The sequence below is a fragment of the Mesorhizobium sp. M1A.F.Ca.IN.020.04.1.1 genome (assembly GCF_003997315.1).
Classification (GTDB): domain Bacteria; phylum Pseudomonadota; class Alphaproteobacteria; order Rhizobiales; family Rhizobiaceae; genus Mesorhizobium.
The window spans coordinates 1-47,362 of the sequence record NZ_RZSN01000023.1; the positions used below are offsets into that span (position 1 = coordinate 1).

Annotated in this window: 35 protein-coding genes, 1 tRNA gene and 1 pseudogene; 14 read left to right on the forward strand and 23 right to left on the reverse strand. The window is 64.7% G+C overall.

The features are described 5' to 3' along the window. The coding region (locus EOA49_RS07725; RefSeq protein ID WP_127243106.1) for a helicase HerA-like domain-containing protein at positions 1 to 454 on the reverse strand (454 nt) is incomplete at its 3' end. A 268-nt stretch (positions 455 to 722) separates the two neighbouring features. Between EOA49_RS07725 and EOA49_RS07730 the strand changes: the two genes are divergently transcribed. The 4 genes from EOA49_RS07730 to EOA49_RS07745 all read left to right on the forward strand — a co-directional run bounded on the left by EOA49_RS07730 (position 723) and on the right by EOA49_RS07745 (position 5,107). Beyond that, positions 723 to 2,165 (forward strand): methylmalonyl-CoA mutase subunit beta, encoded by a 1,443-nt coding sequence (locus tag EOA49_RS07730; RefSeq protein ID WP_127240176.1) that lies wholly within the window; start codon positions 723 to 725, stop codon positions 2,163 to 2,165. Then, positions 2,162 to 4,285 carry a methylmalonyl-CoA mutase gene (gene scpA, locus EOA49_RS07735; protein WP_127240177.1) on the forward strand — a complete coding sequence of 708 codons (2,124 nt, stop codon included), beginning with the start codon at positions 2,162 to 2,164 and terminating at the stop codon, positions 4,283 to 4,285. The genes EOA49_RS07730 and scpA overlap by 4 nt, the downstream gene beginning before the upstream one ends. A 208-nt stretch (positions 4,286 to 4,493) precedes the next feature. Next, entirely contained in the window at positions 4,494 to 4,724 is a 231-nt protein-coding gene (locus tag EOA49_RS07740) for an AbrB/MazE/SpoVT family DNA-binding domain-containing protein (protein WP_067320863.1), read from the forward strand. After that, positions 4,721 to 5,107 carry a type II toxin-antitoxin system death-on-curing family toxin gene (locus EOA49_RS07745; RefSeq protein WP_127240178.1) on the forward strand — a complete coding sequence of 129 codons (387 nt, stop codon included), beginning with the start codon at positions 4,721 to 4,723 and terminating at the stop codon, positions 5,105 to 5,107. The genes EOA49_RS07740 and EOA49_RS07745 overlap by 4 nt, the downstream gene beginning before the upstream one ends. Here the strand turns inward: EOA49_RS07745 and greA are convergent. Continuing rightward, positions 5,104 to 5,586, reverse strand: a complete 483-nt coding sequence (gene greA, locus EOA49_RS07750) for a transcription elongation factor GreA (protein ID WP_066997710.1) — start codon at positions 5,584 to 5,586, stop codon at positions 5,104 to 5,106. The genes EOA49_RS07745 and greA overlap by 4 nt on opposite strands. Before the next feature lie 106 nt (positions 5,587 to 5,692). On the opposite strand from greA, the gene EOA49_RS07755 reads away from it, so the two are divergent. Beyond that, positions 5,693 to 7,069: a TIGR03808 family TAT-translocated repetitive protein gene (locus tag EOA49_RS07755; RefSeq protein ID WP_127240179.1), complete on the forward strand. Its 1,377-nt coding sequence runs from the start codon at positions 5,693 to 5,695 to the stop codon at positions 7,067 to 7,069. Here the strand turns inward: EOA49_RS07755 and EOA49_RS07760 are convergent. Beyond that, a complete protein-coding gene (locus EOA49_RS07760) occupies positions 7,066 to 8,070 on the reverse strand; it encodes an asparaginase (RefSeq protein ID WP_127240180.1) in 1,005 nt (334 codons plus the stop codon). The genes EOA49_RS07755 and EOA49_RS07760 overlap by 4 nt on opposite strands. 49 nt (positions 8,071 to 8,119) lie before the next feature. Next, complete coding sequence (locus EOA49_RS07765; RefSeq protein ID WP_095781573.1) at positions 8,120 to 9,286, reverse strand: acetyl-CoA acetyltransferase; 1,167 nt, start codon at positions 9,284 to 9,286, stop codon at positions 8,120 to 8,122. A gap of 188 nt (positions 9,287 to 9,474) precedes the next feature. On the opposite strand from EOA49_RS07765, the gene betI reads away from it, so the two are divergent. Genes betI through betB form a run of 5 tightly spaced genes read left to right on the forward strand, consistent with a single transcriptional unit; the run spans position 9,475 to position 15,756 of the window. After that, positions 9,475 to 10,065 carry a transcriptional regulator BetI gene (gene betI, locus EOA49_RS07770; protein ID WP_067320854.1) on the forward strand — a complete coding sequence of 197 codons (591 nt, stop codon included), beginning with the start codon at positions 9,475 to 9,477 and terminating at the stop codon, positions 10,063 to 10,065. Further along, entirely contained in the window at positions 10,062 to 11,591 is a 1,530-nt protein-coding gene (gene betC, locus EOA49_RS07775) for a choline-sulfatase (RefSeq protein ID WP_127240181.1), read from the forward strand. Before betI ends, betC begins: the two co-directional genes overlap by 4 nt. After that, a complete protein-coding gene (locus EOA49_RS07780) occupies positions 11,588 to 12,592 on the forward strand; it encodes a threonine/serine dehydratase (protein WP_164746718.1) in 1,005 nt (334 codons plus the stop codon). The genes betC and EOA49_RS07780 overlap by 4 nt, the downstream gene beginning before the upstream one ends. Beyond that, on the forward strand, positions 12,585 to 14,237 hold the full coding sequence (gene betA, locus EOA49_RS07785) for a choline dehydrogenase (protein WP_127240182.1): 1,653 nt from the start codon (positions 12,585 to 12,587) through the stop codon (positions 14,235 to 14,237). The genes EOA49_RS07780 and betA overlap by 8 nt, the downstream gene beginning before the upstream one ends. A 55-nt stretch (positions 14,238 to 14,292) precedes the next feature. Continuing rightward, positions 14,293 to 15,756 (forward strand): betaine-aldehyde dehydrogenase, encoded by a 1,464-nt coding sequence (gene betB / locus EOA49_RS07790; protein ID WP_127240183.1) that lies wholly within the window; start codon positions 14,293 to 14,295, stop codon positions 15,754 to 15,756. An 89-nt stretch (positions 15,757 to 15,845) separates the two neighbouring features. Here the strand turns inward: betB and EOA49_RS07795 are convergent, their stop codons facing one another. Together EOA49_RS07795 and EOA49_RS07800 are read right to left on the reverse strand one after the other, a co-directional pair. After that, positions 15,846 to 18,083, reverse strand: a complete 2,238-nt coding sequence (locus tag EOA49_RS07795; RefSeq protein WP_127240184.1) for an AGE family epimerase/isomerase — start codon at positions 18,081 to 18,083, stop codon at positions 15,846 to 15,848. Positions 18,084 to 18,093: 10 nt separating this feature from the next. Continuing rightward, positions 18,094 to 19,608: pseudogene (locus EOA49_RS07800) on the reverse strand (phosphomannomutase/phosphoglucomutase). A 200-nt stretch (positions 19,609 to 19,808) separates the two neighbouring features. Between EOA49_RS07800 and EOA49_RS07805 the strand changes: the two are divergent. Continuing rightward, positions 19,809 to 19,885: transfer RNA gene (locus tag EOA49_RS07805), tRNA-Pro, on the forward strand. Positions 19,886 to 20,025: 140 nt separating this feature from the next. Here the strand turns inward: EOA49_RS07805 and EOA49_RS07810 are convergent. The 6 genes from EOA49_RS07810 to EOA49_RS07835 form a co-directional block, all read right to left on the reverse strand. Beyond that, a complete protein-coding gene (locus EOA49_RS07810) occupies positions 20,026 to 21,816 on the reverse strand; it encodes an alpha/beta fold hydrolase (protein ID WP_127243107.1) in 1,791 nt (596 codons plus the stop codon). Beyond that, complete coding sequence (locus EOA49_RS07815) at positions 21,813 to 24,350, reverse strand: glycoside hydrolase family 2 protein (RefSeq protein WP_245460577.1); 2,538 nt, start codon at positions 24,348 to 24,350, stop codon at positions 21,813 to 21,815. Before EOA49_RS07815 ends, EOA49_RS07810 begins: the two co-directional genes overlap by 4 nt. Positions 24,351 to 24,387: 37 nt before the next feature. Beyond that, positions 24,388 to 25,386: a DUF1839 family protein gene (locus tag EOA49_RS07820; RefSeq protein WP_127240832.1), complete on the reverse strand. Its 999-nt coding sequence runs from the start codon at positions 25,384 to 25,386 to the stop codon at positions 24,388 to 24,390. Position 25,387: 1 nt separating this feature from the next. Continuing rightward, positions 25,388 to 26,311: an amino acid--[acyl-carrier-protein] ligase gene (locus EOA49_RS07825; protein WP_127240833.1), complete on the reverse strand. Its 924-nt coding sequence runs from the start codon at positions 26,309 to 26,311 to the stop codon at positions 25,388 to 25,390. A 1-nt stretch (position 26,312) separates the two neighbouring features. Further along, positions 26,313 to 27,452, reverse strand: a complete 1,140-nt coding sequence (locus tag EOA49_RS07830; protein ID WP_095800338.1) for an acyl-CoA dehydrogenase family protein — start codon at positions 27,450 to 27,452, stop codon at positions 26,313 to 26,315. 68 nt (positions 27,453 to 27,520) lie between these two features. After that, positions 27,521 to 27,766, reverse strand: coding sequence for an acyl carrier protein (locus EOA49_RS07835; RefSeq protein ID WP_066997751.1), 246 nt, complete (start codon positions 27,764 to 27,766; stop codon positions 27,521 to 27,523). A gap of 350 nt (positions 27,767 to 28,116) precedes the next feature. Here EOA49_RS07835 and EOA49_RS07840 point away from each other — a divergent pair, with 350 nt between their 5' ends. Further along, positions 28,117 to 28,440 (forward strand): hypothetical protein, encoded by a 324-nt coding sequence (locus tag EOA49_RS07840; protein ID WP_066997754.1) that lies wholly within the window; start codon positions 28,117 to 28,119, stop codon positions 28,438 to 28,440. A gap of 27 nt (positions 28,441 to 28,467) precedes the next feature. Here EOA49_RS07840 and EOA49_RS07845 read toward each other — a convergent pair whose 3' ends face one another. The 4 genes from EOA49_RS07845 to EOA49_RS07860 all read right to left on the reverse strand — a co-directional run bounded on the left by EOA49_RS07845 (position 28,468) and on the right by EOA49_RS07860 (position 33,909). Continuing rightward, positions 28,468 to 30,084, reverse strand: a complete 1,617-nt coding sequence (locus EOA49_RS07845; RefSeq protein ID WP_095800339.1) for an ABC transporter ATP-binding protein — start codon at positions 30,082 to 30,084, stop codon at positions 28,468 to 28,470. A 17-nt stretch (positions 30,085 to 30,101) separates the two neighbouring features. Further along, complete coding sequence (locus tag EOA49_RS07850; protein ID WP_067327929.1) at positions 30,102 to 31,226, reverse strand: ABC transporter permease subunit; 1,125 nt, start codon at positions 31,224 to 31,226, stop codon at positions 30,102 to 30,104. After that, positions 31,219 to 32,142, reverse strand: a complete 924-nt coding sequence (locus EOA49_RS07855; protein ID WP_066997760.1) for an ABC transporter permease subunit — start codon at positions 32,140 to 32,142, stop codon at positions 31,219 to 31,221. The genes EOA49_RS07850 and EOA49_RS07855 overlap by 8 nt, the downstream gene beginning before the upstream one ends. Positions 32,143 to 32,316: 174 nt before the next feature. Beyond that, complete coding sequence (locus EOA49_RS07860; protein ID WP_127240834.1) at positions 32,317 to 33,909, reverse strand: peptide ABC transporter substrate-binding protein; 1,593 nt, start codon at positions 33,907 to 33,909, stop codon at positions 32,317 to 32,319. A 292-nt stretch (positions 33,910 to 34,201) separates the two neighbouring features. On the opposite strand from EOA49_RS07860, the gene EOA49_RS07865 reads away from it, so the two are divergent. Further along, on the forward strand, positions 34,202 to 34,648 hold the full coding sequence (locus tag EOA49_RS07865) for a TadE/TadG family type IV pilus assembly protein (RefSeq protein WP_082980554.1): 447 nt from the start codon (positions 34,202 to 34,204) through the stop codon (positions 34,646 to 34,648). Further along, complete coding sequence (locus EOA49_RS07870) at positions 34,648 to 36,465, forward strand: pilus assembly protein TadG-related protein (protein WP_348626862.1); 1,818 nt, start codon at positions 34,648 to 34,650, stop codon at positions 36,463 to 36,465. The genes EOA49_RS07865 and EOA49_RS07870 overlap by 1 nt, the downstream gene beginning before the upstream one ends. A gap of 6 nt (positions 36,466 to 36,471) precedes the next feature. On the opposite strand, the gene EOA49_RS07875 is transcribed toward EOA49_RS07870, so the two are convergent. From EOA49_RS07875 to EOA49_RS07905, 7 genes are all read right to left on the reverse strand, one after another. Then, a complete protein-coding gene (locus EOA49_RS07875) occupies positions 36,472 to 38,115 on the reverse strand; it encodes an alpha-glucosidase family protein (RefSeq protein ID WP_127243109.1) in 1,644 nt (547 codons plus the stop codon). Further along, entirely contained in the window at positions 38,115 to 40,115 is a 2,001-nt protein-coding gene (gene glgX / locus EOA49_RS07880; RefSeq protein WP_127242170.1) for a glycogen debranching protein GlgX, read from the reverse strand. Before glgX ends, EOA49_RS07875 begins: the two co-directional genes overlap by 1 nt. Positions 40,116 to 40,311: 196 nt before the next feature. Beyond that, positions 40,312 to 41,940 (reverse strand): alpha-D-glucose phosphate-specific phosphoglucomutase, encoded by a 1,629-nt coding sequence (locus tag EOA49_RS07885; protein WP_127243110.1) that lies wholly within the window; start codon positions 41,938 to 41,940, stop codon positions 40,312 to 40,314. A gap of 3 nt (positions 41,941 to 41,943) precedes the next feature. Then, positions 41,944 to 43,389: a glycogen synthase GlgA gene (gene glgA / locus EOA49_RS07890; protein WP_127241980.1), complete on the reverse strand. Its 1,446-nt coding sequence runs from the start codon at positions 43,387 to 43,389 to the stop codon at positions 41,944 to 41,946. A gap of 66 nt (positions 43,390 to 43,455) precedes the next feature. Continuing rightward, the gene (gene glgC / locus EOA49_RS07895) at positions 43,456 to 44,721 is read right to left on the reverse strand and encodes a glucose-1-phosphate adenylyltransferase (RefSeq protein ID WP_067327922.1); all 1,266 of its coding nucleotides are present in this window, start codon (positions 44,719 to 44,721) and stop codon (positions 43,456 to 43,458) included. A gap of 14 nt (positions 44,722 to 44,735) precedes the next feature. Continuing rightward, the gene (glgB, locus tag EOA49_RS07900; RefSeq protein ID WP_127243111.1) at positions 44,736 to 46,970 is read right to left on the reverse strand and encodes a 1,4-alpha-glucan branching protein GlgB; all 2,235 of its coding nucleotides are present in this window, start codon (positions 46,968 to 46,970) and stop codon (positions 44,736 to 44,738) included. Positions 46,971 to 47,085: 115 nt separating this feature from the next. Next, the coding region (locus tag EOA49_RS07905; protein ID WP_164749199.1) for a glycogen/starch/alpha-glucan phosphorylase at positions 47,086 to 47,362 on the reverse strand (277 nt) is incomplete at its 5' end.

Consider the following 47,362-nt stretch of genomic DNA (forward strand, 5'->3'; position numbering starts at 1 on the left):
CTTCGTCAGCGATGCGGAAGGCGATGTTCATGACACCTTCCTGCGCTTCGGTGAGGTTCATCAGCCGCGACAAAAGCAGCGGCCCCATTTCCGAGATGGTGGCACGGATCGGGTGACCCTGCTCGCCGAACAGATCCCAGAAGATGACCGGGTATTCCTGAAACTGATAGGGATCGAGCTTCACCTGCTCTGCACGCTTGACAAGGAAATCCTTGGCCTCGCCCATCATGGCGATGCCGGAAAGGTCGCCCTTGATGTCGGCGCAGAAGACCGGGACGCCGGCATTTGAAAAGCCCTCGGCCAAGACCTGCAGGCTGACCGTCTTGCCGGTGCCTGTGGCGCCGGTAATCAGGCCGTGGCGGTTGCCGTAGCGCAGCAGGAGTTCCTCGGCGCGCTGGTAGGAATCATCAGGCTTGCGGCTGGCGCCGATGAAGATGCTGGTGTGGTCAGCCATATGTCCGGTCTCCGCAATCTCTTCCGCCAAAAACGCCCGGTCTCATGGAGGATAATAACGCGATCGGCGGGCGACAATGCCCACCATCAAATTTGGCGCTATTCGAATTTGACCCTGGCAGCGAAACCACCTTACTTAGCTTGCGGATTTTGCGCATGTTTGGCAATCGGTTAGCGGCTGCCGGAACAACCGCGACGGATGTCGCATTGTGATATGCGGCGGGGGACCATAGACTGGTGGCTGATGCGGCCGAGAGACGAGGAGTGCGATGGGCGCCGGCGCCTTGACTAGGGATGTCGACCTTCCCAACCCGGAAACCAAGCGCTGGCTGGCGCTGGCGGAAAAAGTGCTTGCCGGCGGCGCTTTCGAACAGAAGCTTGTTTCGCACACCGATGACGGCATCCGCATCGAGCCGCTCAGCGAGCGTTCGACGACAGCCGAGCCGCTGGTGCGCACCAATCCGAAGTCGCCATGGATCGTCAGCCAGCGCATCGACGATCCCGATATCGCCCGCGCCAGCGCCCAGGCGCTGCAGGACATCGCTGAGGGCGCGACCGGCCTGTCGCTGGTTTTCGAGGGTGCGCCGAATGCGTTCGGCTACGGGCTGCCGAGAACCGCGGAGGCGCTGGAAACGGTGCTCGACGGCGTGCCGCTCAACCGGGTCCAGGTGCGCATCGATGCGCATCCGTGGAGCCGCGCCGTGGCGGATTGGCTGCTCGCCTTCCTGACCCGGCGCCGCTCCGATCCGGCGAAGCTCAACCTTTCCTTCGGCATCGACCCGGCGGCGATCTTCGCCGGCACCGGACGGCTGCGCACCTCGATCGAGGCGCTGCAGGAGTCAATGCCGCAATCGCTGGCGCATTTCTTCTCGATGGGCGTGCCCGGCGTGCTGCTCGAAGCGGACGGCCGCGTCTTCCACAATGCCGGCGCCACCGAGGCGCAGGAGCTCGGCACGATGATGGCTTCCGCCGTGTCCTATCTCAGGATGTTCGAGAAGGCGCGTCAGCCGCTGGTCTATGCCGCGCCCTATATCGGCTTTGCCCTCAGCGTCGACCAGGACCAGTTCCTGTCGATGGCCAAGGTGCGGGCGTTGCGCAAGCTCTGGGCGCGGATCCAGGAAGCCTGCTCGATCCCGGCCTCGACGGCGAACGTCCACGCCGAGACCTCCTATCGCATGATGGCGATGGCGGATCCGGAAACCAACATTCTGCGCACCGCGATTGCCGCTTTTGCGGCCGCGACCGGCGGCGCTGATTCCGTCTCGATCCTGCCGCATACCATCGCGCATGGACTGCCGGCCGGTTTTGCGCGCCGCGTCGCCCGCAACGCGCAGCTGATCCTGGCGCATGAGAGCCATCTCCATCACGTGGCCGATCCGGCCAGCGGCTCCGGAGCGGTCGAGGCGCTGACCGACGGTCTTTGCGCGGCGGCCTGGGAAGAATTTCAGCGCATCGAGGCCGAGGGCGGCGTGCTCAACAGCCTGCAGCAGGGCTATATCCAGAACCGTGTGCAGACGGCCGCCGCGAAGCGCAATGCCGTCTATCGGGCCGGCGAACGAGGCATCATCGGCACCACCTTGTTCCGCACCGGCAGCGAGCGCCCCGTCGAGACATTGAAAGCCGAACGCCGGCCCGCGCTGACAGAAGGCGTGGCGACCTGCGAGCCGCTGTTTCCAGTTCGCATCGATCAGTCGATCGGAGCCGGCTCATGATCCCGGATTTCAGCCAGATCGGCTGGTCGGCGCCGCGCCGCGCGCCGGTCGAGCTCAAGGGCCAGCGGATGACGCCGGAAGGCATCGCCCTGAAACACCTCTACACGCAGGCCGACCTCAAGGGCCTGGCCAATCTCGACACCTATCCGGGCCTGCCGCCCTTCGTGCGCGGCCCCTACCCGACCATGTATGTCCAGCAGCCCTGGACGATCCGGCAATATGCCGGCTTCTCGACGGCGGAGGAATCCAACGCTTTCTACCGGCGCAACCTCGCGGCCGGCCAGAAGGGCCTGTCGGTCGCCTTCGACCTCGCGACCCATCGCGGCTATGACAGCGACCATCCGCGCGTCGCCGGCGATGTCGGCATGGCGGGCGTGGCGATCGATTCCATCCTCGACATGCGCCAGCTGTTCGACGGCATTCCGCTCAACGAGATGACGGTGTCGATGACCATGAACGGCGCCGTGCTGCCGATCATGGCGCTCTATATCGTGGCGGCGGAGGAACAGGGTGTCGCGCAGAAGGACCTCGCCGGGACCATTCAGAACGACATTCTGAAGGAGTTCATGGTCCGCAACACCTACATCTATCCGCCGAAGCCTTCGATGCGGATCGTGTCGGACATCTTCGCCTATACCTCGCGGCACATGCCGAAATTCAATTCGATCTCGATCTCCGGCTATCATATGCAGGAGGCGGGCGCGACGGCCGACCTCGAACTCGCCTACACGATCGCCGACGGCATCGAATATGCGCGCGCCGGCGTCGCCGCGGGTCTCGACATCGACCGGTTCGCGCCGCGCCTTTCCTTCTTCTGGGCGATCGGCATGAACTTCTTCATGGAGGTCGCCAAGCTCAGGGCCGCGCGGCTGCTCTGGTCGAGCCTGATGAAGAAGAATTTTGCGCCGAAGGACGAGCGCTCGCTGTCGCTGCGCACCCATTGCCAGACATCGGGCTGGTCGCTGACGGCGCAGGATCCCTACAACAACATCACGCGCACGATGATCGAGGCGATGGCGGCAACGCAGGGGCATACGCAGTCGCTGCACACCAATTCCTTCGACGAGGCGATGGCGCTGCCGACCGACCATTCGGCCCGCATTGCCCGCAACACGCAGCTCATCCTGCAAAAGGAATCCGGCACCACGCGCATGATCGACCCGTGGGGCGGCTCGGCCTATGTCGAGCGGCTGACACATGATCTGGCGGCCCGCGCGCTCGCCCATATCGAGGAGGTCGAAAACCTCGGCGGCATGGCGGCGGCGATCGAGAAAGGCATTCCGAAGCTGCGCATCGAGGAAGCGGCGGCGCGCACCCAGGCACGCATCGATTCCGGCGAGCAGGTGCTGGTCGGAGTCAATGCGCATCGCCCGGAAGCCGACATCGAGGTCGATGTGCTGAAGATCGATAATGCCGAGGTCAAGGCCCGGCAATTGGCGAAGCTGCAGCGGCTCAAAGGCACGCGCGACGTCGCGGCCCTGGAGGATGCGCTAACCGCCCTCACCCGCGCGGCTGAAAGCGGCGAGAACCTGCTCGAATTCGCGATCCGCGCGGCGCGGGCCAATGCGACCGTCGGCGAGATCTCGCTGGCGTTGGAGAAAGTGTTCGGGCGCCATGCAGCCACCGTGCAGACCATCTCCGGCGTCTATCGCGACGCGCTCGGCGACAATCCGGCGGTCGATCGGCTCAAGGACAAGCTCGAAACCTTCGAAAAGAAATCCGGTGCAAAGCCGCGCATCCTGGTCGCCAAGATGGGCCAGGACGGCCATGATCGCGGCCAGAAGGTGATCGCCAGCGCCTTTGCCGATCTCGGCTTCGAGGTCACCGTCGGACCGATGTTCCAGACGCCGGAGGAGATCGCAAAGCTGGCGGTGCAGCATGATGTCGACATCATCGGCGCGTCCTCGCTCGCGGCCGGACATCTGACGCTGATCCCCGAGCTCAAGGAGGCGCTGAGGAAGCTCGGCCATGGCGACATGCTGATCGTCGCCGGCGGCGTCATCCCGCCACAGGATTACGACGCGGTGCTGAAGGCTGGGGCGGCCGAAATCTTCCCGCCGGGGACCGTCATCCCGCAAGCGGCGGACAGGCTGATGGACAGGCTGCTGTCGGTTGAGTGAACAGCCTGTGTCGGGAACTGGTCAAACGCAACTCGTTGCTAAGGCTTATCGGCACAGCTAATGCGCCAATCGAGAGAGGAAGAGGATCCCGTCCTCAACCCGCTTCTTGATGGCGACCATGTCAGTAGTTCCCAATCGGTTGTTATAATTTCCGTTTGCGACAACAGGCCCTCCAGTTATAATTGCCGTTGCAACAGGACGACCTACCATGAACATCACCATTCGAAAGATTGGCAACTCCGAAGGTCTGATTTTGCCGAAAGAGCTTCTCGACCGGCTAAACCTGAAGGCGGGCGACAACGTCATCGTCGTTCAGGAGGGCCAGGAGCTGCGCTTGCGCCGTCTTGAAGACTCTGCCGAAGAATTCGAGCGTAAGATGAAGATCGCGCGCGAACGGATGAAGAAATACGAGGTTGCCTACCGCGCGCTCGCTAAATGACCGAGCATCATTCGCGAGAATTCGTGGAGGCGATGCACGCTGAGCAGTTGCGCCTCCACGGCGGAGCCTCCGGTATACGCGACCAGGGCATGCTGGAATCTGCCCTCGCCCGCCCCCAACAGAAGGAAGCGTGCGGTGAGCCCGATCTTTGTGAACTCGCGGCGGCCTACCTCTTCGGCAGTGCGAAGAACCACCCCTTCGTTGACGGGAACAAGCGCACGGCTTTTGCCGCGGCCGATTTGTTTCTCTATTTCAACGGGTTAAGCGTAGAAGCCGAACAGCAGGATGTTATCCAGTTGGTGATGATGGTCGCCGCAGGTGAAATCGATGAGATCGGAGCCGCGGCGTTTTTCCGCGACCATACGGTCAAGCCTAAGGCCTAGTTCTCGGCCTTGTCCGAAAGCTTGACGATCTCCCACTCCTTGCCGTTGACGGCAACGACCTCGCCGACCTTCTTGCCGAACAGGGCCATCGCCATCGGCGAGACATGGGAGATGCTGCCTTTCGAGGGGTTGGCCTCGTCCTCGCCGACGATGCGCCAGTGGACCTTCTTGCCGTCGCCGTTTTCCAGCGTGACGCCCATGCCGAAGCGGACCACATTGCTGCCGGACTCCGGCACCGAAAGCTCCGCGCTCTCGCGCCGCGCGGTCCAGTAGCGCAGGTCGCGGGACACGATTGCGAGGCGCTCGCGATCGCCGCGTCTTTCGGCCTTGGCCATCTGATCTCGCAATTCGGAGAGATTCTCTTCGATCATCGCGAGTCCCCGCTCCGTTACCAGATTGCGGTGCGGACTGATCGGCCGTTCGCCGACACCGGCAATGGCGTTTTCGCTGTCTTCCTCGCGGGTGAAAGCTCTACTCATAACATGAACTTAAGCTTGGTGAGGCAACTGCACAAGCTGTTTGCCTGCGAGCCTGCCTTGGCACGAATCCTGCGATGGAGCGGTTGAAACGCCAGGACCTGTGCCGATGTTGAACAGACGAACGCTGCTTGCCCGCACCACCGGCCTCGCCGCTGCCGGCCTCCTTGCCGGCAAGGCGTCGGCGAAGATGCTGCCCGGCATCGAGAAGGCCACGATGCGCGGCTCGATCAACGCCATCGAAATCGGCGTGCAGCCGGGCGCGCTGGACGACCAGAGCAAGGCCTTCGCCAAGATGCTCAGCGACGCCAGCGACCGCGATGCGCCGGTGTTTCTGCCGCCCGGCACCTATCTTGTCTCCAACCTGAAACTGCCTGCCCGCGTGCGCCTTTCGGGCGTCCCGGGGGCGACCCGCATCGTCTATGGCGGCAACGGCCACCTGATGATGGCGGAACAGGCCGAGCATATCGAACTCAGCGGGCTGGTGCTGGACGGCAGCAACCGCTGGCTGGCCGACTATACGCAAGGGCTGCTCGATCTGCGCCGCGTCGCGCATCTCGCCATCGACAATTGCCAGGTCACAGGCAGCGGCAAGAACGGGCTGGCGCTGGAACATGTTTCAGGCCGCATCGGGCGCTGCGATTTTTCGGGTGCGGCAGACGCCGGCATCTATTCGGTCGAGGCCGGCGGGCTGGAGATCTCGGGCAATACCATCTCAGATTGCGCCAATGGCGGCATTCTGGTGCATCGCTGGCAACAGGCGGAGGACGGCACCATCGTCAGCGGCAACCGCGTGCAGCGCATCGGCGCGAGGAGCGGCGGCACCGGCCAGAACGGCAACGGTATCAACGCCTTCCGCGCCGGCAATGTCATTATCTCCGCCAACGTCGTGTCGGACTGCGCCTTCTCGGCGATCCGCGCCAACAGCTCCAGCAATTTGCAGATCACCGGCAACACCTGCTCGCGCTCGGGCGAGACGGGGATTTATTCGGAATTCTCCTTCGAGGGCGCGATCCTCAGCAACAATCTGGTCGACGGTGCCGCCAACGGCATCTCGATCGTAAACTTCAACGAAGGCGGCCGCATGGCCGTGTGCTCGAACAATATCGTGCGCAACCTCTCGACGGTCGGCCCCTACACCGCCGACCCGCCGGGCTTCGGCGTCGGCATCAGCGCCGAGGCCGAAACCTCCGTCTGCGGCAATGTCGTGGAGAACGCGCCCCTCTACGGCATGCAGCTCGGCTGGGGACCTTATCTGCGCAATGTGGTTGCAACGGGCAACATCATCCGCAAGTCCGGCACGGGCATCGTCGTCAGCGTCGTCGAGGGTTCCGGCAGCGCCGTCATTTCGGACAATATCATCGACGCCGCGCAGAACGGCGCCATCATCGGCCAGCGCTGGGCCAATCCGGTGACGGGCGATCTGGCAAGATCAACCTTTACCGGCTACGCGCATCTGACCGTCGAGCGGAACAAGGTCAGTTAGGCCAGCGCCGCCGTCGGCCGCAGCAAGCCCACCTTGGCGCCGATACGGCTTTCGACCGGCGGATTGGCGAGTTCGGCAAGCTTTGCCGCGAGCGCTTCGTCGCTGCGCAGCAGCTTGGCCAGCACGGCGGCGATCATCACCTCGGAGGCGCGGCTGGCGCCGTCATCGCATTTCAAGGCGATGCCGAGACCGAGCTCGGGCAAGGCCGCGCAATAGACGCCCTCGGCGCCGGTCTTGACGAAGATGCGGCCGGGCGCGGCCCGCATCAGCGCGAGGTCCGCCTTACCGGTGCCGGCCACCAGGAACGGTTCGGCCATGCAGGCCGAGAGCAGGCGCTTCGCCGCCTTGGCGCGTTCGGGCGCAAAGCCCCTGCCCGTCGCCATACGCGCAAAGCCCAGCGCAAAGCTCTTCAGCGGCACGGCATAGGTCGGGATCGAGCAGCCGTCGGTGCCGCAATGGTCGACATCATGCCCGGCGCCGGTCACCGATTGCATGGCGTCGCGCACCATCTCCTGCAGCGCATGGCCGGCCTTGACGTAGCCGCCATGGGCAATGCCGGAATGCACGCAGGTACAGAGGAAACCGGCATGCTTGCCGGAGCAATTGTTGTGGAGCGGGTTGGGCGCGCTGCCGGCGCGGGCCAGCGCGATCGTCGCAACGTGGCTCGACGGCCAGTGCGCGCCGCATTCGAGCGCCGTCTTATCGAGACCGGCCTTGGCGAGCATTGCTTGCGCCAGTTCGACATGCGCCGGCTCGCCTGAATGCGAGGCGCAGGCCAGCGCCAATTCGCGATCGCCGAAGCCGTAGGCGTCGGCAGCACCGGATTCGAGCAGCGGCAGCGCCTGGATCGCCTTCACCGCCGAGCGTGGAAACACCGGTCGCGCCGTATCGCCGATCTCCCAGACAGGCTTGCCGTCGGCGTCGAAGACAGAAACCGCGCCGCGATGAGCGCTTTCGACCACCGCGCCCCGCGTGACTTCGACCAGAACCGGATTTGCCATGCTGCCTCCCGCACGCGCGCGCCGGGCGCCGCTTCAATGCGGGCCGCTTCTACCTGATCCGATCGAGGATGGAAACGTAGTTGGCCACCGCAGCACCGCCCATGTTGAAGATGCCGCCGAGTTTTGCCCCAGGCACCTGAATGCCGCCGGCCTCGCCGGTCAGCTGCATGGCGGTGAGCACATGCATGGAGACGCCGGTGGCTCCGATCGGATGGCCCTTGGCCTTCAGCCCGCCGGACGGGTTGACCGGCAGCCGGCCGTCCTTGGCCGTGACGCCCTCCAGGGCGAGCTTCGCGCCCTCGCCGGGCTCCGCCAGGCCCATCGCCTCGTATTCGATAAGCTCGGCGATGGTGAAGCAGTCATGCGTCTCGACGAAGGAGAGGTCGTCGAGCGTGACGCCGGCCTTCTTCAGCGCCTGGCCCCAAGCCCGCTCGCAGCCCTCGAAGGAAAGGATGTCGCGCTTCGACATCGGCAGGAAATCCTGGACGTGCTCATTGGCGCGGAAGGTCACGGCGCGGCGCATCTTCAGCGCCGTCGCGGTGTCGGTGAGCACGAGCGCGGCGGCGCCATCCGAGACCAGCGAGCAGTCGGTGCGCTTCAGCGGACCGGCGACGAAGGGGTTCTTCTCACTTTCCTGACGGCAGAACTCGTAGCCGAAATCCTTGCGCATTTGGGCATAGGGATTGTCGACGCCGTTTTTGTGGTTCTTGGCGGCAATCATGGCGAGCGCATCCGACTGGTCGCCATAGCGCTGAAAATAGGCCTGCGCGATCTTGCCGAAGACGCCGGCAAAGCCGGCCGGCGTTTCGCCATCCTCGGGCAGGTAGGAGGCTTTCAGCAGGTTCTTGCCGATCTCGGGCCCAGGTGTGGTGGTCATCTGCTCGGCGCCGACCACCAACACGACGCGGGCGGCGTTGGAATCGATGGCGCGGACGCCTTGTCTCACGGCAGCCGAACCGGTGGCGCAGGCATTCTCCACGCGCGTCGCCGGCTTGAAGCGCAGCCGGTCGTCGGCCTGCAGCACCAGGCTCGCGGTGAAATCCTGCGGTGAGAAGCCGGCGTTGAAATGGCCGAGCACGATCTCGTCGACATCGTCAGGGCCGATGCCGGCATGATCGAGCGCGTCCACGGCGACCTTGGTGATCAAGCCCTCCAGCGTCTCGCCTTCGAGCTTGCCGAAACGCGAATGCGCCCAGCCGACGATGCATGCGGTCATAACAGCCTCCATCTGCCGCGCAGCCTAGCACGTCCGGTCGCGGCATGACATTCAATATTGTTCAATAGTGAACCGTTTTCCAGCCGAAGGGATGGGGCCAGAGCGATACGATCGATTGATCCGATGCCGATTTTTTATTGATTGATGCGTCAATAAAAATTAATCTCGCTTCGAACCGGACCCCTCGCATGCCGAAAATCGGAATGGAACCGCTGCGCCGCAAGGCGCTGATCGACGCGACGATCTCGGCAATCGGCGAGCGCGGTTCGCTGGACGTCACCATGTCGGAGATCGCCGGCCGCGCCGGCGTGTCGTCGGCGCTCGCCCATCACTATTTCGGCGCCAAGGACGAGCTGCTCTTCGCCACGATGCGGCACATCCTTGCCGAGCTCAACATCGATACAAGACGAGCGCTTCGCGTCGCCGCGACACCGCGCCAGCGCGTCTCGGCGGTCGTTGCGGTCAGTTTCTCCGACGAGCAGTTCCAGCCGGAGATCATCGCGGCCTGGCTCGCCTTCTATGTCGAGGCGCAGAAATCGACCGAGTTGCGGCGGCTGCTTCGTATCTATGCGCGGCGGCTCAATTCCAACCTGATGAGCGGGCTGACCGGCATTCTGCCGAGGGCCGAAGCGGACCGCGCTGCGGAAGCGACGGCGGCGCTGATCGACGGACTCTACATTCGGCGCGCGCTGAAGGACGGCGTGCCCGATGCGCAGACAGCGATCGCGCTCGTCGAAGATTATCTCGAAACCAAGCTCAGCGGACGGAGCCTGCCTTGACCACCGAACGACCCAATTTCCTGATCGTCATGGTCGATCAGCTCAACGGCACGCTCTTCCCCGACGGCCCGGCGGATTTCCTGCACGTGCCGCATCTCAAGGCGCTCGCCGCCCGCTCGGCGCGTTTCGCCAACAACTACACCGCCTCGCCGCTTTGCGCGCCCGGCCGGGCCTCGTTCATGAGCGGCCAGCTGCCGTCGCGCACCGGGGTCTATGACAACGCCGCCGAATTCTCCTCCTCGATCCCGACCTTCGCGCATCATCTGCGCTCCGCCGGCTATTACACCTGCCTGTCCGGCAAGATGCATTTCGTCGGACCGGACCAGTTGCACGGCTTCGAGGAGCGGCTGACCACCGATATCTATCCGGCCGATTTCGGCTGGACGCCGGATTACCGCAAGCCCGGCGAGCGCATCGACTGGTGGTATCACAATCTCGGCTCGGTCACCGGCGCCGGCGTTGCCGAGACCACCAACCAGATGGAGTATGACGACGAGGTGGTGTTTCTGGCCGAGCAAAAGCTGTACCAGCTTTCGCGCGAGCAGGACGATGCGGGACATCGGCCCTGGTGCCTTACTGTTTCGCTATCGCACCCGCACGATCCCTATGTCGCGCGCAGGCAGTACTGGGATCTTTACGAGAACTGCCAGACGCTCGATCCCGAAACGCCGTTCATCCCGCATGACGAACAGGACACGCATTCGCAGCGCCTTTACCGGGCAAGCGACTATCAGTCCTTCGAAATCACGCTCGAGCAGGTGCGCCGTTCCCGGCGCGGCTATTTCGCCAACATTTCCTATGTCGACGATAAGCTCGGCGAGCTTCTGGACGTCCTCAAGCGCACTCGCATGCTTGACGACACCATCATCCTGTTCTGCTCGGATCACGGCGACATGCTGGGCGAGCGCGGCCTGTGGTTCAAAATGAGCTTCTTCGAGGGCTCGGCGCGCGTGCCGCTGATGATCGCCGGCAACGGCGTGCCAGCCGGCCTCATCGAGGCGCCCGTCTCCAATCTCGACGTCACGCCGACGCTCTGTGACCTCGCCGGCATTGATATCGCTGCAATCGCGCCGTGGACCGACGGCCAGTCGCTGCTGCCGCTGCTCGGCGGCAAGCCGCGCACCGCACCCGTTCTCATGGAATATGCCGCCGAAGGCTCCTATGCGCCGCTGGCCGCGATCCGCGACGGCAAATACAAATTCGTCCATTGCGAGCTCGACGCGCCGCAGCTGTTCGACCTGGAGGCCGACCCGCTCGAACGGAACAACCTCGCTGACGAGCCGGCGAACGCTGCCCTGGTGGCGGCGTTCATGGAAAAGGTCCGGGCGCGCTGGGACATGGCCGCGTTCGATGCCGCGGTGCGCGAAAGCCAGGCACGCCGCTGGGTCGTCTACCCGGCGCTGCGCAACGGCGCCTATTACCCCTGGGATTTCCAGCCGCTGCAGAAAGCCTCGGAGCGCTACATGCGCAATCACATGAATCTCGACAACCTCGAAGAGAGCAAACGGTATCCGCGAGGCGAATGATGGAAGACGTTCTGGTTCCCACCCTCGACCGCCTGAAGCAGGCCTATGCGGTGACCTCGACGGCGACGCAAGTCACGCCGCTGTTGGACTCGGCCGCACTTGCCCGGGAAGCCGGCGCCGCGCGGGTGTTCGTCAAGCCGGAATCGCTGCAATGGGCGGGGTCCTTCAAGGTGCGCGGCGCCTATTGGCGCCTTAAGCGGCTGTCACCGGACGAAGCGAGGAAGGGCGTGGTCGCCTATTCCTCCGGCAATTTCGCGCAAGGGCTTGCGGCTGCTGGCCAGGCGCTCGGCATTCCCGTCACCATCGTCATGCCGATCGACGCGCCTGCCGCCAAGCGCGACGCGACCGCCGGCTATGGCGCGCGCGTGGTGCTGACCGATCATGGGGAGCGTGCCCGCGAGGAAGTCGCCGCCGCCAAGGCGCGCGAGATCGCCGAGACCGAGCAGCTCACCTTGCTGCATCCCTTCGACGATCCCAAGATCGTCGCCGGCCAGGCAGGGGCCGGGCTGGAAGCGCTCGACCAGTTGGCAGCGAAGAAGGCCCACGCCGATCTGGTGTTCTGCTCGGTTGGCGGCGGCGGGCTGATCGGCGGCGTTTCGCTCGCCTTCCATTATCTGTCACCGAACACCGAGATCATCGCCGTCGAACCGGAAGGCTTCAACGGCATGGGCTTGTCGCTGGCGCATGGCGCGATCGAGACGATGCCGATCGGGCCGAGATCGATCTGCGACGGGCTGATGGCGCGCAAGCCAGGCGAGGCGCCCTTCGCGGCGGTGAGTGCTGCCGGGGTTCGCGGCGTCACCGTCGAGGATGCCGCGGTGAGGGGTGCAATGAAGATCGCGTTCGAGCGGCTGAAGCTGGTGCTGGAGCCTTCGGGCGCGGCCTCGCTTGCCGCGCTGCTCGGCGGCAAGGTGGATGTGGCGGGCAAAACCGTCCTTGTGGTGGCTACCGGCGGCAATGTCTCGCTCGCCGACTTTATGGCGCATATGAACAATGCTTGAAGCGGATTTCGTCATCATCGGATCCGGCTCCGCCGGCTCGGCCATGGCCTACCGGCTGTCGGAAGACGGCAAGCATTCGGTGATCGTCATCGAGTTCGGCGGCACCGATATGGGGCCGCTGATCCAGATGCCGTCGGCGCTGTCGATCCCGCTCAACATGAGCCTTTACGACTGGGGCTTCGCCAGCGAGCCGGAGCCGCATCTCGGCGGCCGCGTGCTCGCCACCCCGCGCGGCAAGGTGATCGGCGGTTCGTCCTCCATCAACGGCATGGTCTATGTTCGCGGCCATGCGCGCGACTTCGACCATTGGGCCGAACAGGGTGCTGCCGGATGGGGCTTCGCCGACGTGCTTCCCTATTTCAAGCGCATGGAGGATTCCGACGGCGGCGAGGACGGCTGGCGCGGTCAGGGCGGCCCGCTGCATGTGCAGCGCGGCACGCGCAAGAACCCGCTTTACGGCGCCTTCCTCGAGGCGGGCCGGCAGGCCGGCTTCGAGCTCACCGACGACTATAACGGATCGAAGCAGGAAGGCTTCGGGCCGATGGAGCAGACCATCTGGCGCGGCCGCCGCTGGTCCGCGGCCAATGCCTATCTGAAGCCGGCGCTCAAACGAAAAAATGTTAGCCTGCTCAAAGGTTTCGCGCGGCGCGTGGTGATCGAGAATCAACGTGCCGTCGGCGTCGAGATCGAAGCTCACAAACAGATTCAGGTCGTTACGGCGCGACGTGAGGTGATTGTGGCGGCGTCGTCGATCAATTCGCCGAAGATCCTTATGCTGTCCGGCATCGGTCCGGGCGCACATCTGCAGGAAAACGGCATAGAGGTCATTGCCGACCGGCAGGGCGTCGGCCGCAATCTGCAGGACCATCTGGAGCTTTATATCCAGCAGGAAGCGACCAGACCGATCACGCTGAATTCGGTGCTCAACCCGTTCTCCAAGGCAATGATCGGCGCGCAGTGGCTGTTCTTCAAGACCGGCCTCGGCGCCACCAACCATTTCGAGGCGGCGGCCTTCGTGCGTTCGCAGGCCGGTGTCGACTACCCCGATATCCAGTATCACTTCATCCCAGCGGCGGTGCGCTATGACGGCAAGGCGGCGGCGAAGTCGCATGGCTTCCAGGCGCATGTCGGGCCGATGCGGTCGAAGTCGCGCGGCTCGGTGAGCCTGCGCTCCCCCGATCCGAAAGCGAAACCGGTGATCCGCTTCAACTACATGTCGCATCCCGACGACTGGAGCGAGTTCCGCCACTGCATCCGGCTGACGCGCGAGATTTTTGGCCAGAAGGCCTTCGACGGCTTCCGCGGCAAGGAGATTTCGCCGGGCGCCCATGTGCGGACCGACGACGAGCTCGACGCCTTCATCCGCGATCACGCCGAGAGCGCCTATCACCCTTGCGGCACCTGCAGGATGGGCCGCGCCGACGACCTGACCAGCGTCGTCGATCCGGAATGCCGGGTGATCGGCGTCGAGGGGCTGCGCGTTGCCGATTCCTCGATCTTCCCGCGGGTGACCAACGGCAACCTGAACGCGCCGTCGATCATGACCGGCGAGAAGGCGTCCGACCACATCCTTGGCCGCACGCCGCTCGCGCCATCCAACCAGGAACCCTGGATCAATCCGCGCTGGCAGGTGGCAGACAGATAGCGCATGATCCGGCGGGCGCCCTCCCCCGCCCCGGCGATTACGAACGGAGAACACCATGCGCGCCCAGCCAACGGCATCGCACTACGTCAACGGCCGCTACATCGAGGACGAAGGCGGCGCGCCACTGCCGGTGATCTATCCGGCGACGGGCGAGACCATCGCCACGCTGCATTCGGCGACGCCGAACGTGCTGGAGTTGGCGATCGAGGCCGCGCGCGCGGCGCAGCCGGCCTGGGCACGGATGAAGCCGGTCGAGCGCGGCCGCGTCCTGCGCCGCGCCGCTGATATCCTGCGCGCCCGCAATGCCGACCTGGCGCGCATCGAGACCCTGGACACCGGCAAGGCGATCCAGGAGACGCTGGTGGCGGACGCGCCTTCGGCCGCCGATTGCCTCGAATATTTCGCCGGCGCAGTGTCGGCCTTCAACGGCGAGATGATCGATCTCGGCGGACCGTTTGCTTACACAAGGCGCGATCCGCTTGGTGTGTGCGTCGGCATCGGCGCCTGGAACTATCCGATCCAGATCGCCGGCTGGAAGTCGGCGCCGGCTTTAGCCATGGGCAACGCCATGGTGTTCAAGCCGTCGGAGAACACGCCGCTCTCGGCACTGGCGCTGGCCGAAATCTACAGCGAGGCGGGCCTGCCCGACGGACTGTTCAACGTCGTGCAGGGCTATGGCGATGTCGGCGCCGGCCTCGTCGGCCATGATGTCGTGGCCAAGGTCTCGGTGACCGGTTCGGTGCCGACCGGCCGCAAGGTGCTGTCGCTTGCCGGTTCGAAAATGAAGCACGCAACAATGGAGCTCGGCGGCAAGTCGCCGCTGATCGTCTTCGACGATGCCGATCTCGAAAACGCCATCGGCGGCGCCATGCTCGGCAATTTCTATTCGACCGGCCAGATCTGCTCCAACGGCACGCGCGTCTTCGTGCAGAAGGGCCTGCATGACTGCTTCGTCGAGCGGCTGACCGAGCGTACCAAAAAAATCCGCATCGGCGATCCGCTCGATCCGGAAACGCAAATGGGGCCGCTGGTCAACAAGGCGCAGCAGGAAAAGGTTGTTTCCTACATCGCCGCCGGCAAAGAGGAGGGTGCGACGCTTGCCTGCGGCGGCAACGTGCCGTCGCTGCAGGGCTTCGAAGGTGGCTTCTTCATCGAACCCACCGTGTTCACCGGCGTGACCGATGGCATGCGTATCGCGCGCGAGGAAATCTTCGGACCGGTGATGAGCGTGCTGAAATTCGATAACGAGGACGAGGTGATCGAACGCGCCAACAATACCGAATTCGGCCTCGCTGCGGGCGTCTTCACCCGCGACCTGCCCCGCGCCCATCGGGTGATCGCCGAGCTGCAGGCAGGCACCTGCTGGATCAACGCCTACAATCTGACGCCGGTGGAAATGCCCTTCGGCGGCGTCAAGCAGTCCGGCATCGGCCGCGAGAACTCGCTGGCGGCGCTGGCGCACTATTCGCAGCTGAAGGCGGTCTATGTCGAGACGGGGGATGTGGCGAGCCCGTATTGACTTGGCGATTGGCCAAAAGCCCGCAGTGACAGCAATCTCCTCCGCAAGGGTAGAGATTGGCAGCTTCTGCGTTGCCGCCAGTTGCCCCCTCACCCCTTCTCCGCCGTTCCGTCCAGATACTGCGTCAGCGCGCAAACCAGATGGTAGAAGATGCTCGCCGGCACGTCGCTCGCCAATGACCGGCCGCGCTCGTCGATGCGGTCAATCCAGAGGCCGAGCGGCGCCGGGTCGATGTGCCAGCGGAACAGGTGGCCGACGCGCGCCTCGATCTCCGGCTTGAGGTCCGGCCCACCCGAGCCGTCGAGCGCGATCGCAGCCTTGATCGCCTCGGCCTGCGGCCAGCTGCGCGAGACCGTGTCGAGCGGAAGGCCCTGGCGCGAGACGGCGCCATAGGCAAGGCCGGTGGCGCGGTTGAGGCCGTTGGCGACAGCCGAGGCATAGAGCTTGCGGGCGAAGCCGGTGAGTTCGGCCTGGCCGCTGCGGGCGGCGAAATCGACGAGCAGCGAGGCCCATTCGAAATGGTGGCCGGGTTCGGTCCATGTTCCTTTCTCGCCCGCCACGGGCTTCCAGCCGTCGTCGAAATACTCGCCCAGCGTCCAGCTTTCGGCATCGAAGAAATGACTGCGGAAGAGATCTATGACGCGCGCCGCGCGGCGCAGGTAGGCGCGCTCGCCAGTGGCTCTGTGCCAAGCGAGAAAGGCTTCGAGCAGATGCATGTGCGGGTTGGAGCGACGCTCGCCCTCGCCGTCGGAGGTTTCGAGGAAACCTGTCATGCGGCTGTCCTCGAGATGAGCATCGAGGAAAGCAAAGGTTTCCTCGGCGAGCCGCAACGCATCGGGATGACCCGACATATGCGCGTGCGCCAGCGCCAACAGCACGCAGGAATGGTCGTAGGCATCCTCGACCGGATCGGCGACCGAGCCGTCGATATTGAGCGTGCGCACCCAGCCTCCTTTGTCGGTGCGGCCCCGGCCTGCCATGAAGTCAAGGCCATGAGCGATCAGCCGATCCGCCGGGCCGTCCCAGCCGCGCTCCTTGGCGACGGCGAAGGCATAGATCTGGCGCGCCTGGGTGCGCATGCGTTTCGGCTTCATCAACGGCGCCGCGTCGAAGCCCAGCGCCTCGTGGAAGCCGCCATGGCGCTCATCGACGCCTGACCTCGACCACAGCGGCAGCGTCTCCTCGAACAGCCAGTGCCGAACGCGGCGCCGCCAGGCGCCGCTCTCGATGACGCGGTCATGCGCCGGCGTGAACCTCGTCTCCAGCCGGCCGGATTTCTCCAGCTGCTCGACGATCTTCTTGACGTGCTGGCTGTGGCTGACCGGCGCCACGAAGGTGGCGTCTGCCGTCGAGACGATGGCCACGTCCTTCATGCCGATGGCCGACAGCAGCCGGCCGTCGCCGCGGATGTAGGAGTTCTCGCAATCGATGGCGACGACATCGCCGAGGATGACGTTACCGTGGCTGTCGGACGGGCCGACATCGAGCAGCGACTGCCACGAACCGAGATCGTTCCAGCGGAATCCGGCCGCCACCATGGCGATGTCCTTGGCCCGCTCCATGATAGCGTAGTCGATCGAGGTCGACGGGATCGCCGAGTAAAGTTCCAGCGGCATGTAGAGCCCGGAAAGATCGTTGGTCGCCGCGTGATAAGCGGCTTCCGTCGCCTGCCAGATCCTGGGCTCGAAGGCGGCGAAGGCAGCGCGCATGGCGCCGGCGCGAAACAGGAAAATGCCGGTATTCCAATAGAAGCTGCCGGCGTCGAGATAAGCCCGCGCGGTGGCGAGGTCGGGCTTCTCGACGAAGCGCGAGACGTCGAACACGCCGTCGCGATCGGCCGCGACCTCGATATAGCCATAGCCGGTTTCGGGCTGCGTCGGCTTAATCCCGAGCACCACCAAGCGACCGGTTCTCGCCGCCGCAGCACCCGCTTCAACGCTCCGCCAGAACTGCCGCGCGGTGGAGATTTCGTGGTCGGAGGGCACCACGAGAACAAGCTCATCGCCAAATTCGGAGAGGGTGCGCAGGCTGGCAAGCGCCACGGCAGCGGCGGTGTTGCGCCCCGTGGGCTCGAACAATGGGCCGCCGCCGGCGAGATCAATGCCGGCAAGATCGGCATGGACGCGGTCGGCATGGCGCTCCGATGCGATGAGAAAGATCGGCGTCTGCCCTTCAGGCCGCGTGGCCAGCCGGCGCAAGGTCTTGGCCAGCATCGAACCGTCGCCGGAAAGGTCGTGGAATTGCTTGGGATTGTCCTCGCGCGACAGGGGCCATAACCGCGAGCCGACGCCGCCGCTCATGACGAAACTGACGATGCGCTGGCTCATGGCTGCCCTGTCAGAAGGTCTGGTTGTAGGCGCCGACTTCGGGACTGCGGCGCAGCACGGCGTCGACGGCTTCGAACATCTGCCGGCGCCGCTCGGACGATACCGGGCTCTCCACCACCACGACAAGCTCGGGCTTGTTCGAGGAGGCGCGCACCAGGCCCCAGGTGCCGTCCTCCGCAACGACGCGCACGCCGTTGACGGTGATGAGCTTTACGATCTTCTGGCCGGCAAAGTCAGCACGTTCGCGGTGCATCGTCTGAAAATCCGCCACGACGCGGTCGACCACGCCGTACTTCACCTCGTCGGGGCATTGCGATGACATGGTCGGCCGTAGGTCAGCGGCAACGCGCGCCAGAGATCGGCCATCGAGCTCCGCGGATTGCGGTCGAGCATCTGGCAGACGACGATCGCAGTGATCAGCCCGTCGTCATAGCCGCGGCCGATAGGCGGGTTGAAGAAGAAATGCCCGAATTTCTCGAAGCCGGCGACGGCACCGAGCTCGGCAACGCGGCGCTTCATGTAGGAATGGCCGCTCTTCCAATAGTCAGTTGTGGCGCCGTTCGCCTTGAGCACATGATCGGTGGCGAAGAGCCCCGTCGACTTGACGTCGACGACGAAGGCCGAGCCCGGACGGAGCGATGAAGTATCGCGGGCGAGCATGAGGCCGACCTTGTCGGCGAAGATCTCGTTGCCCTCGTTGTCGACGACGCCACAGCGGTCGCCGTCGCCATCGAAGCCCAGTCCGACATCTGCGCCCGTCTCCAGCACCTTCTCGCTGATGGCACGCAGCATCTGCATCCTCGGGATTGGGATTGTAGCGCGGGAACGCATGGTCGAGCTCGACGTCGAGCGGGATCACCTCGCAGCCGACACGCGCCAGCGCTTCCGGCGCGAAGGCGCCAGCCGTGCCGTTGCCGCAGGCGCAAACGACCTTGAGCTTTTTCGAGATGTGTTTGCCCTTGGTAAGATCATCGACATAGAGCTCCCGGAAACCGGAGATGAACTCGTAGGCACCGTCGCCGCGGAGGTCGAAGTCGGCTTCGAGCACGATCTTCTTCAACGCGCCCATCTCTTCCGGACCGAAGGTGAGCGGCCGCGCCGCCCCCATCTTGACGCCGGTCCAGCCATTCTCGTTATGCGAGGCGGTGACCATGGCGACCGAGGGTGTATCGAGCGCGAACTGCGCGAAATAGGCCATGGGGGACAAAGCCAGGCCGATATCCTTCACCCGGGCGCCCGCCGCCATCAGGCCGGAGACCAGCGCCAGCTTGATCGACAGCGAATAGGAGCGGAAATCATGGCCGGTGACGATATCCGGCCCAACGCCCAGGCGCCGGATCAGCGTGCCCAGACCCATACCGAGCGCCTGGACGCCGATCAAATTGAGCTCCGGCGCCTTGGTCGAGCCGGGATGGCCGACCCACCAGCGCGCGTCGTACTCGCGAAAGCCCGACGCCTTGATCAGCGCCGAGGTCTCGAATTCGAAGCTGTTGGGCCGGGCTTCGCCAACAATCGTGAAGGTCAATGGTCGAAACTCCAGAGAGCCGGAATGCCGATTTATAGAGGGCGCGGCTTATCACGAAAGCCTTTAAGCCGGGCTTTATCCGACGGCTAAATCGCATGCCATCCGGGCAAGATTGGTGAAAGCCGAGAAATGCGACACAAGTGCAGCCATTGACGCTTGCAGGATCGGAAAGTGGCGGCTATAAGCCCGCCGTCTGGTCACGGAGTGTAGCGCAGTCTGGTAGCGCACATCGTTCGGGACGATGGGGTCGCAGGTTCAAATCCTGCCACTCCGACCAGAACGAAATCTCCCGAAAGTCTTTAGTTTCCCTGATTATTCAAACCTTTCGGCTTCGCGCAGAGAACCGTATCGCTGCGTGATGCTTCAAGACGCGACGCGCTTGCCGCATATCAATGCTCAAGCCGAACTGATGATCGCCTACGGCGCCAGGAAGGAAGGGCTTGCCGTCGCGCGCACCGGCTCGGAACGAGCATAACCGTCACGCCTGATGCCGCCATGGTCGATCAGGCGAGCGATCACGGCGCGCCGTGCGTGATACGGCGTCAGCGTGTGGTCGGCATTCGGCAGCGAGACCCTGGTCACGCCGCGAATGCTATCGAGCTGCTCTTCCTCCGAGCCAAAATGGCGGGCGATCTCCTTGAGGCTCAGATCGCCTTCCGAGGTTACGAGGAGGACCCGCACGCCGCGGCCGCATAGGTCGCGCATCCAGCGTTCCACCCGCCGCTGTCCAAGCAGCGCGGCCGGATGCAGCATCGACAATGTGGACTTGATCGCCTCCAGCCCGCGCCGGATGATCAGCCGGGCGCATCGCGAAACGATCCCGCGCCATGCGGGGGCGGCCGGCTCGCGGCTCTCCTGCATGGCGCCAGCGTTCTGCCCGAGCACGGCCTTGGAGGTCTCGTAAGTCTTCCAGACCGCCATCTCCAGCGCGTAGGAACTGTTCCAGGCGAAGCAGAGCGGGTTGATCATGGTCAGCATCCGTACCCGCCGATCGGCCCGCGCGGCGTGAAAAGCCTGAAACGCGCCGGCGCAGGTGCCGACCAGGCCGACCCCGGGGTAGCCGGCTCGCTCCATCCAGTTGATCGCACGACTTACATCATGGCGCGTGCGCCGGTCATAAAGGAACAGGCGCCCTTCCTCGGTCGGATCGCTGAGGCCAAGTCCGGGCAGGTCGACGCGCAGCGAGGCTACGCCTTCCGCCGCCAGGGCTCGCGCCGCTTCCACCGTGCCGCGCGCCCAGCCGACATGCGGCACGCCACCGGCATTGAGGAAGATCACCGGCTCGGCCTCGGTCTGGCGTTCGCGCGGTCGGCAAAGCACACCGCAGATCATCGGCGCCGGTCCGATCAGCACCGGGCTTTCCGTGTAATGCGGACCGTCCAGGATCTGCGACACATCGCGCGGCATGGCCTTTCCCGCTGCCGCTTTGCCGGGCTGGTCGGCGATCCAGGCGGCGCAGCGATCGAGAGCGGCGGCCGGAATCCGGTTGGCGGTCGGGTCGCACATCAAGAGAGGATAGCCATCGAACTCGGCCGTCGCGATCTCCGCAGCGCCCGCCGTGTCGCCGCCGACCTCTTCGGCAGCCAGCGGCTTGCCGTTTGTAAGCACCAGCATCGGCAGGGATGGAAGGCCAGCCGCGGCATGCCGCCAATCGAGCGCCGAGAGATCGGCCAGCGTTTCATGCGAAATTCGGAACCCGGCGGCCTCGCGCCCCTCGGTGAAAACCCCTTCGCCCGCCGAACGGCTGGCCAGCGGCGCGTCGATCATGCGCGACATGGCTGTGACCTCGCGAACATAGGCCTTGCCGGAGGACGGCGGCGCGAGCAGCACGAGACCCGCCACGTCGTCGCGTCCGGCCGCCGCCAGCGGGGCCAGCAGGGCACCAAGCCGGAAGCCGACCAAAATGACGTCCGCCACGCCGCAATCCTGCTTCAGCCGATCGATCGCCGCGCCTATGCTCGCCGTCCACCGTTGCACCTGACCGGGCGTTGAATGATCCCCGGCGGCATTGCCGCAGCCGGGATAGTCGAATTGCAGCGCCGGCAGACCGTTTTCGGCCACCTTGTCAGCCAGAAGCCGCAGGAAACGCCGGCTGCACAGGTCCTCGTGGCCATGCGCCCCGGCGATCACGACACCCCGGCCGCGTCGCCCGGTTCCCCTGCCTTCATGAAGCCAGCCGATCGTGTCGGCGAAGACGACCCCCTTCATGCCACGCTCCCGGCAGGCCGCAACGAACGCATGATCTCCGCCCTGGTCTCTACATTGTCGGCTTGCGGCGCATCGTAGGCCACCTCGCGATCGCCATTCAGCGCCGTCACGACGCCGGCCGGAGTGGCAGAGGCCGGCCCATCCAGGCCAATTTCCTTCACCGCGCCCGGCATCAGGTGGAAGCCGTTCTCGCGCGGGAAGAACAGCCCATCCTTGATGGCGACGTGATAGGCGGCGCGTCTGCAGGCGAGCCGCAGGCGCCAGCCGTCTCTGCCGCGCATCAGCCCTGCCGACAGGCCGACATCGCGTCGCGCGGTCATGACGCCGGGAAGCACATGAAAGGCTTCGGCCAGGATCTCGCCGTCGCGGTCTTCCAGCCTTGCCACGGTTACCTCGTGCCCCGCTGGGCCGAAGCGATAGGCGTAAGACAGATCAAAGAAGGCGCCGAGCAGCGAGAATGCCGCAAGCGACTGCGCGCCCCGCGCCTGCAGAGTGACCGGCCGGCGCGCCGCCACCACCGGGGTGACGCCGTCGCGCAGGCAGGCAAGCGATAGCGTCGCCTCGACTGCCCCTGCCGTGTCATTGACGAGATGGACGCCCAGCCCGTTGACGCCCTCATCGCTCAGCGTCAGCCGGAGCGGCGCGAAGGCGCGTCTCAGCGCATGCCAGACCGATTTCGGCCGACCGGCAGAATCGACGACGCCCCACCCTGCTCCCGGGAGCAGATCCTTCCAGAAGAACACCAGCGCGCCCGCCGTCGGGGAGGCCGGTCTGCGCCATTCGTCGATCGTGCGCTCAACCACCTCGGCAATGACGGCGCGCGAGAGGTCGAGGTAGCGCGCCGGATCCTCCATGCGCAGCCGGCGAGCGTCGACACCGAACAGCGTCTCCAGATAATGCTCGCGCACGTCCTCGAAATCCCACGACGCACCTGCATCGCGCGGCACGCCGGCCTTCCAGCGCGGATCGTGGCCGGGCGGAACGGGCAGATGCTCATCGAGCGTCGCCTGTTCCGGCACGTTGGCGAAGGCGAGGCATTCGCTGGCGAAACGCACCTCCGCGCGGCGCGCGTCCTCCAGCGGCCGGCAATAGGCGCCGACGCCATAGTAGTGCGTCGGGCCGCCATCCGCGGCAAAGGGCAGGCTGCCGCCGGAGGGCGAGGAGGACACCAGCGCCAGATCGGGCAGGATCGCCTGCGCGGCCGGACGCACGACATCGTCGAACCAGGGTGTCGGATCCATCGCCACCGGCATGCCGAGCATCGCGGCCTGCTGCGCCACCTCGCTGCCGCCGCACAGCACCGCCAGCGACGGCGAATGCCGAAGCCGCCTCAACAGGTTCTCCACCTCGCGCGACAGCGCCGCCCGCCAGGCCTCGCTCTTCGCCGGATAGTCGAAATTAGCGAGCATCAGGTCCTGCCAGACCAGAATGCCCATCTCGTCGCACAGCTCGTGGAAGGCATCGCTTTCATAGGCGAAGGTGCCGCCGACCCGCAGCATGTCGACGCCGGCTTGGCGCACGAGATCGAGGTCGGGCTGGATTTCGCCTCGCTCGCAGGGCAGTCGCACGGGATCGGAGGGCGTCCAGACCGCGCCGCGGCAGAACACCGGCACGCCGTTGACGACCAGGCGAAAATCGCGTCCGTCGGCGCCGCGATCGACCTCGATGCGGCGGAATCCGACCCGGCCCAGCCGGCTGCGCACCGTGCCGAGCGTCGCTATCACTTCGTGCAGCGCCGGCTCGCCATGACTGTTCGGCCACCATGGGGCGACATCGGCAATGGCCAATTCCGCCGTCAGCCGGGTGGGTGTCTCGAACTTGAGGGGCGCGCGCACTCCGGCACAGCTGACATGCGCCGTTTGCGCATTGTCGAAGGGTTCGGCGAGGGTGATCGCAACCGCAAGATGCCCGGTCGTGCCGTCGAGCCTGGCGCGCATGTCGGCATCGAGGATGCGCTGCCCGCCATTTTCGTGGATCAGCTTGACCGGACGCCACGGCCCGACGACATCGAAGCTCGGGCACCAGCCCGGCATATGGCCGATCAGGGTCGTGCGCACCAGCCGCAGCCGCTGATCGTCGATCATGCGAGGGCGCCAGCGGGCGCGTGGACCGATCGCCGTTTCCAGATGGCGGTCGAGACTGCGAAAGACGATGGCGAGCTGCTCGCCCCCTGAAAGGCTTACCGCAGCCTCATGGCGCTCGAACATCGAGGTCGAGGTGAACAACAGCCGATCGTCAAGCCAGACCTCGGCGACAGTCGCCAGCCCCTCGAACACCAGCCGCACCGGACCGGTCGCGTCGAGCCTGCGGCTGTACCAGACATCGCGGTCGTGCAGCCGGGTTGGCTGCTTGCGGTCCCAGCGGCCATGCTTTTCCAGCGTGGCGGCCGCCGTGCCGGGACAGGCCGCGTCCAGCCATTCGGCATTTGCGTCTATGTCATTCGGCGAAGCCCAGGCACCTGCCGCCGAGATGGCCATCCGCCACCCCCGATCCAGCAATCCGGCAGTGCCGGCGATCGACACCGTGGCGTCCATTCCCCCACCCATCATCAAATGCGCGTCGGCCGGCCCGCTAGGCCGCCTTGGAGGCGACACCGGCCATGCGGGCGTCCAGCACCTTCATCACCGTTTCGTAGGCCTGCGCCATCGGCGCGATTGCTTCGGTCAAGCCGTCGAAGCGCTGCCGCGCCATCGCGCGGGCGAGCTTGAACTGCATGACCTTGGCGCCCTCGGCAATGCTGCCGGCGGCTTGCACCGCCTCTGCCAGGCAGGTTTCGCCGTGCTGCCCCAGCCATTCGAGATGACTGCCAAGAAGTTCGAAATTCGCGCCGACCTGCCGCAGCGTGTTGAAGGCATAGGTGTGGAAATAGGCAGGCGACTTCGTCGCCAGCCTTTCAGCGTGGCGGCCGAACGCGGCCGCATAGGCGGCGAGCGGATTGCGCTTCGGCCGCCGCTTCAGGTGATGCGCGAGCAGCGCCGCCGCGGTCCCGACCGCGTCGCGGGCCGGGCGCGTGGCGTCGAGCTTCACGAATTCCGCGTAAGGAAACAGCGGCAGGTCGCCCGCCGACACACCATCCCATTGGCCGAAGATGCCGTCATAGTCTTGGCCCTCGAGCGCGAAGTAGCCGTCATTGTGGAAGTAGCGCATCTGCCGCGACTCGGGATCGAGCGCATTGATGCCGACTGTGGTCTTGGAATGGCCGCTGCGGTAGGTGAGGCCTTTGGTGTCGGGCAGGTAGAAGGCATCGACCTCGACCAGCGGCAGCCGGCCGAGCTCGACTTGCGTCAGCACATGCGTCTCCAGCCGGTCGAAGACCGCCAGCTCTTGGATGTCCAGCCCCGCCAGCCTCTGCAGGTCGGCGGTCGGGAACTTGAAGAACGTGAACTGATCACCTTCGAAATCCTGCGCCGCTGTGAAACCGAGCGCCGCGACCGGATCGTGCCCGGTCGCGTGCAGAACCTCGATCAGAAGGTCGACATAGCAGTTGGTCTGCGGCCACCGCCTTTGCGGATCGTGCAGCCAGTGCGGCCGGTAGGTGGCCGGATCGAGGCCGGCGATAGCCCTCAGCATCTCACACGCTCCAGAGCACGTCGCGGACCGCCGCCGGCCAGGCTTCCGTGTCCGGCCCATGGTGGCGGAACAGCGCCAGCGCCACGCGCTCCAGCCCGAAGCCGACGCAGGCCGAATGGCAGAACTCCCCGTCGGCGAACTTCAGGCCCCAGGTCTGGCCAAAATGGTCCTGGTGACAATTGAAGCTCAAGCAGGCGGTCGGCTTCTCGATGCTGGTCACCGGAATCAGCAGCTCGAATTTCAGGCCCTGATCGCGCTGGTTGTTGGCCATCATCCTGCCGCCGCGGCCGAAGAACGGATCGTTGGCAAGATCGACCTCGCAGGGCAGGTCGAGCGACTCGATCATGGCCCTGCCGCGCTTCAGCCAGCTTTCGCGGAACGAGCGCACCTGCTCGGCCGTACCGATCTTGACGAACTCGCGCATGCGGAAGAGCTGCATGCGCGCCGGGTCCTTCGACGGCTCGTGGCGGAAGCAGTAGGAGGAGAGTTCGAAAAGAAGGCCCTGCGCCGGCACCGGGCCGCGCGCAGCTATTGTGGGATAGAGCGGATAGCAGGCGGCGGGTGTCAGCGCGAGGTCCGTCGCCTTCTGCAGCTCCGTCCAGTCTCCGCCGTCAGCCATCATGCCGAGCAGCTGCGCATGCTCCCGCTCGCCGCCCATGAAGGAATGCACGCAGCCGGCAAGCTGCGGGAAGCTCTTCATGTAGCCGCTCTTCTCCAGCGTCGCGCGGCTCATGCCCGGCGGAAAATGGATGCGGGTGGCCTTGTCGGGCGCGCCGAGCCAGGTGACGAGACGCTCGAACCGCTCGATCACGTCCTCGAACGCGCCCGAACGGCCATAAAGGCCGTCGACGCCGGATTCGAACAGGATGCCGTTCTCGAACAGGCTGTCGAGCAGCGACTTGGAGTCGAATGTCTTGGCGTCCATCTCAGCTCCCCAGGCCGGTGTCGAAGCGGCTCATCAGCATGAGCGTCGCGGTATTGGAAAGGATGCGGTCGTTGGAGATCATCACCGGCGCCGAGGTCACGTCGCGCAGGTGCCGGCCGACGCTGAACGGGGTACCGTTCTTGTAGCCAAGAATGCCGTTGACCAGCATGGCGAGACGCACCACGGCGCCGGCCTTCTCGCTGGCCGCGACCTTCAGCGCGTTGATCTCGGCGGCGAAGCCGATCGAAGACAGCGCGTCGTCGTCGCCCGCGGCCGCTTCGAAGCGGTGGATGGCGGCCGCAAGGTGGCCTTTCATCTCCTGCAAAAGGGCGGCCGCTTCGGCAAGCCTCAGCGCGCCCGGCGGCATGGAGTCGGGCTGCTTGCGCGCCGCCGCCTTGACGAAGGCCTGCGCCCGATTGAAGGCGTCGGCGGTGATGCCGAACCAGGTCGCCGCCCAGAAGATGTGCGAGCTGGCCAGCATCGACTGGGCCGCGATCTCGGAGAACGGCTTCGGGAATATCTGCGCCGCGTCACCCGTGGCGACCAGATGAAAGCCGTCGGAGCAGGTGCCGCGCATGCCGAGCGTGTCCCACACCGACGTGCGCTCAAGCGTGCGGTTGCCGTCGGCCGGGATCACCACCATCACCTGATCGGAGCTGGCCGCATCGGGGGCGCGACGCGCCGTGGCGAGGATGGCGTCGGCATAGTTGCCATAGGAGATGACGGTGGCTTCCTTGGTCAACGCGAAGCGACCGCCGGCGACCTCGACCGCACAGATCGAGTTGCGCAAATTGCCGCCGATGCCGGCCTCCGTAGTCGCCGAAGCCATCAGAAGCTGCTCGTCGGCGATGCGCCGCATATAAGCGCGGTGCCAATCGCTGGCGCCACCGTGAGTGACAAAGCTCGACGTCTTGATCTGATGCATGGCATAGATCATCGCGCTCGAGCCGCAGGCCTGGCCGAGCTGCACGATGAGGTCGGCGATCTGCATCGTGCCGAGCCCCTCGCCGCCATGCTCGATCGGGATCGCCACGCCGAGCAGGCGCTCGCGCTTCAGCGCCTCGATCGTCTCCGCCGGGAAACGCCCCTCCTTGTCGACGGGGTCGGCATGGCCGGCGGCGATCTCGGCGACGCGGCGCATGCGCTCGGTCGCGGCTTCGGGCGCCTCCGCGAGCGAGGCCGCCTCTATCTTTCTCAACACGTTCATGGCTACGCCGCCTTGCGCGTCAACTGCGAAACCGCATCCGCGATGCTGGCCAGCGAAGAGAAGGTGCGCCGCGTCAGCATCGTCTCGGGGAATTCGATGTCGAACTCCTCTTCGAGCGCCAGCATCATCTGCACTGAGGCGAAGGAGGTCAGCCCCGCGTCATAGAGATTGGCGTCGTCAGCGAGCGCGCCGAAATTCAGCGGAATCATCGGATGCTGCTCGAGCAGCGAGCGTATCTGGTCAATCATGGAGGCCCCACCTTGCGTTGTGCAGCCGGCAATATCGCAGACGCAATGCAACCGTGGCGTTAACGCCGCAGAGCAGTTTCAACCATGCCTAAGGATCGGTAACGGACCGCAATACAATTTTACGGCTCTCGATTCGGACGGACCTCTGTCCGGCGTTTCTTGTGGCTCTGTATCCGCATCGATATCAAGCCACGCGCTTTCGCCGCCGCCAGCCTTCCGCAAAAGCCTGCCGTCAATCAATCAATCAGATAAATGGTCGACAATAGGCCCTCACTTTGGCCTAATGGTTGCCGCTATCCCATTCGAGAGCTGCTGGACGATTTTTGGAACGGCGAGACCGGGGTAAGAGTATGAAGTTCACGCTGCGGGCTCTCTTGCCGTTGACCTTGATCGCAGGCTGCTCGTCGAGTGTTGCGTCGATAAATCCGGCGAAATACGACGGGATGAGCTGCGCCGAGCTCAACAGCGCGCTCGGCGACACCGCCACCGATATTTCGCGGACGGCGATCAGCCGCGGCAAGGTCGCCAATACCAGCGTGCCGACTTGGCTGCTCGGCGGCGAGCGCGTAAAGACGGTCGTGGCCAATCGCGATACCGCCAGGATCGAGCGGCTGCAGCAACAGCAGCAGGCGATCATCGCGGCCAGGAAGAGCCGCTGCCCGTCCTCGCAGTGAGCAGGGCGTCGCCGAGCAGCGGAAATCTCAAGCGCTGATGCGGAACCTGGTCGTATCGATCGCCGCCTTCATCAGTGTCTGCGTGTAGGCTTCGCGCGGATTGCCGAAGATCTCCTCGGCCGGCCCTTCCTCGACGATCTTTCCCTGCTTCATGACGATGATGTAGTCGGCCATGGCGCGCACCACTGCGAGGTCGTGGCTGATGAAGAGGTAGGACAGTCCGTGGTCCGACTGCAGCTTGCGCAATAGCTCGACGATCTGCTTCTGCACCGAGCGGTCGAGCGCCGAGGTCGGCTCATCAAGCACCACCACTTTCGGCTTCAGGATCATAGCGCGGGCAATGGCGATGCGCTGGCGCTGGCCGCCGGAGAACTCATGCGGGTAGCGGTTGCGCGCGTTGGGGTCGAGGCCGACCTCGCGCAACGCCTCGACGGCACGCTGGTCGCGCTGTTTGCCCGTCAGCGAAGGCTCGTGCACCAAAAGCCCTTCGGTGATGACCTGGCCAACCGTCATGCGCGGCGACAGCGAGCCAAACGGATCCTGGAAGACGAGCTGCAATTCGCGCCGCAGCGGCCGCATCGCGTGGCGGTCGGCCTCTGAGATGTCGCGGTCGCCAAAGCGGATGACGCCGTCGCTGGGGAGCAGCCGCAGCAGCGCGCGGCCGAGCGTCGATTTGCCGGAGCCGGACTCGCCGACGATGCCGATCGTCTGGTTGCGCTTCAGCCGGATCGATATCTTGTCGACGGCCCGCAACATCAGCGGCTCGCCGCCGAGAAAACCACCGCCGATCTTGAAGACGACCTCGACGTTGCGGCCTTCGAGCAGCACGGGCGAATTGGCGGGCGCGGCCGCCTTGGTGCCGGTCGGCTCGGCGGCGAGCAGCATCTTGGTGTAGGCGTGCTGCGGATTGGCGAAAAGCGCTTCCGCCTCGCCCTCTTCCACCACCTCGCCCTGGCGCATGACATAGACGCGGTCGGCGAAACGGCGGACGATGCCGAGATCATGGGTGATGAAGACGATCGCCATGCCGAGCTTGCGCTGCAGTTCGGCAAGCAGCATCAGGATCTGCGCCTGAATGGTGACGTCCAGCGCCGTCGTCGGCTCGTCGGCGATCAGAATATCGGGATCGTTCGCCAAAGCCATCGCGATCATGACGCGCTGGCGCTGGCCGCCCGACATTTCGTGCGGATAGGATTTCATCCGCCGCTCGGGATCGGGGATGTGCACCAGTCTCAACAGCTTCAGCGCCTCTTCACGCGCGGCCTGGGCGCTCAGGCCGCGATGGCGGCGGATTGGCTCGATGAGCTGGTTGCCGATGGTGTAGAGCGGATCGAGCGAGGTCATCGGCTCCTGGAAGATCATGCTGATCTTGCGGCCGCGAACCTTGTTGAGCTCGCTCTTGGTCATCTCCAGGAGGTTGCGGCCGCGGTAGTCGACCTGGCCGGTCGCTTCGCCATTAGAGGAAAGCAGGCTCATCGCGGCCATCATCGTCTGGCTCTTGCCGGATCCGGATTCGCCGACGACGGCGACGGTCTCGCCGGCATTGACCTTTATGCTGATGCCCTTCACCGCCTCGACCGTGCCGTCGAGGGTCTGGAAGCGGACGCGCAGGTCCTTGACGCTGAGGATCGTTTCGGAAGCCATGTCAGCGATCCCCATCCTTATCGATCTTTGGGGTCGAGCGCGTCGCGCAGGCCGTCGCCGACAAAGTTCAGCGCGAACAGCGTCGAAACGAGGAAAAAGGCCGGGAACAACAGCAGCCAGTTGGCATAGCCGATGTTCTTGGCACCGACCGAAATCAGCACGCCCCAACTCGTCATCGGCTCCTGCACGCCAAGCCCGAGGAAGGACAGGAAGCTTTCCAGGATGATGACCTGCGGCACCAGCAGCGTCATGTAGATCACCACCGGCCCGAGCAGGTTGGGGATGACGTGGCGCACGAGGATGCCGCGCTGGCCGACGCCCATCGCTTCCGCCGCCTGAACGTATTCTTGCCTGCGGATCGACAGCGCCTGGCCGCGCACGATGCGCGCCATGTCGAGCCACAGCACCGCCCCCACCGCCAGGAACATCAGCACGAAGTTGCGGCCGAAGAACACCACAAGCATGATGACGAAGAAGATGAAGGGCAGCGAGTAAAGCACGTCGACGATGCGCATCATCACCTCGTCGACCCTGCCGCCGGCAAAGCCGGCCGTCGCGCCGTAGATCACGCCGATGACGCCGGCGACGACACCGGCAAGCAGGCCGATCGCGAGCGAAATGCGCCCGGCCATCAGCGTGCGAGACAAGAGATCGCGCCCGGTGTTGTCGGTGCCGAAGAAGAAATACTGCTGCTTGACGGCCGAGCTCATGGTCATTTCGAGCCCATCGGGCGACTTGCTCTCGATCTTCGTGTCGTCGAAGGCGTCGGAGCGGTCGAGATAGCGGATATTGCGGTCGTCGATCGGCTTCTTGGAGGTGACGGTGACGACGACGCGGCTGCCGTCCTGGTGCCACTCCTTGATGTCGACGCGCATGCGTTTGATCGCGTCGCTCAGCGCACCCTGGATCATGTCGGGCTTCGGATAGGCCGACAGGCTCGGCGGCGTGCGCACATAGTCGCCGTAGATGGTCGTGTATTCATGCGGCACGACCATAGGGCCGAACACGCTGATGACGGCAATGAATGCCAGATAGTAGAGGCTGAACATGGCGGCGCGGTTGCGCTTCAGCCGCGCCCAAGCATTGCCCCAGAGCGAGCGGCCGACGATCGGCTCCGGAGCGGCTACGGCAAGCTCAGTCATAGCGCACCCTCGGATCGACGACCGCATAGAGAAGATCGACGATCAGGTTGAAGACGATGGTGAAGAGCGCGATCACCACCACAGTTCCCATGACCAGCGTGTAGTCGCGGTTGAGCGCGGCGTCGACGAAGTAGCGGCCGACACCTGGAATGGAGAAGATGGTCTCGACGATGATCGAGCCGGTGAGCAGCGCCGCCGCCGCCGGACCGGTGAAGGAGACGATCGGCAGCACGGCGCCGCGCAGCGCGTGCTTGACCACCACCGACCAGTCGGAGAGGCCGAGCGCGCGGGCGGTGCGGATGTGGTGCGAGCGCAGGCTCTCGATCATCGAGCCGCGCATCAGGCGGGCGACGATGGCGATCTGAGGCAAGGCAAGCGTCAGCACCGGCCCGACCTTGTTGATTAAGGCGCCGTCGCCCCAGCCGCCGATCGGCAACAGCTTCCAGGAAAGGCCGAAGACGAGCTGGATCACCGGCGCGGTGACGAAGGTGGGGATGGTGCTGCCGGCGGTGGCTAGAGCGATCACCGAATAGTCGGCTATTTTATTCTGGTTGAGCGCGGCGATCGTGCCGAGGATCGAGCCGAGCAGCAGCGCCAGCACCAGCGCCGAGGTACCGATCTGCACCGAGATCGGCAGGCCCTTGGCGAAGAGTTCGGTGACGGTGAAATCCGGCAGGTTGTAGCTCGGTCCGAAACTGCCGCGCAAAAGATTGCCGAGATAGTGGAGATATTGCAGCCAGAGCGGATCGTCGAGGCCGAACTGGGCTTCGAGATTGGCCCTGATCTCGGGGCTCAAGCCCCGCTCCTGGTTGAACGGGCCGCCTGGCGCGACGCGGATCAGGAAGAACGCCACCGTCACGATGACGAACAGCGTCGGGATGGCGGTCAATAGCCGCCGGAAGACATAACGCAGCATCGGCGCCCCGCTTCAGCCAGGGCGACGGCTCTCCAGACGAGATCGTGGCGCGCTGGCATCTCTGATCTTCGCACCGCGATCGCCGAAAATCCAATGCGACTTTCGGCCCGGCACGACGACAGACCGCGGCCGCCGCTCCCTAAAAGAGAGCGGCGGCACGGCCAAGGTTCCTTGTCAGTCCTTGGAGATGAAGCGAGACGGATGAATGTCCATCACATTGTCCTCGAAGCCATGCAGCTTGGAGGAAACGATGTCGTGGTAGCTGTAGTAGAGCAGCGGGATCTGGCCGACATCGTCGACGAGGATGCGCTCGGCTGCGGCGAGGTCCTTCATGCGCTCCTCAGGCTTGCCGCCGGCGGCGGCCGCCTTGTCCATGGCGGCTTCATAGGCAGGGCTGTTGTAGTTCGAGTAGTTGTTGCCGCTCGCCTTGCGCGAGATGCCGAGGAAGGTCTCCGGATCCTTGTAGTCTGCGATCCAGGCGGCGCGGGCGACGTCGTAGTTGCCCTTCTGCTCGAGGAAGCCATAGTGGGTCTTGGTGTCGGTGTTGAGCAGCGTCACCTCGATGCCGAGCGGCTTCAGCTGTTCCTGGATGGCGACCGCGGTGTTCTTGTGGTTCTCCGAGGTGTTGTAGCGGATCTCCATCTTCAACGGATGCTCGGGTGTATAGCCAAGCTTTTCCAGCACTTTCTTGGCCGCATCCTCGCGGTCGATCTGAGACATGTCGGCGTATTTGGCCAGTGCCGGCGTGTAGCCGTCGATGCCCGGAGGCACCATCGAATAGCCGGGCAGCATAGAGTTCTGCCAGACCTTCTCGGCGAGGAAGTCGCGATCGATCGCCATCGAGATGGCGTTGCGCAGCTCGACGTTGTCCCAAGGCGCCTTATCGGTCTTGACCGCATAATAATAGGTGCCGAGATATGGCCCCACACGGATCTGGTCACCGAATTTGGTTTTGAGATCGGCGAGCTGTTCGGTCGGCAGGTCGCCATAGCTGTCGAGTTCGCCGGCCTCGAAGCGCTTCATCGCGGACGAGCGATCCTCGGTCGGGATGTAGTTGACCACGTCGAGCTTGACGCTCGCGGCGTCCCAGAACTTCGGGTTCTTGACCAGTTTCATGTGGTCGTTGGGAATCCACTCCGCCAGCGTGTAGGCGCCGTTGGAGACCAGCTTGCCCGGTTTGATCCAGTCCGCGCCGAGCTTGTCGATCGAAGCCTTGTTGACCGGATAGGTCGCCTGGTGGGTCAGCATCTCCAGGAAGTAGGGCGTCGGAGCCTTCAGCGTGACTTGCAGCGTGTTGGCGTCGATCGCCTTCACGCCCATATCCTCAGCCTTGCCTTTCTTCGTGTTGAAGTCCTCGGCGCCTTTCACCGGATAGAGCATCGAGGCGTATTCTGCAGCGGTGGCCGGGTCTTCCAGCCGATGGAACGAGTAGACGAAGTCGTCCGCCGTCACCGGGCTGCCATCCGACCACAGGCCGTCCTTGCGCAGCTTGAAGGTGTAGACAGTGCCGTCGTCGGACACCGTCCAGCTTTCGGCGGCGCCCGGAATGAGGTTCGTCTTCGGGTCATGCATGACGAGGCCCTGGAACAGGTCGCGTATAATATCGGCCTCGTAGACCGTCGACGTCTTGTGCGGATCGACCGTCTCCGCCTCGGCAGCGGATCCGCGATTGTAGACGGTCTCGGCAAAGGCGGGCGTGTAGAAGGCACCGGTCGCCAAAGCCATCGTGGTGGCGAACACGGTCGCCTTCAGCAGGTTTTTGAGCATGAAGTCTCTCCCTTGTTGGCGCGGCCCCTCAACCACGCCTTGAGTGTTGACGCCCCGGAACCGTCAACGGGTCCCTTTTTGAGCGCGCCGCCGGTTCCCTTCCGGCGGCTGGTGGCGGGAGACTAGACAGAGGAATATCTTATTTCAACTGCCCGCTGCTTGACGTTGAGTGAGCAGCGTTTCGCTAAAACAGCGATATCTAAAGCTTAGGCGCCCCGTTCAACTGTGTGCACCTTTCGGTTGTTCCAGCCGTTTTCTGTTTTTGCAAGCAGGTTTTGGCATTCTCCGGCCCATGCTGAAGAACCGAAATTTCCTTGCTCCTTGGTTCCGTTTCCGGGCTGACGCCGCGGGCACATCGGCGGTCGAATTCGCCATGCTGGCGCCGATCTTCATCCTGCTGTTGCTCGGAATGGTTGCATACGGAATCTATTTCGGCGCCAGCCATTCGGTCCAGCAGATCGCCGCGGACGCGGCGCGAACGGCGATCGCAGGCCTCAACCAGACGGAGCGCCAGGCGCTGGTCACCGATTTCATCAGCCATGACGTCGCCGGCTATGCTTTTGTCGACCCGAAAAAGCTGACGGTCGACGCCAAGGACAGCACCGTCGACGGCAGCCAGTTCATCGTCTCAGTCAGCTATGACGCGCGCGACCTGCCGATCTGGAGCCTGTTCAGGACACTGCCGTTGCCGGGGACGACGATCCAGCGCCAGTCGACGATCCGGGTCGGAGGCATATGATGCGCTACTCCGCGAGGGGAGTGATGGACGCTGCGCGACGGCTGATCGCCGACCGGCGCGCCAATTTCGCGGTTATGACCGCGCTCTGCACGCCAGTGGCGCTGACGCTGACCGCGTTCGCGATCGACGAGGGCTCGCTCTATAACGAACGCCGCGCCGCGCAGTCGATCGTCGACCTCGCCGCGATCACCGCCGCCGCCAACATCAACAAAGCCCAGCAAGCCGTACTGACGACGTTGAAGGACAACGGAATCACGTCCGTGGCCGTGCAGCAGCAGGGTACCAAAATCGAGCCGACCGGCAGCAAGGCGGTCGTCGAGGTCGTGCCCGGACGCTATTCGGGGGTCAGTTCCATCGCGGCCGGCAGCCGCTTCGAGGCGGGCAAGCTGCCCTACAATGCCGTCCAGGTGTCGATGAAGAAGCTCGGCACGCTCTATTTCGCCGCTTCGGTGATGGCTCCGCCGGTGATCGGCACGACAGCCACCGCAAGCGCCCAGCCCGCAGCAGCATTCTCGGTCGGATCGCGCCTCGCCAGCGTCAATGGCGGCGTCCTCAACGCGCTGCTCGGCGCGCTTCTGGGCGGCAACCTCTCGCTCAGCGTGATGGACTACAATTCGCTGATCTCGGCCGATGTCGACGTGCTCTCCTTCACCGATGCGCTGGCGACGCAGCTGCGTCTGACCGGTGTTACCTATTCGGACGTGCTCGGCTCGAAGGCAACGGTCGGCCAGATCGCCACCGCGATGGCCAACGTGCCCGGGCTCGACCGCACCGCCAAGCTCGCGCTGCAGACCATGGCCTCGAGCGCCACCAACTCGGTCAAGGTCCCGCTTGGCCATCTCGTCGACCTCGGCTCGGTAGGCAGTCTGGCGCTCGGACAGAAGCCCGCCGGGCTTTCGGTCAGCGCCAGCGCCATGAGCATGCTGAGCGCAGCCGCGGCGCTCGCCAACGGCACGAACAAGGTTACGGTCGACCTCGGGGCGACGATACCGGGACTGACATCGACGACGCTCCAGGTCGCCGTCGGCGAACCCATGCAATCGTCGCCATGGCTGGCGGTGGGAGAATTGGGCACGGTGGTGCGCACGGCGCAGACGCGCATCAAGCTCAATGCCAGCGTCGGGATTGGGAACGGGAACAACGGCAATGGCTTTGGCAACGGCACCGGAAATGGCACAGCCGGAATGAATTTGGGGGGCGGCGTCAAGCTGCTTGCCGTCAACCTGCCGCTCAATATCGAGGTCGCCTATGCCGAAGCCAAGCTGACCGACATCAGCTGCCCGACAGGGCCCTCCAGCATCAAGGTCTCCATCGCCGCGCAGCCGGGCGTCGTCGCGGCCCATCTCGCCGACAGCAACGCCAGCGGCTTCGCGGATTTCGGCAAGCCGCAATCCTTCAGCGACGCCGACATCGCCGACGTCAGCCTCAAGATGCTGCTGGTCAACGTCAATCTGCTGCAGATCAAGGGATCGTCGGGCTTCTCGGTCACCAGCATGGCGCCGACGAATCTGACCTTCAGCGCCACCGAGATCGCCAACAAGGCGATCAAGACAGTGTCGACCAAGAACCTGACGCAGTCGCTCACCACCTCGCTGGTGAACAACCTGTCGCTGACGGTCAACGCGCTCGGCCTCGGTCTCGACGCGACCACCCTGCTCGGCACGGTGAAGCCGGCGGTGACGACGCTGCTCAATGGCGTCACCGCGCCGGTCGACAACCTCGTCTACAATGTGCTTGCGGTGCTTGGCGTGCATGTCGGCCAGGCCTATGTGCGGGTCACCGGCGCGACTTGCGGACGCTCGGTGCTGGTGCAGTAGCGACCGTCAGCCAATTCTCCCGACGAAGTACCCTACAGGCGGCAGCGCCAGCGCAGTTTCTCCGAGAACACCGCCAAGAACGCCGGCGACGTCTACGGCAAGAACCGTTATCTCGACATCGCTGATCTCGGCCGGCAGCGTCCAGTTCGCCGGCTCACCGGCGAAGTTGAAGACGCATAGCAAGTTCTCGTTTTCGCGCTGACGGATGAAAGCAAGCACATCGCCCTCCGCCCCTAGGAACCGGATCGAGCCGGCGATCAGCGCCGGATGGCGCTTGCGCAAGGCCAGCATCGAGCGATAGGCGGCAAGGACAGAACCGTCCTCGCCCTCCTGCACATCGACCGCGCGGGCGCGATGCGACGGCGGTACCGGCAGCCAGGGCTTGCCCGCGGAGAAGCCACCATTTTCGGCCCCGGCCTCCCACACCATCGGGGTGCGGCAGCCGTCCCTGCCCTTCACGCCCGGCCAAAAACGGACGCCCAGCGGATCGCGCAGGTCCTCATAGGCAAGCTCGGCTTCCTCCAGCCCAAGCTCCTCGCCCTGGTAGAGGCAGATCGAGCCGCGCAGGCAGGACAGCAGCGCGATCGCGAATTTCGCCACCGCATCAGGATTTTCGCCCGGCTGCGTCCAGCGGCTGACATGGCGCATGACGTCGTGGTTGGAGAAGGCCCAGCAGACCCAGCCGTCGGCAACCGCGTTCTCGAACGCCTCGACGCAGCCGCGCACATGGGCGGCCGAGAATTGCGGGCCGAGCAGGTCGAAGGTGTAGCACATCTGCAATTTGTCGCCGCCGGAGGTGTAGGCGGCGAGCGTCTGCAGCGAGCGCTCCTCATCGCCCACTTCGCCGACGGCGGCACGGTCCGGATATTCGTCGAGCAACGCGCGGAAGCGCTTCAGGAAATCGAGATTCTCGGGGCGCGTCTTGTCGAAGAGATGCTCCTGGAAGGCGTAGGTGGTGGTGGCGACGTTGGTGCCGGCGACGCTTGAAGCCAGCGGCGGGTTGTCGCGCAGCCAGCGGTCGTGGACATAGTAGTTCACGGTATCCAGCCGGAACCCGTCAACGCCGCGCTCCAGCCAGAAGCGCACGGTGTCAAGCACCGCATCCTGCACCTCCGGATTGTGGAAATTCAGATCCGGCTGCGCGGCCAGAAAATTGTGCATGTAGTATTGCCGGCGGGTGGCGTCCCACTCCCAGGCCGGCCCGCCGAACAGCGACTGCCAGTTGTTGGGCGCACTGCCATCCGGCTTGGCGTCGGCCCAGACATACCAGTCCGCCTTGGCGTTGTCACGGCTGGCGCGGCTCTCGACAAACCATTCGTGCTTGTCGGACGAATGCGAGATCACCTGGTCGATGATGAGCTTGAGGCCGAGCCGGTGCGCCTCGGCGACCAGCGCGTCGAAATCCTCCAGTGTGCCGAACATCGGATCGACATCGCGATAGTCCGACACGTCATAGCCCATGTCGGCCATCGGCGACTTGAAGAAGGGCGAGAGCCAGACGGCGTCGACGCCGAGCGAAGCGACATGGGCAAGACGCGACGTTACCCCCTTGAGATCGCCGCTGCCGTCGCCGTTCGTATCCTGGAAGGAGCGCGGATAGATCTGGTAGACCACGCAGCCGCGCCACCATTCGGCATTCCCACCAGCCATTACGAACCCTTCCCGGCGTGGGCGTTTCCGGCCGCCCTGCGCTCGATCATGAAATTGATGGTGCGGCCGGGCAGCGGCCGCGCAAGGTCGATCGCCTGCGTCTTGATCGCCGAACGCCACTCGTAGCCATCTCGCGGCGGCAAGGTGAAGACGCATTGGCGGCGGTCGCCATTGACCATGACGGCAAGGCGACCGCGCTGGCTATCGCCGAGGATCATGACGAGGCGGTGACGGCCGGGATCGTTCCAGTCGGCCTCGCCGAGCGGTGCGCCGGTTTCGGTCAACCACTCGACGTCCGGGATTTCCATTCCGTCTGCAGCTTTGCCGGTCAGGAAATTCGTGTCGGATAACGGCGGAAAGGCACGGCGCAGTTGCGCAAGCGCTGCTGTGTACCGCTCCAGCGCCCGGTCGCGGCCGGCCCAGTCGAGCCAGGTGATGGCGTTGTCCTGCGCATAGGCGTTGTTGTTGCCCTTCTGTGTGCGGCCGAACTCGTCGCCGGCGGTCAGCATGATGGTGCCGCGCGAGGCAAAGAGCGTCGCAAGCAGCGCGCGCTGGTCACCGAAGCGGGCCTTGGCGATTTCGGCGTCATCGGTCTCGCCCTCGACACCGTTGTTCCACGACAGATTGTCATTGTGGCCGTCGCGATTGTGCTCGCCATTGGCCGCATTGTGCTTCTTCTCATAGGCAACGATGTCGGCCAGCGTCATGCCGTCATGCGCGGCGATGAAATTGACGCTGCGGCTCACCGGCTGGCCCGCCCTGCCGAAGACATCGGAGGAGCCGGCAAGCCGCGTGGCTAAAGCGCCGATCGCGCCCGTGTCGCCGCGCCAAAAACGCCGGACGTCATCGCGATAGCGGTCGTTCCATTCAAGGTATGGCGGCCGGAAATTGCCGAGCTGGTAGCCGGTCGCGCCAATATCCCATGGCTCGGCGATCAGCACGCGGTCGGCGAGCACGGGGTCGCCGGCGATGGCTTCGAGAAGCGGCGCCTCCGGATCGAACGTGCCGTCAACGCGGCCGAGCACCGGCGCCAGATCGAAGCGGAAGCCGTCGACGCCGGCATGGCGGACGAAATGGCGCAGCGTGTCGAGCACCATCCTCTGCACGACCGGGTGGTCGCAGGCGACGGTGTTGCCGGTGCCGGTGTCATTGGCCAGTCGGCCGTCCGGCATGTGCCGGTAATAGGTCCGGGCGTCGAGGCCGCGCAGCGACAGTGTCGGCCCGAGCCGGTCGCTTTCGCCGGTGTGGTTGAAGACGAGGTCGAGGATCGTGCCGATACCCGCTTCACGCAGCGCCGCGACGGTATCGCGCAATTCGCTCAGGCCGTCCGGAGCCAGGCGGGGATCGAGCGCCATGAAGGTGACGGGATTGTAGCCCCAGGCATTGTTCAGCCCCAGCGGCGGCAAATGGCGCTCGTCGATCGAGGCCGTGATCGGCATCAACTCGACGGCGGAAACGCCGAGACGCTTCAGATGCTCGACGACAGCCGGATGGGGAAGCGCCGCGATGGTGCCGCGCTGGGCCTCGGGGACGTCCGGATGCAGCCTGGTGAAGGAGCGGACGTTCAGTTCGTAAATCAGGCCGCCGGGCCGGAACAGCGGCGGCTGGGGCGGCTGCGGTTTGGGCAGGGAATGAGCAATTGCCTTCGGCATGAGCGGCGCAGTGTCGGCGCCTTCATTGCGTTTGGCGGCCAGCCTCCAGTGATATTGGTATGGACGATCGACCTCGACGGCATACGGATCGATGAGAAGCTTGTTCGGATCGAACCAGAGGCCGCGCTCCGGCGCATAGTCGCCGTCGGCGCGAAAACCGTAACGCGTGCCGTCCCCAAGGCCGGTGACAAGGAGTGCATGCACGCCCTCGCCTTCCGGGTTGAGTTCCAGCCGGTCGATCTCGCGCGTGCCGCTGTCGTCGAAGAGCGAGACCCAAAGACGTCTGGCCGATGAGGAGCAAACGGCAAAGCGGATGCCTTCGGGAGTGATGCTGGCGCCGAGGGTCATGCGGGCCTCTCCCCTTCTCCCCTTGTGGGAGAAGGTGGATCGGCGCGCAGCGCCGAGACGGATGAGGGGCGTTGGAAGGAATGAGGCGTCGATGCTCTGGACACGGGTTTGCGCCAAGCTGGAGCACCCCTCAACCGTCCGAACTTCGCTCGGCCACCTTCTCCCACAAGGGGAGAAGGGGAAATCCTCACCACTTTCAAGTAATCACGCTCGGCTTGTTGCGACCGGTGTGGCTCTTGATGCCGGCGATGTCGTCGGCGGCGGCGATGAGGTCGGCGAGCGCTTCCTGCGTGTCGAGGTCATGCCTCGCCTTGTCGGGCTCGTAACGCTCGATATAGACGCGCAGCGTGGCGCCGGAAGTGCCGGTGCCGGAGAGCCGGAACACGACGCGCGAGCCGCCCTCGAACAGGATCCTGATGCCCTGGTGTTTGCTCACCGAGCCGTCGACCGGGTCGTGATAGGCGAAGTCGTCGGCGCTGGCGATCTTCATGCCGCGCACGCTGGTGCCGGGCAGCGAGCCGAGCTTGGCGCGCAATTCGTCGACCAGTGCGTTGGCGCGGTCTGTCTCGACCTCCTCATAGTCGTAGCGCGAGTAATAGTTGCGGCCGTAGCTTTCCCAGTGCTTGGTGACGATGTCCTTGCAGCTCTCGCCCCGCGCAGCGAGGATGTTGAGCCACAGAAGCACGGCCCACAGCCCGTCCTTCTCGCGCACATGGTTGGAACCGGTGCCGGCGCTTTCCTCGCCGCAGATCGTCGCCATGCCGGCGTCGAGCAGATTGCCGAAAAACTTCCAGCCGGTCGGCGTCTCGTAGATGCCGACGCCGAGCTTCTCGGCGACGCGATCGGCCGCTCCGCTGGTCGGCATCGAGCGGGCGATGCCCTTCAGGCCTTCCTTGTAGCCGGGCGCCAGATGCGCATTGGCGGCCAGCATCGCCAGAGAATCCGAGGGCGTTACGAAGATGCCCTTGCCGATGATCAGGTTGCGGTCGCCGTCACCGTCGGAAGCGGCGCCGAAATCCGGCGCGTCCGGCCCCATCATCTCGTCATAGAGATGTTTGGCATGGACCAGGTTCGGATCGGGGTGATGGCCGCCGAAATCGGGCAGCGGCTTGAAATTGCGGCAGGTCCCGGCCGGGGCGCCGAGCCTACGCTCGAGGATCTCCTTGGCATAGGGGCCGGTCACCGCGTGCATGGCGTCGAAGCGCATGCGGAAGCCATATTTGAAATTCGCGCGGATGGCGTCGAAGTCGAACAGGCTCTCCATCAGCTCGGCATAGTCCTTGACCGGGTCGAACACCTCGACCGTCATGCCGCCGGCTTGGAAGGTGCCGATCGTGTCGATGTCGACGGTGCCGATGTCGGCGGTCTTGAAGCTCGAGATCGTCTTGGACTTTTCGAAGATCGCGTCGGTGATCTTCTCCGGCGCAGGGCCGCCGTTGCCGGCATTGTATTTGATGCCGAAGTCCTCGTGCGGGCCTCCCGGATTGTGGCTGGCCGACAGGATGATGCCGCCAAAGGTCTTGTATTTGCGGATGATGTTGGACGCGGCCGGCGTCGACAGGATGCCGCCCTGCCCGACCATCACCTTGCCGAAGCCGTTCGCAGCGGCCATGGCGATGGCCGTCTGGATGACCTCGCGGTTGTAGAAACGGCCGTCGCCGCCGATCACCAGCGTCTTGCCCTGAAAACCTTCCAGCGCGTCGAAGATCGACTGGATGAAGTTCTCGGCATAGTGCTCCTGCTGGAAGACAGGCACCTTCTTGCGCAGGCCGGAGGTGCCGGGCTTCTGGTCGGTATAGGGTTTGGTAGGGACGGTTTTGATCATGCCTCAGGCAGCCCTTTTTGAAAGCAGCAAGCGATAGAGTTCGACATATTTCTCGGCGCTCTTGTCCCAGGAAACGTCGGCCTTCATGCCCTGGCGCTGGATCGAGGCCCAGGCGGCGGGTCTGGCATGCGCTTCGACCAGGCGGCGGATGGCGTGCAGGAGGGCGCCGCCATTGTTCGGCGCGAATTGGAAACCGGTGGCGACGCCTGCCGAAAGCGCCGCCTCGTTGGCGTCGATGATGGTGTCGGCGAGGCCGCCGGTGCGGGCGACGACCGGCACGCAGCCATAGCGCAATCCATAGAGCTGGGTCAGCCCGCAAGGCTCGAAGCGTGAAGGGATGACGATCGCGTCGCAACCGCCCTGCATGATGTGGGAGAGCGCCTCATCATAGCCGATGACGACGCCGACGCGGCCGCGATGCCGCGCGGCCCCGGCAAGCAGCGAGCCTTCGAGGCCGGCATCGCCCGAGCCCAGAACCGCCAGTCGTGCTCCGCGCTGAACGACGCCGTCGACCACGGCAGCCAAAATGTCCATGCCCTTCTGCCAGGTCAGACGGCTGACCACGCAGACGATCGGGCTGTCGTCAGGCTCGAGGCTGAAGCGGTCCTCCACGGCCTTGCGGTTCAGGGCGCGCGCTTCCAGCGTCTCGGCCGAGTAGTTGGCGACCAGGTGCTTGTCGGTCGCCGGGTTCCAGATGTCGACATCGATGCCATTGACGATGCCGTAGAGGTCGACGGCGCGCATGTTGATCAGGCCGTCGAGGCCCATGCCGAATTCCGGCGAGCGGATTTCCTGCGCGTAGGTCGGGCTCACCGTGGTGATCGCCCAGGCGGCCTGCAGGCCGGCCTTGAGGAAGCCGACGCCGCCATAATATTCGACGCCATCGAGCTGCATCGCCACGCCCGGCAGGCCGAGCTCGCCGAAAATGCCGGAGCCGAACTGTCCCTGAAAAGCAAGATTATGCACGGTGATCAGCGACGGCACGCCGATCGCATTGCCGTAGCGCATGTAGGCGAGCGTCATTGCCGACTGCCAGTCATGGGCATGCACGAGGTCTGGCTGGTAGCCGGAGATCGCGCCGCCGGCGATGTCGCCGCCGACCTGGCTCAGCGCCGCGAAGCGCCGCCAGTTGTCGGGCCAGTCGGAGCCGGAGGCGGTACCATAGGGCCCGCCCTGGCGGTCGAAAAGATGCGGCGCGTCGAGCACGAAGAGCTCAAGCTCGCCGATCTTGACGGCGTGAACCGAAGCCTTGCCGCCCTGCAGCAGCGGGTACTGATAGACGGCCTTCTTTTTCTTGAAAGCGTCCATCACCACCGGATAGCCGGGGATGAGCGTGCGCATCGCCACGCCCTTGCTGGCGAGCGCGATCGGCAGGGCACCGGTCACGTCGGCAAGCCCGCCGGTCTTGATCAGCGGGAAGATTTCGGGCGTGACGGACAGAACCTGCATGCGCCTAAGATCCACGGCTAAAGTGACAGCTTGTTGATCAGACTGACAACTTGCCGATCAACCCTATCAGGTTGACAGCTTGTTGATCATATCCTGAGTGATCAGGCAGATGCCCTTTTCCGAAACGCGGAAGCGCTTGGCGTCGAGTGCCGCATCCTCGCCGACCACCAGCCCCTCCGGGATGTGGACGCCATGGTCGATGACGACGCGCTTGAGGCGCGCGTTGCGCCCAACCTGAACGTCGGGCAGCATCACCACTTCCTCGAGCTTCGCATAGGAATTGATGCGCGCGCCGGTGAAGATCAGGCTGCGGCGCAGCGATGCGCCGGAAACGATGCAGTCGCCGGACACCAGCGAGGAGATCGCCTCGCCGCGACGGCCGTCCTCGTCATGCACGAATTTGGCCGGCGGCTTCAATTCGGCATAGGTCCAGATCGGCCAATCCCGGTCGTAGAGATCGAGTTCGGGCGTGACATCGGTCAGGTCGATATTGGCTTCCCAATAGGCGTCCACCGTCCCGACGTCGCGCCAGTAAGGCTCCGACTCGTGCGAGGAGCGGACGCAGGATTTGGCGAAGCGGTGGGCGATCGCCTTACCGTGCTGGACGATGTAGGGGATGATGTCCTTGCCGAAGTCGCGGCTGGATCCTGGCTCGGCCGCGTCGCGGCGCAACTGCTCCATCAGGAACTTGGTCTTGAAGACATAGATGCCCATCGAGGCCAGCGCATGGTCCGGCTTGTCCGGTATGCCGGGCGGGTCGGCGGGTTTCTCGATGAAGGAGATGATGGTGTCCTTCTTGTCGACATGCATGACGCCGAAGCCGGTCGCCTCCATGCGCGGCACTTCGAGGCAGCCGACGGTGACATCGGCGCCGGCATCGACGTGCTGGCGCAGCATCAGCTCGTAATCCATCTTGTAGATGTGGTCGCCGGCTAGGATGACCATGTATTCGGGGCCATAGGCCTCGATGATATCGATGTTCTGGTAAACCGCATCCGCCGTGCCCTCGTACCACTGCGTTTCCGAGACGCGCTGCGAGGCGGGCAGGATGTCGAAGCTCTCGTTTCGTTCGGGGCGCAGGAAGTTCCAGCCACGCTGCAGGTGGCGGATCAGCGAGTGCGCCTTGTATTGGGTGGCGACGCCGAGACGGCGAATGCCGGAGTTGAGCGCATTGGACAGCGCAAAATCGATGATGCGCGTCTTGCCGCCGAAATAGACGGCGGGCTTGGCGCGCCGGTCGGTCAGCTCCTTGAGGCGGCTGCCGCGGCCGCCGGCCAGCACATAGGCCATGGCATCGCGCGCCAGCGGCTGGGTTCTCTTGATCTCTGCCATCGTTTGCCTCCCTCCTAAGCTGTCCGGACCTTTGCTTCGTCCGCGACGAATTCCAGCATGATCGTCGACAGCGGCGGCAAGAGCATCGTCGCCGACGTGCCGCCCCCTTCCCCGCTCGCCACGGTCATGCCGCCATTGCCCATGCCGGAGCCGCCATACTCGGCGGCGTCAGTGTTGATGATCTCGCGCCACTCGCCCGCCTTCGGCAGCGGCACGCGATAGTTCTCGCGCGGCACCGGCGTGAAGTTGGAAATGACGGCGATCGGGTTGCCGTCCGGCGCGCTGCGCAGCCAGGCAAAGACCGAATTGTCGCGATCGTCGACGATCAGCCAGGAGAAGCCTTCCGGCTCGCAGTCGCGCGCATGCAGCGCCGGGCGCGAACGATAGAGGTAGTTCAAGTCCCGCACTGCCTGCCGGACGCCGCGGTGCGGGGCGTGCTCCAGCAGATTCCAGTCGAGCGCGCGTTCCTCGCTCCACTCGCGGCGCTGGGCGAATTCCTGGCCCATGAACAGGAGCTTCTTGCCGGGATAACCCCACATGAAGGCGTAGTAAGCGCGCAGCGTGGCGAATTTCTGCCAGTCGTCGCCTGCCATCTTGTGGAGCAGCGTGCCCTTGCCGTGCACGACCTCGTCATGGGAGAGCGGCAGGACGAAATTCTCGGAGAAAGCGTAGACAAGGCCGAAGGTGATGTCGTTGTGATGGTGCTTGCGGTAGATCGGCTCCTTGGAGAAATACTCCAGCGTGTCGTGCATGAAGCCCATGTTCCATTTGAAGCCGAAGCCGAGCCCGCCTTCATGCACCGGCTGCGATACCTTCGGCCATGAGGTCGATTCTTCGGCGATCGTCATCACCCCGGGATGATGGCCGTAGAGCTCCTTGTTCATCTTCTGCAGGAAGCTGACCGCCTGCAAATTCTCGCGCCCGCCTTTCTCGTTGGGGATCCACTCGCCTGACCTGCGCGAATAATCGAGGTAGAGCATCGAGGCGACAGCGTCGACGCGCAAACCGTCGACATGGTATTTTTCGGCCCAGAACAGCGCGTTGTTGACGAGGAACGACACCACCTCGCGGCGGCCGAAATTGTAGATGGCGGTATTCCAGTCGGGGTGAAAACCCTGGCGCGGGTCGGCATGCTCGTAGAGCGCGGTGCCGTCGAACTTCACCAGCCCATGCTCGTCGACGGGGAAATGCGCCGGCACCCAGTCGAGGATGACGCCGACGCCGGCACGATGCGCACCGTCGACGAAGCGGGCGAAGCCATCGGGATCGCCGAAGCGCGCGGTCGGCGCATAAAGGCCGGTCGTCTGGTAGCCCCAGGACGGATCGTAGGGGTGCTCCGAGATCGGAAGGAACTCGATATGGGTGAAGCCGGTTTCGACCACGTAAGGAATCAGCTGCGCGGCGAGCTCGTCCCAGGTGAGGAAGGTGCCGTCATCGCGCCGCTGCCACGAGCCGGCATGGACTTCGTAGATCGAGATCGCCTCGCGCCGCGGATCGGCCTTTTGCCAGAAGCTGCGATGCGCCTCGTCGCCCCATTGATGCGCCATCGGCGGCGCCGTCACCGAAGCGGTCGCCGGGCGCAGCTCGGACTCGAAGGCGAACGGATCGGCCTTGAGGGGCAGGCGCACGCCGTCCGGACCGATGATCTCGAACTTGTAAGGCTGGCCGGCGCCGAGGTCCGGAATGAACAGCTCCCAGATGCCGGTGTCCTTGCGGTCGCGCATGGTGTGCCGGCGGCCGTCCCAGTCGTTGAAGGCGCCGACCACCGAGACGCGCCGGGCGTTGGGCGCCCATACCGCGAAATGCACGCCGGTGGTCCCCTCATGCTCGATGATATGGGCGCCGAGCTTGTCGAAGAGCCTCAGGTGTGAGCCCTCCGCCATGTAGTAGTCGTCCATCGGGCCCAGCACCGGGCCGAAGGAATAAGGGTCGGTCAGCCACCAGTCGCCGCCGGCATTCCTCGCGTGATAGCGCAACGGCTGACGCTTGCGGATCGAAAGCTTGCCCTCGAAGAAGCCGGCATCGTTGCTGCGCACGAGTTCCCCGGCTTCCTTGCCGGTGAGCGCATAGGCGGTGACGCATTCGGCATTGGGTACGAAGCAGCGGGCGACAAAGCCCTTGCCGGCCGCGTGCACACCCAGAATTGCAAAGGGATCGCCATGCGTTCCGGCGACAATGGCCGCGACATCGCCGGCTGGCGCCAGTCCGTCCGGCCCGCTTGTTGCAGCGGTCGCGCGCGGCTTCCTCATCAGGCGGCGTCCCTCCCTGGGAACTATTCTGGTTTGTGCATATGTTGGCCCAAAACGGCTAGGCACTTTTGGGCGACATGCACGTCCACGTTGTCGGCAGCCTCATGCAATCACATCAGACAGGTACGTTCCAGATTTCTTTCGCGTATTGGCGAATGGTGCGATCGGACGAGAACCAGCCGACGCGGGCGACATTGCGGATGGCGCGCGCGTACCAGTCGGGACTGTTGCGCCAGACATCGTCGACCTCGCGCTGGCAGGCGGCGTAGGAGTCGAAATCGGCCGCCACCATGAACCAGTCGCTCTGATAAAGGCCGTTCATGAGGTCGCGGTAGCGGTTGGGATCGTCAGGCGAGAAGACGCCGGAGGAGATCGCCGACACCGCCTGCGAC

Coding starts and splice junctions, on each gene's coding strand:
- EOA49_RS07885 (WP_127243110.1), bottom strand. CDS start 41,940: ATGATCAAAACCGTCCCTACCAAACCCTATACCGACCAGAAGCCCGGC.
- EOA49_RS07855 (WP_066997760.1), bottom strand. CDS start 32,142: ATGCTGCGTTATGTCTTCCGGCGGCTATTGACCGCCATCCCGACGCTG.
- EOA49_RS07810 (WP_127243107.1), bottom strand. CDS start 21,816: ATGAAGGGGGTCGTCTTCGCCGACACGATCGGCTGGCTTCATGAAGGC.
- EOA49_RS07755 (WP_127240179.1), top strand. CDS start 5,693: ATGTTGAACAGACGAACGCTGCTTGCCCGCACCACCGGCCTCGCCGCT.
- glgA (WP_127241980.1), bottom strand. CDS start 43,389: ATGCAGGTTCTGTCCGTCACGCCCGAAATCTTCCCGCTGATCAAGACC.
- scpA (WP_127240177.1), top strand. CDS start 2,162: ATGATCCCGGATTTCAGCCAGATCGGCTGGTCGGCGCCGCGCCGCGCG.
- EOA49_RS07870 (WP_348626862.1), top strand. CDS start 34,648: ATGCGCTACTCCGCGAGGGGAGTGATGGACGCTGCGCGACGGCTGATC.
- EOA49_RS07745 (WP_127240178.1), top strand. CDS start 4,721: ATGACCGAGCATCATTCGCGAGAATTCGTGGAGGCGATGCACGCTGAG.
- betI (WP_067320854.1), top strand. CDS start 9,475: ATGCCGAAAATCGGAATGGAACCGCTGCGCCGCAAGGCGCTGATCGAC.
- EOA49_RS07730 (WP_127240176.1), top strand. CDS start 723: ATGGGCGCCGGCGCCTTGACTAGGGATGTCGACCTTCCCAACCCGGAA.
- EOA49_RS07830 (WP_095800338.1), bottom strand. CDS start 27,452: ATGCGCCGCGTCGCCGAGATCGCCGCCGGCCATGCCGACCCCGTCGAC.
- greA (WP_066997710.1), bottom strand. CDS start 5,586: ATGAGTAGAGCTTTCACCCGCGAGGAAGACAGCGAAAACGCCATTGCC.
- glgC (WP_067327922.1), bottom strand. CDS start 44,721: ATGGCAGAGATCAAGAGAACCCAGCCGCTGGCGCGCGATGCCATGGCC.
- EOA49_RS07780 (WP_164746718.1), top strand. CDS start 11,588: ATGATGGAAGACGTTCTGGTTCCCACCCTCGACCGCCTGAAGCAGGCC.
- EOA49_RS07760 (WP_127240180.1), bottom strand. CDS start 8,070: ATGGCAAATCCGGTTCTGGTCGAAGTCACGCGGGGCGCGGTGGTCGAA.
- EOA49_RS07875 (WP_127243109.1), bottom strand. CDS start 38,115: ATGGCTGGTGGGAATGCCGAATGGTGGCGCGGCTGCGTGGTCTACCAG.
- EOA49_RS07835 (WP_066997751.1), bottom strand. CDS start 27,766: ATGATTGACCAGATACGCTCGCTGCTCGAGCAGCATCCGATGATTCCG.
- glgX (WP_127242170.1), bottom strand. CDS start 40,115: ATGACCCTCGGCGCCAGCATCACTCCCGAAGGCATCCGCTTTGCCGTT.
- EOA49_RS07765 (WP_095781573.1), bottom strand. CDS start 9,286: ATGACCGCATGCATCGTCGGCTGGGCGCATTCGCGTTTCGGCAAGCTC.
- EOA49_RS07850 (WP_067327929.1), bottom strand. CDS start 31,226: ATGACTGAGCTTGCCGTAGCCGCTCCGGAGCCGATCGTCGGCCGCTCG.
- EOA49_RS07860 (WP_127240834.1), bottom strand. CDS start 33,909: ATGCTCAAAAACCTGCTGAAGGCGACCGTGTTCGCCACCACGATGGCT.
- EOA49_RS07840 (WP_066997754.1), top strand. CDS start 28,117: ATGAAGTTCACGCTGCGGGCTCTCTTGCCGTTGACCTTGATCGCAGGC.
- EOA49_RS07825 (WP_127240833.1), bottom strand. CDS start 26,311: ATGGACGCCAAGACATTCGACTCCAAGTCGCTGCTCGACAGCCTGTTC.
- EOA49_RS07740 (WP_067320863.1), top strand. CDS start 4,494: ATGAACATCACCATTCGAAAGATTGGCAACTCCGAAGGTCTGATTTTG.
- EOA49_RS07815 (WP_245460577.1), bottom strand. CDS start 24,350: ATGGACGCCACGGTGTCGATCGCCGGCACTGCCGGATTGCTGGATCGG.
- EOA49_RS07795 (WP_127240184.1), bottom strand. CDS start 18,083: ATGAGCCAGCGCATCGTCAGTTTCGTCATGAGCGGCGGCGTCGGCTCG.
- betA (WP_127240182.1), top strand. CDS start 12,585: ATGCTTGAAGCGGATTTCGTCATCATCGGATCCGGCTCCGCCGGCTCG.
- EOA49_RS07865 (WP_082980554.1), top strand. CDS start 34,202: ATGCTGAAGAACCGAAATTTCCTTGCTCCTTGGTTCCGTTTCCGGGCT.
- glgB (WP_127243111.1), bottom strand. CDS start 46,970: ATGAGGAAGCCGCGCGCGACCGCTGCAACAAGCGGGCCGGACGGACTG.
- EOA49_RS07820 (WP_127240832.1), bottom strand. CDS start 25,386: ATGCTGAGGGCTATCGCCGGCCTCGATCCGGCCACCTACCGGCCGCAC.
- betB (WP_127240183.1), top strand. CDS start 14,293: ATGCGCGCCCAGCCAACGGCATCGCACTACGTCAACGGCCGCTACATC.
- EOA49_RS07845 (WP_095800339.1), bottom strand. CDS start 30,084: ATGGCTTCCGAAACGATCCTCAGCGTCAAGGACCTGCGCGTCCGCTTC.